Consider the following 57224-nt stretch of genomic DNA (forward strand, 5'->3'; position numbering starts at 1 on the left):
ACCCCCACGACGGGCAGGCCGGTGGTCTCGGGCAGGCCCAGGGCCAGGTTGGCGCACTGGATGGCCGCGCCGCCGGTGCCCTTGGTCAGGTTGTCCACCGCCGCCACCACCACCAGCCGCCCGGCGTCCGGGTCCACCGCCAGCTGCAGCGCCACGGTGTTCGCCCCCAGCACCTGCGCCGTGGTCGGCCACTGCCCCTCGGGCAGCAGGTGCACGAACGGCTCGTCGGCGTAGGCCTTCTCGTACGCCGCCCGCGCGGCCGCCTCGTCGACCCCGGCGGCCAGGGGCGCCGAGCAGGTGGCCAGGATGCCCCGGCTCATCGGCACCAGCGTCGGCGTGAAACTCACCGTGACGTCCCGCCCCGCCGCCTGGCTGAGGTTCTGCACCATCTCCGGGGTGTGCCGGTGCACCCCACCCACCCCGTAGGCGCTCACCGCGCCCATCACCTCGCTGCCCAGCAGGTGCGGCTTCGCGGACTTGCCCGCGCCACTGGTGCCGCTCGCCGCGACCACCACCACCTCCGGCTCGACCAGGCCCGCCGCCAGCGCCGGCGCCAGCGCCAGGGTGACCGACGTCGGATAGCAGCCGGGAACGGCGATGCGCTTGGCGCCGGCCAGCTTCCGGCGCTGGCCCGCCAGCTCGGGCAGCCCGTAGGGCCAGGTGCCGGCGTGCTCGCCGCCGTACCAGCGCGCCCAGGCCGCCGGGTCGCCCAGCCGGTGGTCGGCGCCGCAGTCGATCACCAGCGTGTCCTCGGGCAGCCGCGCGGCGACCGCCGCGGACTCCCCGTGCGGCAGCGCCAGCACCACCACGTCGTACCCGGCCAGGTCCTCCGCGCCGCTGGGCCGCACCTCCAGGTCGGCGAACGGCAGCAGGTGCGGCTGCAGCTCTCCCAGCCGCCGCCCGGCACTCGAGTTGGCGTGCACCCCGGCCAGCGCCAGGTTCGGGTGCCCGGCCAGCAGCCGGCACACCTCACCCCCGGCGTACCCGGTGGCGCCGGTGACCCCGACCGTCCACGTCCGCACTCCGCTCATGATGCATGACCATACACGGCTATGCATGACTGTTCACCGGGGTAGGGGCGATGACCTCCGGGAAGCTCTCCCCCTGCTCCCTGTGCGAAGCAGGGGCGGAGCGTGCGGGGACCACCGATCGGGCGGCGGGCCCGGGCCGACACCCCGGGCCGCCGGCCCCTGGCGCGGTGGGCACGCGTGCCGGGATCGGCTCCGGGGCATGTCCCCGTCCGGCCACGGGCGCCGCCCACCCGAGGAGTCCCGACGTGAGTCCGTTCGACCGGATCGTGATCATCTTCAACCCGAACAGCACCGGGGACGCGCCCCGGTCCGCGGAGGAGCTGCGGTCCGAGCTGGTGCGGAGGCTGCCGGCCGTGCCGGTGGAGCTCTGCCCCACCCAGCACGCCGGTCACGCCCGCGAACTGGCGAGGGAGGCGGCCGGCACCGGGCGCCCGCTGCTGGTCTCGGTGAGCGGGGACGGCGGGTACAACGAGGTGGTCGACGGCGTCATGCAGAGCGGCAACGACCAGGCCGTCTGCGCCGTGCGAGCCGCCGGCAACGCCAACGACCACCGCCGGGTGACGCGGGAACGACCGCTGGCCGATGCCATCGTGGCCGGGGACGTCCGCCGGATCGACCTGCTGCGGCTGACCGTCGGCAGCGGCGCCGCCGCGCAGGTCCGGTACGCGCACTCCTACATCGGCGTCGGCCTGACACCCGTCGTCGCCGTCGACCTGGAGGAGGGCGGGAAGGGGTCGTGGCGGGAGATCGTGACCGTGGTGCGGTCCTTCTCCCGCTTCCGGCCCTTCCCCATCAGGCTCGAGGACGGCCGACGGCGCAGGATCGACAGCCTGGTGTTCGCCAACATCCACCAGATGGCCAAGTACGCGACGCTCAGCGAGGACAGCCGGCCCGACGACGGTCGGTTCGAGGTCATCACGCAGCAGCGGACCGGCAAGCTGCGGGTGCTGGCGACCGCCCTCCGGGCGGCGACCCGCGGGCTCGGCCGGCAGCCGAGCGCCACCCACTACGCGTTCACGACGCTCGCGCCCATGCCGCTGCAGCTGGACGGCGAGCTGGTGGAGCTGGAGGCGGACACGCCGGTCGCCGTCGACATCGCACCAGGGGCGCTGGCCACCGTCGGCTGACCGGCGGCCGGGTCAGGCCAGCGGATCGCCGTCCCCGTAGGGGCGCAGCCGCAGCTGCCGGGCGGCGTCCTGCGGCGTGGTGGCGCGCAGGACGGCGAGGTCGTCGGCGCCGGCCCGCAGGAACCGGCCGGACCACTGGTCGAGCTCACCGGCGGCGATCGCGGCGACCAGCTCGACGACGCGCTCCGGCGGCGTCCAGTCGGTGAAGCCCGCCCACATCGGCATCGCACGGGTCATCGGGGTGTCGACGACGCCCGGCGCCACGTCGAAGACCCGCACGTCGAGGCCCTCGAGCGCGCCGGCCAGCGCCTCGGTCATCCGCATCAGCCCGGTCTTGGCCACCGAGTACGCCGAGTACTCCGGGCGGGCGCGCACGCCCATCCCGCTGGCGAGGTCGACGACGCGGCCGCGGTTGCGCAGCACCATCCAGGGGACGACGGCGCGGGCGAGCAGGAACGCCCCGCGGACGTGGCTCTCCACGACCGACCACCACTGGTCGGGGTCGGCCTCCCACAGCGGCTCCTCGGCCGCGTCGATCACCCCGGCGTTGTTGACCAGCAGGTCGACCGGGCCGAGCTCCTCGCGCACCCGCGCGACGGCCTCGTCGACCGCGGCCCGCTCGGTGACGTCGGCGGCGACGGCCAGGGTGCGGGCGCCGGTGGCGGCGGCGACCTCGTCCATCGCCGCCGCCAGCCGCTCGCCGTTGCGCGCCAGTCCGGCCACGGCCATGCCGCGGGCGGCCAGCCCCTGCACCAGGTGCCGGCCGATGCCGCTCGACGCGCCGGTGACCAGCGCGACGCCGGACGGGTCAGGCACGGAGCTCCGCGTGCAGCGCCTCCTCGACGGAGGCCACCACGCGCTGCCGGACCTCGGCGGCCTCCTCGCCGGACAGCGTCCGGTCCGGCGCCCGCAGGGTCAGGGACCAGGCCAGCGACCTGCGCCCCTCACCCACCTGCGGCCCGGTGTAGACGTCGAACAGCCGCACCGCCTCGAGCAGGTCGCCGGCGGCCTCGCGGATCGACTCCTCGACCGCCGCCGCGGGCACCGCCTCGTCCAGCACGAAGGCCAGGTCGACGAAGACCGGCGGGAAGCTCGACAGGTGCGGTCCCACCGGAACCGCCGCCGGGGGCAGCGCGTCGACGTCCAGCTCCATCACCGCGGTGCGGGCCGGGAGGTCGAGGGCCGCGCACACCCGCGGGTGCAGCTCGCCGGCGTGCCCGACCACGCGCCCGCCGACCAGCAGCTCCGCGCAGCGGCCCGGGTGCCACGGCGCCCGCTCCCCCGCGCGCACGGTCAGCCCGACGCCCGCGGCCTCGGCGACCCGGCAGGCGGCCTGGACGGCGTCGGCCCAGACGGCCGGCCGGCCCGGGCCCCACCAGCCGCGCGGCTCGCGGTCGCCGGCCAGCGCGACGGCGACGTGCCACGGCTGCTCCGGGACCGCGCCCAGCAGCGCGGCGAGCGTCTCGTCGTCCGGACGCCGGTCGACCCCGGGCAGCGGAGCCGCCGACCGCTCCCCGCCGGGGAAGACCGCGCCGTGCTCGAACAGCGCCACGTCCCGGATGCCGCGGGAGAGGTTGCGCGCCAGCGCGGCGAGCAGGCCCGGCAGCAGCGTCGTCCGCAGCGCCGGCTCCTCCTCCGACAGCGGGTTGCGCACCAGGACGACCTGACGGCGCGGGTCGTCCTCGGCCAGGCCCAGCGCGTCGAGGGCCGCCGTCCCGACGAAGGGGAAGGACGGCGCCTCGACGTAGCCGAACTCCGCCAGGGCGCGCCCGACGGCCCGTCGCCGGCGTTGCCGCTCGGTCAGCCCGCGCCCGGGCGGGGCCGTGGGCAGCACCGAGGGGACGTCGTCGTAGCCGGCCAGCCGCACGACCTCCTCGACCAGGTCGGCGGGGTCGGTGAGGTCGGGGCGCCAGGTCGGCGGGGTGACCGTGAGCGGGTCGTCCCCGTCGACCGCGCAGCCGACCGCGGTCAGCAGCTCGGTGACCTGCGCCGGCGGGTAGGGCACGCCGGCGACCCGGCCGGGCCGCGCGGGGTCCAGCGCGATCGTCGGGCGGGGACCGCGGGTGTCGACGTCCACCAGGGAGCCGACGACGCGCGCGCCGCCGTACTCGGCCAGCAGCGCGGCGGCGCGGGCCAGCGCGACCACGGTCATCTCCGGGTCGACGCCGCGCTCGAAGCGCTTGGCCGCCTCGCTGGGCAGCCGGTGCCGGCGGGCGGTGCGCGCCACCCCCGTCGGCTCCCAGTGCGCCGCCTCCAGCAGCACACTCGACGTCCCGTCGCCGATCTCGGTCGAGGCACCGCCCATGACCGCGGCCAGCCCGATCGGGCCGGAGTCGTCGGTGATGAGCAGGTCGTCGGAGGAGAGCGCGCGGTCGGCGCCGTCCAGCGTGGTCAGCCGCTCCCCCTCGCGCGCCCGGCGGACGACGATCGGCCCGCGCACCCGGTCGCGGTCGAAGGCGTGCATCGGCTGGCCGAGCTCGAGCATCACGTAGTTGGTGACGTCGACGGCCAGCGAGATGCTGCGGACGCCGGACTGCGCCAGCCGCCGGCGCATCCACCACGGGCTCGGCGCGGTCGGGTCCAGGCCCTCCAGCGCGATCATCGAGAAGCGGTCGCAGCGGTCGGCGTCCTCGACCGACACCTGCCACGCGGGCTCCCCCGACCAGGCCGGCGGGGTCAGCGCGCCGGGGTCCCGCCACCCGACGCCCAGGCCGGTGCCCATCTCGCGGGCGATGCCGCGCATGGACAGGCAGTAGCCGCGGTCGGGGGTGACGGCCAGCTCGATGACGACGTCGTCCAGGCCGACGAGCGGGCCGGCCGGCGTGCCCGGGGCCGGGGCGTCGTCCCCCAGCACGAGGATCCCGGCGTGGTCCTCCCCGACGCCGAGCTCGCGGACCGAGCAGATCATCCCGTCGGAGACGCGGTCGTAGGTCTTCCGCGCGGCGATCTCGAAGCCCCCGGGCAGCACGGCGCCGGGCAGCGCGACGACCACGGCGTCGCCGACGGCGAAGTTGCGGGCGCCGCAGACGATGCCCCGGGGCTCGGCCTCGCCGACGTCCACCTGGCAGTAGCGGATCGGCTTCTTGAAGCCGGTCAGCTCCTCGATCCCCAGCACCCGGCCGACGACCAGCGGCCCGGTGACCTCCGCGGGCCGGTGGACCTCCTCCACCTCCAGGCCCAGCCGCACGAATGCGGTGTCGAGGTCCTCGACGGTGGTGCCGGCGGGGACGTCGACGTGCTCGGCCAGCCAGCCGGTGGGGACCCTCACTGCTCGACTCCGAACGCAGAAGTGAAACGGACGTCGCCCTCGGCGAAGTGGCGCATGTCGCCGACGGCGGAGCGGAACTGCAGGGCCCGCTCGATGCCCATGCCGAACGCGAAGCCGGAGTACTCCTCCGGGTCGATGCCGCAGGCGACCAGCACCCGCGGGTTGACCATCCCGCAGCCGCCCCACTCGACCCAGCGGGGGCCGTCGCGGTGCTCGGGGAACCACACGTCGAACTCGGCCGACGGCTCGGTGAACGGGAAGTACGACGGCCGCCAGCGGGTGACCGCGTCGGCGCCGAAGAGCGAACGGGCGAGGTGGTCGAGCGTGCCGCGCAGGTGCGCCATGGTCAGCCCGCGGTCGACCGCCAGGCCCTCGACCTGGTGGAACACCGGCAGGTGGGTCGCGTCGAGCTCGTCGGTCCGGTACACCCGGCCGGGCGCGACGACGTAGATCGGCGGGGTGCGGGAGAGCATCGTGCGCGCCTGCACCGGGCTGGTGTGGGTCCGCAGCACCAGCCCGGAGTCCTCGGGGGCGACGAAGAAGGTGTCCATCATCGTGCGCGCCGGGTGGTCGCGGCCGATGTTGAGCGCGTCGAAGTTCAGCCACTCGGCCTCGAGCTCGGGGCCCTCGGCGACCTCGTACCCCATCCCGACGAAGATGTCGGCGATCCGGTCGGTCAGCGTGGTCAGCGGGTGCCGGGCGCCGCGGGGCAGCCGGTCCCACGGCAGCGTGACGTCGACCCGCTCCTCGGCCAGCACCCGCGCGTCGCGCTCGGCCTCCAGCGTGACCTTGCGGGACTCGTAGGCCTCGGTGACCGCGACCCGGGCGGCGTTGACCCGCTTGCCGGCATCGGCGCGGGCGGCCGGCGGCAGGGCGCCGAGCTCGCGGCGGGCCAGCAGCACCGGCGCGCGGTCCCCGAGGTGCGCCGGGCGGACGGCGGCCAGCTGCTCGAGGTCGCCGGCGCCGGCGAACGCCCGCTGGGCCTCGGCGACCGCGGCGTCGAGGGCCTCGGGTGAGAGGGCGGCGACCTGCTTGGGGTCGTAGGGGTCGTTGGCGCCAGACACGGGAGGCCATTCTGCCCGGGGCCGCGCGGGCGCTGCTGCCGGGCTCGCGCCGGAGCGGCGCAGCACGTGCGAGATCACGCGATCCCGCCGGAGGAAGGACAGACAACGCAACGGGAGCGCCAACCCGCCTCGGCCGCGGCAGCCGGCCCCGTGTTGGGTGTTGCACGAGCTGGTGGCGTGTACGAGCGGGCCGGGGAAGGAGGGCGCGGTGGCGGTGGTGCTCGCGCTGGCCAGCGCGGTGGTCTACGGCGCGGCCGACTTCTGCGGCGGCCTGGCCGCGCGGCGGGCCACCGCGTTCGCCGTCGTGGCCCTCGCCCAGCTCGCCGGGCTGCTCGCGGTGAGCGCCCTGCTGCCGTGGCTGGGCGGCGACCCCACCGGCGCCGACCTGGCCTGGGGCGCCGCGGCCGGGCTGGCGGGCGCCACCGGGCTGGTCCTGTTCTACCGGGCGCTGGCCGAGGGCGTCATGAGCGTCGTCGCTCCGGTGACCGCGGTGTCGGCGGCCGCGCTGCCGGTGCTCGGCGGCCTGCTGCTCGGCGAGCGGATCGGGCCGTGGGCGGTCGCGGGCATCGCGCTGGCGCTGGTCGCCGTCGTCCTCGTGGCCGCCGAGGACGGGCTGGGCTCCCTGCGCACCGCCCGGCCGGCCACCCTGCTGCCCGCGCTGGCCTCCGGCGTGGCCTTCGGCCTGTTCTTCGTGCTGCTCGACCGGACCCGGGAGGCGGCCGAGCTCAGCCCGTTGGTGGCCGCGCGCGTGGTCGCGCTGCTGGCCGTGGTCCTGGTCGCGCGGCTGGCCTCCCGGTCGCTGTCGGTCCCCCGCGGGGTGCTGCCCGTGGTGGTGCTGGGCGGGATCGGGGACATGACGGCCAACGCGCTGTTCCTGCTGGCCGCCCAGCAGGGCCAGCTGGCGATCACCGGCATCCTGGCCTCGCTCTACCCGGTGAGCACCGTCGTCCTGGCGCAGGTCGTGCTGCGCGAGCGGCTCGTCGCGACCCAGGCGGCCGGGCTGGCGGCGGCCGGCGCGGCCGTCGTCCTCATCGCGCTCCCGGCCTGAGGCTCCCCCGAAGGGGCGAGTCCACCGTCGTCCCCGCTCAACGCGGGGTCCCGACGTCCGATGGGAGGACGTGACCACCACCCCTGCCGCTCCCGCGACGACCATCGACGACGTCCTGCGGGACGGGACGGTGCGCAGCGTCTTCCAGCCCATCGTCGAGCTCGACACCGGCCGCGTGGTCGCCTACGAGGCCCTGGCCCGGGGGCCGCAGGGCCCGCTCGAGCGCCCCGACTCCCTCTTCGCGGCAGCCCGCGAGGCCGGCCGGCTCGCCGAGCTGGACGCCGCCTGCCGCACCGCGGCGCTCACCGGCGCGCTGGCCGCCGGCCTGCAGGCACCGCTGACGCTGTTCGTCAACGTCGAGCCGGAGGTGCTCGACCGGGCGCCGCTGGAGGACCTGCTGGCCATCGCGCAGTCCGCGCCGGGCGGGCTGCGGGTGGTCCTGGAGATCACCGAGCGGGCGCTGGCCACCCGCCCGGCCGAGCTGCTGCGCACGGTCGAGCGGGTCCGCTCGGTCGGCTGGGGCGTCGCGGTGGACGACGTCGGCGCCGAGGCGATGTCGCTGGCGTTCATGCCGCTGTTGCGTCCCGACGTGGTCAAGCTGGACCTGCGGCTGGTGCAGGAGCGCCCCGGCCCCGCGATCGCCGAGATCATGAACGCGGTCAACGCGCACGCCGAGCGCACCGGCTCGGTGGTGCTCGCCGAGGGCATCGAGGACGAGGCCCACCTGGCCATGGCCCGCGCGCTGGGCGCGACGCTCGGCCAGGGCTGGTTCTTCGGCCGCCCCGGCCCCGGCCCGGTCGAGGGTGCGGTCCACGGCTCGCTGGTGCTGCCCTCGCAGCTGCCCGACACCGTGAGCGAGGACGCCGACGTCTCGCCGTTCGCCTGCCTGCCGATCGACGTCCCGCTGCGCGAGGCGCCCAAGGCCCTCCTCATCGAGCTGTCCAAGCAGCTCGAGCGCGAGGCGCTGCGGCTGGGTGCCGCCTCGGTCGTGGCGGCCACCTTCCAGGAGGCCAGGCACTTCACGCCGGCGACGACGCTGCGCTACCGCGACTTGGTCGAGCGCACCGGCTTCGTCTGCGCCCTCGGCGAGGACCTGCCGGTCGAGCCGCTGCCCGGCCTGCGCGGCGCCGCGCTCGACCCGGCGGACCCGGTCCGCGGCGAGTGGGACGTCACCGTGCTCGGCCCGCACTTCGCCGCCGCGCTGCTCGCCCGCGACCTGGGGGACGACGGCCCCGACGCCCGGCGCCGGTTCGCCTACGCCCTCACCTACGACCGCGACACCGTCGTCCGGGCGACCGCCGCGCTGCTGGCGCGGGTCGCGCCGCGCCAGGACCCGCTGACCGCGGCCCGCGCGGTCGCCCTGCCCCCGCCGGCCGTCCCGGCCCTGGCCGCGGCCGACCGGTTCGACGCCGGGGTGCTGGCCAGCGCGACCGGCGACACCCTGGTGCACGGGGCGCTGGCGGCCACCCCGAGCGGTGTGTCGATCGTCGACGTGCGGCTGCCCGACCAGCCGCTGGTCTACGTCAACCCGGCCTTCGAGCGGCTCGCCGGGCTGCCGAGGAGCGAGCTGCTGGGCCGCAACTGCCGGTTCCTGCAGACCCCAGACACCGACCCCGCGGCCGTCGCCGCCGTCCGCCGCGCGGTCGACGCCGGCGAGGAGTGCCGGGTGACGGTGCTCAACCAGCGCGGCCCGCTGGGCACGACCTGGTGGAACGAGCTGCACCTGGCGCCGGTGTCCGGTCCCGACGGCGCGGTCACGCACTACATCGGCGTCCAGGTCGACGTCACCGCCCGCGTGGAGGCCGAGCGGGCGCTGGTGCAGGAGCGCGACCGGACCCGCAGCTACCTGGCCCGCATCGAGGAGCTGGCCTACACCGACCCGCTGACCGGCCTGCCCAACCGCCGACGGCTGGCCGAGCAGGTCGACACCGCGCTCTGGGACGCCCGGGCCCGGGACGAGGCGGTGGCGCTGCTGTTCGTCGACCTGGTGGGCTTCAAGGGCGTCAACGACCGGTGCGGCCACGCGGCCGGTGACGAGCTGCTGGTCGCGGTCGCCGACCGGCTGCGCGGCCGGCTGCGCCGCCACGACCTGCTGGCCCGGCTCGGCGGCGACGAGTTCCTCGTCGCGCTCACCGGCCTGCCCCAGCCCACGGCGGCGACCGAGGCGCGGCGCGTCGCCGACGAGCTCGCCGCGGGAGTGGCCCGCCCGGTGGCACTGGGCGAGCAGGAGGTCGTCGTCCGGGCGAGCGTGGGGGTCAGCGTCTGGCCCGAGGACGGCGCCGACTTCCCGGCGCTGCTGCACTCGGCCGACATGCGGATGTACGCCACCCGAGTTTGAGGCCGGAGCTCGTCCGCGTTCAGGCTTGGGCGAGCTGGGTGGTGTAGAGGCAGATCGCCGCGGCGGCGGCCAGGTTGAGGCTCTCGGCGCGCCCGCGCATCGGGATCCGCACCCGGGCGTCGGCCAGCGCGGCCAGGTCGGCGGGCACGCCGCGGGCCTCGTTGCCGAACAGCCACAGCACCGGGCCGGTCAGCTCGGGACCCAGCTCGTCGAGGGCGACCTCTCCCCCGCCGTCGGCGGCGAGCACGGTGGCACCGGCGGCCTGCAGCCGCGGCAGCAGGTCGGGCAGCGGTGCCCCGCGGACGACGTCGACGTGGAAGAGGCTGCCGGCGCTCGAGCGCACCGCCTTGCCGCCGTACGGGTCGGCCGAACCCGCGCCGAAGACCACGGCGCCGGCGCCGCACGCGTCCGCGGTGCGCAGCACGGTGCCGGCGTTGCCCGGGTCGGCCAGCTCGGCGAGCGCCACGGTGAGGGACGGCGGTGCGCCCACCAGGGCGTCGGTCGGCACGTCGCGCAGCGCGCAGACCGCGACCAGGCCCTGCGGGGTGACCGTCTCCGACAGCGCCGCGGCCGCCCTCCCGGTCACGAGCCGCACCGGCACCGGCGCGGCCGCGAGCAGGTCGCGGTGCGCCTCCATGGCGGCCTCGGTGGCGAACACCTCGCGGACCCCGGCCGGGTCGGCCAGCGCCTCCGCGACGGCCTGCCGGCCCTCGGCGAGGAACAGCCCCGCGGCGTCGCGGCCGGCCCGCCGGGTGAGCTTGCGCGCGGCCGCCACCCGCGCGGAGCGCTCGGTCAGCGGTTCGGTCACCGTTCGTCGTCCTCCTGCTCGGCGCGAGATCTGCACAGCGGTCGTCATCCGGCTCCCGATGGCCGCGAGTGTGCAGATCTCGCGGCCCGTACACGCGACGACGCCGCCGGCGCCGACCCGTGGTGGGCCGGACGCCGGCGGCGTCGTCGGGGTGGTGCTGACCCGGCTCAGGCGGCCTGACCGCCGGCCGGCGCGGCGGCGACGGCCGCGCGGGCGGTCTCCACCAGCGCGGCGAAGGCGGCCGGCTCGTTGACGGCCAGCTCGGCCAGCACGCGGCGGTCGAGCTCGATGCCGGCGAGCTTGAGGCCCTGCATGAACCGGTTGTAGGTCATGTCGTTCTGGCGGGCCGCGGCGTTGATGCGGGTGATCCACAGCTTGCGGAAGTCACCCTTGCGGACCTTGCGGTCGCGGTACTGGTAGGTGGCCGAGTGGAGGATCTGCTCCTTGGCCTTGCGATACAGCCGGGACCGCTGGCCGCGGTAGCCGCTGGCCGCCTCGAGGGTCGTCCGACGCTTCTTCTGGGCGTTGACCGCCCGCTTCACGCGTGCCACGGATGGGCTCCTTCTCGTCTAGGGGGCGCTCAGAGCCCGAGCAGCTTCTTGAGGCTCTTGGTGTCGGCCGGGGAGATGACCTGGTCCTGGTCGAGCCGGCGCTTGCGACGCGAGGACTTGTGCTCGAACTTGTGCTGGTTGTTGGCCTGCTCGCGCATGAGCTTCCCGCTGCCCGTCACGCGCACTCGCTTCGCGGTGCCCTTGTGCGTCTTCTGCTTCGGCATGTCCTCGGTCCTCGTTCGTGTGTGGCGGCGCCGCACGGCAGCACGGGGCTGCCGCACGGCACCGGCCGTCTGGTGGTGCGGTCCTGGCCCTCCTGCAGGCCCCCGCCGCGAGCTCGCGAGTGGCGGGGGCAGGAGGGTCCTTCGTCAGGCCTGCGGGCCCTGCCCCTCGGCGGCCCTGTCGGCCTTGGCCTGTCGGCGGGCGCCGTCGGTCGCGGCCTGGTTCCGGTGCGGTGCGATCACCATGACCATGTTGCGGCCGTCCTGCTTGGGGTTGGACTCCACGACGCCGAGCTCGGAGACGTCCTGGGCCAACCGCTGCAGCAGCCGGTAGCCCATCTCCGGCCGGGACTGCTCGCGGCCGCGGAACATCACGGTGATCTTGACCTTGTCGCCGCTCCGCAGGAAGCGCTCGACGTGGCCCTTCTTGGTCTCGTAGTCGTGCGGGTCGATCTTCAGGCGCAGCCGCATCTCCTTGATGACGGTGAGCGCCTGGTTCCGCCGGGCCTCGCGGGCCTTCTGGGCGGACTCGTACTTGAACTTCCCGTAGTCCATGAGCTTGGCGACCGGCGGCCGGGCCATGGGCGCGACCTCGACGAGGTCCAGCTCGGAGTCCTGGGCCAGGCGCAGCGCCTCGCCGATCGGCACGATGCCGACCTGCTCGCCCTCGGGACCGACCAGGCGGACCTCGGGGACGCGGATACGGTCGTTGATACGGGGCTCGGTGATGGCCTCTCCTCTGCTGCTGCATGGGGAGGGCTCGCTCGGTCACCGGACGCCGACAGGAGAGAGGCCCCACGAGCTGCTGCTCGTGGGGCCCACTCGCCGGGGTGCGCCGAGCCCGGGGGCTCGTGCACGCCGCGGGCCCGACCGTGGTCGGGCTCCGCGATCCGGGACCTGGACACCTCGACGGCGCCAGGTGGGAGCGGGCTCCTCTTGGTCGAGCGGCCCGGGGCGGGGCCGCTCAGTGGTTCGCGCGCCTCGTGTAGCGGGGAGGCACGCAGATAGTACAGCGCGGCGGGGGTCGGCGTCATTCCCGGTCGCGGCCCCTGGTGACGTCCTGGAACGGCCACCCGTCAGGGCCCCGCGCCGAGCGCGCGAGGCGTGGGGGGAGGGTGGCCCTCCTTCAGTCGTCGTAGAGCAGCGGCGGGGGCGGCGGCTGCTGCGCCCGGCTGGCCGCCAGCAGCGCCCGCAGCCCCTCGACGGCCTCGACGGCGCGGTCACCGTCGGCTCCCTGGACGGCCAGCACGGCGAACTCGTCGTCGTTGGTGAGCAGCAGCGTCGCCCAGCGGAACCGGCGGTCGAAGCGGATGGCGCGCACCGCCGTCCACGGCACGGTCCGCTCGCCGAACAGGTTGCGCACCCGGACGCCCCGCTCGTCGGCGTCCACCCGGGGGCGGCCCAGCGCCAGCAGGCCGGCGCCGAGCACCAGGCCCAGCCCGACGACGGCCACCTGGTCGGCCACGGTGAACCGCGCCACGCCGGTCGCGTTCTGCGGCAGCGTCACCCCCACGTAGGTGAGGACGGCGGCGACGACGACGGCGGCCGCGGCGCACAGCAGCCGCCACCGGCGGGGGACGGCGGAGACGGCAGGCGGGCCGGGGGTCGACACGGCCCCATGGTCCCAGGCCGGCGCGAGCGCGGAGACACCCGGCGGATCCGGACCGACCGGTCCGTGCACCCCGCAGGGCTACGCTGGCGCCGGCGTCGCCACCCGTCCAGATCCGGCGGAGCGTGCGGCCGACCACCGAGGGGTGCGTGTGCGCCACGACCAGGCGGGTCCCGACCTCCCCCTCGCCGACGAGCTGTCGGCGATCTCCGCCCGCGTGTCTGGACTGCTGCTGTCCGAGGAGACGGTGGCCACCGCGCTCGGCCTGGTGAGCTCGATGGCTCTCGACTCCGTCCCCGGGGCGGTGGGTGCGGGGGTCTCGATCCTCGACGAGCGCGGCCGCCGCAGCTCCGGGTCCACCGACGCCCGGGTCGAGCGCGCCGACGCCCTCCAGTACGAGCTCGACCAGGGGCCCTGCCTGGCGGCGGCCGCGAGCCGCCGACTGGTCCGCGTCGACGACCTGACGACCGACCGTCGCTGGCCCCGGTGGGCGGCGGCGGCGGCCCCGCTCGGGCTGCTGGCCGCGATGAGCGCGCCGCTGGTGGCCGGGGACACCGCACTGGGTGCGCTCAAGGTCTACGCGGCGCAGCCGGGGTCCTTCGACGCCCGCAGCGAACACCTGCTGACCTTGGCCGCGGCGCAGGCGGCGATCCTGGTGGCCAACGCCCAGACCCGCGAGCGCGCCCGCCGACACAGCGACGAGCTGCGGGCGGCAGTCCGGAGCCGGGACCTGGTGAGCACCGCCAAGGGTGTCGTCATGGCCCGGCACGGGGTCCCCGAGGACGTGGCCTTCACCATGCTGGTGTCCCGCTCCCACGAGGAGGGCGGGACGCTGGCCGACGTCGCCCGGGCGGTGGTCGAGTCCGCCGTCCGCCGACGCCGGTGAGCCTCCGCCCCGGGCCGCCCGGGCCCGAGGACTCCCTCGACGAGGAGCAGCGCCGTGCGCTGCGCTCGGCCCTCGAGGTCGCCGACCTGACCCTGGACGAGCTCTGGACGCGGTACTTCGCGCTGGGCGGCTCCTCGGACATCCTCGAGGTCGAGGGGCACGTGCAGGGGCTCATGTCGCTGCCACCCGCCGAGGTCAACGTGCTCGTGCACGCCCTCAACGAACGGCTCGACGAGCTGTTCACCCAGCACCGGGTGCCCTACCGCCCGCCGCTGCGCCGGGGCCGCCCCAGCGGGCCCTTCGCCGCGCTGCTGGAGCTGGTGGACGCCGCTCACGCCGCTCCCCCGGACCGGCTGCCCGAGCTGGTCGCGCAGGCCGGCACCGCCCTGGGCGTGGAGGCGACCGTCCACGTCGCCGACCACGAGCAGTGCCGGCTGTGGCCGCTCCTGCCGGCGGGTGCGGCGCTCCCCGGCTCGGTGCCCATCGACGGTTCCCTGCCCGGACGGGTCTTCCAGACGGTGCGGCCGCTGCCGTCCGACGCCGAGGGCCTGCACCGGTTGTGGCTGCCCCTCATGGACGGCCACGACCGGGTGGGCGTCCTCGAGGTGCGGGTCAGGACACCGGCCGAGCTCTACGACCCCGGGCTGCGGGAGGAGTGCCGGTGGCTGGCGGAGCTGGTCGGCGCCCTGGTCGCGTCGATGGGCCAGTACGGCGACGCGCTCCAGCGGCCACGTCTGACCCGGCCCCGCACGCCCTCGGCCGAGCTGCTGTGGCAGCTGCTCCCCCCGCTGACGGCCGGCAGCGGCCCCTTCATGCTGGCCGGGATCCTGGAACCGGCCTACGAGGCGGGCGGGGACGCCTTCGACTACTCGCTGTCGGAGACCACCGTCTCCCTGGCCGCGTTCGACGCGATGGGGCACGGCCTGCCCGCCGCCGTCCTCGCCGCTGCCGCCGTGTCGGCCTACCGCAGCGCCCGCCGCGACGGCCGGGGCGTCCACGACCAGGCGCGGGCGCTCGACGAGGTGGTGGCGGGCACCTTCCCGGGCAGCTCGTTCGTCACCGGGGTGCTCGCCGAGCTCGACGTCCCCAGCGGCCGGCTCCGCTACGTCAACGCCGGGCACCCCGCGCCGCACCTGCTGCGGGGAGGCAAGGTCGTGAGGTCGCTGGCCGGTGGACGGCGCGTGCCCTTCGGGCTGGGCACGGGCGTCCGCACCGTGGCCGAGGAGGCGCTGCAGCCCGGCGACTGGCTGGCGGTGCACACCGACGGCGTCACCGAGGCGCGGGACGCCACCGGCGCCTGGTTCGGCGAGGAGCGGCTCCTGGACCTGCTCACCCGCGAGGTCGCCGGCGGACAGTCACCGCCGGAGACGGCCCGGAGGCTGATGCACGCCGTCCTGACCCACCAGGAGGGGCTGCTGCAGGACGACGCCAGCGTGCTGCTCGCGCGGTGGGCGCCCGAGCCGCGGGGACCGTGAGGCGCCCGACCCCGCCTGGACACACCCCCGCAACGGGGACGACGCACCATGGTCGCGAGCGCCGTCGACGAGGGGGAACCGTGACCGATGTCCTGCCCGAGGCCCCGCCCGGGACCGAGGCGCCGCTGCCCCTGGCCGGGTACACCGTCGCGGTGACCGCGGCCCGGCGGCGCGAGGAGCTCGGTGCGCTGCTGGCCCGCCGCGGCGCGCGGGTCGTCCACGCGCCGGCGATCCGCATCGTGCCGCTGGCCGACGACGCCGAGCTGGTCGCCGCGACGCGGGAGGTGCTGGCGCAGCCGGTGGACCTGGTCGTGGCCACCACCGGCGTGGGCTTCCGCGGGTGGCTGGAGGCCGCGGACGCCTGGGACCTGCCGCTGGTCGAGCACCTGCGCGACGCCCGCGTGCTCGCCCGCGGCCCCAAGGCGCGCGGCGCCATCCGCGGCGGCGGGCTGGTCGACGCCTGGTCGCCGGCGTCGGAGTCGTCGGCCGAGGTGCTCGAGCACCTGCTGTCGGGTGCCGAGGGGGCGCTGCAGGGACGCCGCATCGCCGTCCAGCTGCACGGCGATCCCCTGCCGGAGTTCGTCTCGGGGCTGCGGGCGACCGGCGCCGAGGTGCTCACCGTGCCGGTCTACCGCTGGGTGCTGCCCGAGGACGTCGAGCCGGTGCGCCGGCTGGTCCGCTCCGTGGTGGCCGGCACGGTCGACGCGGTCACGTTCACCAGCGCCCCAGCGGCGGCGAGCCTGCTCACCGTCGCCGACGAGCTGGGCCTGCGGGCCGAGCTGGTCGCCGCGCTCGGCTCCGGCGTCCTCCCGGTGGCGGTGGGCCCGGTGACCGCCGGCCCGCTCGACGCCGCGGGCATCCCCTCGGTGCAGCCCGAGCGGGCCCGGCTCGGCGCCCTGGCCCGCGAGGTGGTGGCACGGCTGCCCGAGCGGGACCCGGTGCTGCGCGTGGGCGGGCGGGAGCTGCAGGTCCGCGGGCACGCCGCGCTGCTCGACGGGCGGGTGGTGGAGCTGGCGCCGGGCCCGATGGCGGTGCTGCGGGCGCTGGCCGCACGGCCGGGCGCCGTCGTCCCCAAGACCGACCTCGTCACCGGGCTGCCGGGCGGCGGGGACGCGCACGCCGTCGAGATGGCCGTCACCCGGCTGCGCGCGGCGCTCGGCCCCGGCGTGGTGGAGACCGTGGTGAAGCGGGGCTACCGGTTGGCCGTGTGATCCGTCGGCCTGCCGGCCGACACCGCGACCACGTGCCGTCCCGGCTGCCGTGGAGCCGGACCGCGGCTCTCCCTCGGGGGACCCTGCGGGCCCGCTCGGGGGCCCGCAGGGCTCCCGTCGTCCCTCACACCCCCGACGTGCGGGCCCCGGGCCGCAGGTACACCGCCCAGGTCACGGCCAGGCAGACCACGTAGAAGGCGATGAAGACCAGGTAGGCCGAGTCGCCCGTGCCGGTGGTCAGGAACGACTGCCGGAAGGCCAGGTTGACCAGCACGCCACCGAAGGCCCCGACCGCGCCGGCGATGCCGATGAGCGCGCCGGACATGCGCAGCGCGTGCCGGTCGGCGGCCGCCGAGTCCTCGCCGGCGGCCACCCGCTGCTGGGCCCGGGTGCGGAAGATCGCCGGGATCATCTTGTAGGTCGAGCCGTTGCCGATGCCGCTGAGCACGAACAGCGACACGAAGCCGACGACGAACAGCGCCAGCGACCCCACCTGGCTGGCGCTCCACACGATCGCGGCGCCGACCGCCATGGCCGCGAAGGTCCACGAGGTGATGCGCGCCCCGCCGAAGCGGTCGGCCAGCGAGCCGCCGAGCGGGCGGATCAGCGAGCCCAGCAGCGGGCCGAGCCAGGTCAGCGACGCCGCGGCGAGGGGCGTGGCGAAGTCGGAGGTGAACTGGTTCTGCAGCACCTGGCCGAAGGCGAACCCGAAGCCGATGAACGAGCCGAAGGTGCCGATGTACAGGAACGACATGATCCAGGCGTGCGGCTCGCGGGTGGCCTCGCGCATGGCCCGCGGCTGGTTGCGCGCGGTCGACAGGTTGTCCATGAGCAGCGCCGCGCCGACGGCGGCCACGACGATCAGCGGGATGTACAGGACCAGCACCAGCCGCGGGTGCTCCACACCCGCGGTGGCCAGCACGAGCAGGCCCACCAGCTGGACGACGGGGACGCCGAGGTTGCCGCCGCCGGCGTTGAGCCCCAGCGCCCAGCCCTTGAGCCGGTTCGGGTAGAAGGCGTTGATGTTGGCCATGGAACTGGCGAAGTTGCCGCCGCCGACGCCGGCCAGGCAGCTGACGACCAGCAGCGTCGTGTAGTCGACGCCGGGCTCCAGGACGACGGCCGTGGCGATCGCGGGCACGAGCAGCAGCGCGGCGCTGACGATCGTCCAGTTGCGCCCGCCGAACTTCGCGACGGCGAAGGTGTAGGGCAGCCGGACGAACGCGCCGAGCGCCGTCGGCAGCGTGGTGAGCAGGAACTTCCCGGCCGGGTCGATGCCGTACACGGCCTCGGGCAGGAAGAGCACGAGCACCGACCACAGGCTCCAGATCGAGAAGCCGACGTGCTCGGAGAAGACGGAGAAGAACAGGTTGCGGCGGGCGACCGGCTTGCCCGTGGACTCCCAGAAGGCGGGGTCCTCCGGGCGCCAGTCGTCGATCCAGCGACCGGGGCGCGTCGGGACGGCGACCGGCGCGGTGCGCAGTCGGGTGGTGGGGGTGGGGGCGGCCATGGGCCAGAACGGTGGCGGCCCGTCGTTCCCCCGCCGTTGCTGCCGGGCAGAACTCGTGTTCCGTTGTGCTCACCGGCGCTGACCCGCTGTGGTGAGGGCGTGGTCGACCGGCGTGCACACGGGCCCGGCCAGTGGGGAGGATCGGCGGCGTGACCGTGACCGAGGACCCTGCGGCTGCCGGCCGCGCCCTGATCGAGGACGGCGCGGCGGTCGCGGGCACCATGAGCCGGAACGCCGCCACCCTCGTCTACCCCGACCCGGCCGGCCGGGCTGCGGTGCGCCTCGAGGACCGGCTGGCCCGGTGCCTGCGGACGGCGGCCGACGAGGCGGCGGGGATCGCCGTCCCCCGGGAGCGGGCTCGCGCCGGCGCCGTCCTCGCCTTCGCCGTCGAGCACGCGGTGACCCTCGCCCACGGCGGGCGCCCGGTGCGCGGCGACGGCTTCTTCGCCCCGCGGTCCGGCGGGCGCTCGGCCGCCGACGCGGTCACCGAGGCCGTGGTGGCCGCCGCCCGCGGCTCGCACGACGAGCGGCGGGTGCGCCACCTGGGCTACCTGCTGGCCGAGGTGGCCTCCTCCCCCGACCTGGACGCCGCGCTGGTCGAGCGGGCGCTGAGGCTGGCCGCCGGGCTGACCTGGCGCCAGCTCGTGCTGCTGGCCGGCGTCGGCCGCCGCGACCGCGCGCCGCTGCCGATGACCCCGCTGGCCGACGACCCCCGGGGGTGGCCGGCGTGGGGCGCCCGCGAGGACGTCGCCGACCTGCAGCGCACCGGCCTGCTCGACCCGCCACCGGCCCAGCCCCGCCCCGGCGGCGCGGCACTCCCCCGGCTGCGCCCGGCCGACCTGCGGCTGACTCGCCGCGGCGTGCTGGTGCACCGGCTGCTGGCGCTGGGCTTCGTGCGGGACGACGACGTCGCCGCCGCGCTGGCCGAGCTCGCGCCGCCCGCCTGAGCCGGGTCAGTCCGGCAGCCGGGCGTAGGCGCGCACCGGGAAGGTGCCGAACCCGGCGAAGCGGGGCGGGGCCGCGGTGGACCGGGCGCCGGTGCCGGGCACCCGGCCCAGGCCCGTGAGGTGCTCGACGATCGGGATCCCGGCACGCAGCAACACGGTGTGCGCCGGCCGCTCCCCGCGCTCGGTGACCTCGTCGGTGTTCACCGCGTCGATCCCCACCAGCGCCGCACCCCGGTCGGGCAGCTCCCGCGCGGCGTCCCCGGCGAGGGAGGGTGCGTCCACGGCGTGGTCCGGCGTCCCGAAGGCGGCGTCCACACCGGTGTGCAGCAGCACCGCGCAGCCGGCGACGACCAGCCCGCCCAGGTCGTCCACGGTCACCGCCCGGCGGCCGGAGCCGGCCGTGCGCACGACGAGTGCCGGCAGGTCGGCCAGCGCCTCCAGCGGCAGCCCGGCGAGGTCGCCCCCGTCGGGGTACCGGTGGAACCGGCTGTCGAGGCAGGTGCCGGTGTTGCCGACCATGCGCACCGCGTGGATGACGAACTCGGTGCCCGGCGCGTGGACCTCCCGCGAGGCCTCGCGGGTCAGGTGCGGGGTCGCCTCCGGCCCGGGCAGGCCGGGACAGGTCACCATCCCGGCGGAGATCACGTGACACAGCTCCACGAACCCGGGCAAGCCGAGCACCATCCCGCACGAGGACCCGGGTGTGTGGGTCTGCGGCAGGCCCCGCGGCGTGCAGAGGTCAGGAGGCCGGCAGAGGAGGCACGGGTGGGCGACGGGGACCGGGGCTTCGCGGACTTCGTGTCCGCGGAGCAGGCCGCCCTGCTGCGCCTGGCCGTCCTGCTCGCCGGCGACCGCGGACACGCGGAGGACCTCGTGCAGACCGCCCTGCTCAAGACCTACCGGCACTGGGACCGGATCAGCCGGTCCGGCCCGCCCTCGGCCTACGTGCGCCGGGTGCTGGTCACCACGCACGCGAGCTGGCGGCGCCGGCTGTCCACGACCGAGCAGGTGGTGGAGTCGGTGCCCGACCGGCCGGCGGCACCCCAGCAGGACGGCGACGAGGAGCTGCGCGCCGCGCTGCGCGAGCTGCCGGTCCGGATGCGGACGGCGGTGGTGCTGCGCTACTTCGAGGACCTCTCCGAGCAGCAGACCGCCGACCTGATGGGGTGCTCGCCCAGCACGGTGAACACCCAGACCGCGCGTGGCCTGGCCCGGCTGCGCACCGCGCTGACCGCGCTCCAGCCGGCCGGTGGGGAGGAGCGGTGAGGGACGACGAGCTGCGGGCGCGCCTGACCGCCCTCGCCGAGGCCACCGCGCCGCCGCCGCGCGCCGACCTGGCCGCGGTGGTCGAGCACCGGGCCCGCCGCCGGTCGCAGCTGCGGCTGGGCGCGGTCGGCGCGGGAGTCGTGGCCGCGGTGGCGGTGGGCCAGGTGCTGGTGCCGGACGGGCCGTCGGCGGAGCCGGCGACCGCGGTGGCCGAGGCGCCGGACGTGCGGGAGCTGCCCGCCTCGGGCCACGGACCGACCCGCGGCTCGCTCGCCGACGACGCGGAGTTCGTCGAGGCGGTGCGGCAGCTGTCCTGGAGCGATCCGGGCACCCGCGCGGCCGCCCCTCCACCGGCGGGGTCGCGGGTGCTCTTCGCCGGCGACGCGGCCGGCGGGCGCTGGGCGCTGGTGTCCCGCCCGCTGACCGTGCCCCCGCCGCTGGTGGACGACGACGAGCTCGAGCGGCGGCTGGGCATGGGATCGGTCGCCCTCGCCTGGTTCGCCGGTCCCCCGGGCGCCGCGCCGGACCAGTTGCGGCTGTGGAGCGCGCCGGTCATCGCCGAGCCGGGGCTGCCCACCGCGCTGTGGGACCCCGCCACCGGGACGCTGGCCGTCGTCGCGCCGTCCCCGGCCGTCACCGCCCGGGTGGTCGACGAGAGGGGCACGCCGCGGGCCGAGCTGCCCCTCGACGACGGGCTCGCGGTGCAGGCCGTACCCGAGGGGACGGCGACGGTCCAGGTCCTGGCCGCGGACGGCACGGTGCTGGCCTCGGTCGAGCCGCTGCCCCGCCGCGGTGGGTGAGCCGGTGCGGACCCTCGTGGGGGCCGGCGCCGTCCTGACCCCGGACTCAGGCGCGACGGCGGGCCAGCAGCACGGTGTCGGCGACGGGCAGCTCGCGCCCGGCCGGGCCGGCCGCCGTCCGCGGGCGGTCCTCGCAGACCACGACGTCCCAGGCGGCCGGGTCGAGCGTCGCGGCGACCTGCTCGGCCGTGAAGAACATCTCCGGCGAGCCGGCGTGCAGCTCGCTGGGCCGGTGCCCGACGACGAGCAGGCTGCCGCCCGGCGCGACGGCGGCGGCCAGCCGGGCGAACGCCGCGTCGCGGTCCTGCGGCGGCAGGTGGAAGTACTGCGCCGAGACCAGGTCGAAGGCGCTCGTCCGCGGCGCCCAGCGGGTGAGGTCGGCGTGCACCCACTCGACCCGCTCGGCGGCCTCCGGGCCCAGCCGGTCGGCCTGCGCGGCGGCGCGGGCCAGCGCGACGGTGGAGAAGTCGACGGCGGTGACCCGCCAGCCGCGGCCGGCCAGCCACAGCGCGTCGCCGCCCTCGCCGCTGCCGGCGTCCAGCGCCCGTCCCGGCGTCAGCCCGGCGGCCTCGGCCACCAGCTGCGGATTGGCCCGGCCGCTCCACAGGGCGGGCGCGGTGCGGTACCGCTCCTCCCAGGAGGCCTCGTCGAACCGCATCTCGCCGTGGCCCTGGTGTGCTGAGTGCTCCATGCCCGGCAGCCTCCCCGGAGGGTGCCGACTTGACAACGGATGTTGCCGGAGCGGCAAATGGAGGGCATGGCGGACGACGAGGCGACCGACGCGGTGCTCACCGCCGTCGGCCCGCGGCTGCGCGCGCTGCGCCAGCGGCGCGGGCTCACCCTGACGCAGCTGTCGGAGGAGACCGGCACCTCGGTCAGCACGCTGTCCCGGCTGGAGTCCGGGCAGCGGCGGCCGACGCTGGAGCTGCTGCTGCCGCTGGCCCGCGCCCACCAGGTGCCGCTGGACGAGCTGGTCGGCGCGCCGGAGACCGGGGACCCGCGGGTGCACCTGCGTCCGCGCACCCCGGCGCACGGCCTGACCGTCGTCCCGCTGACCCGGCGTCCGGGCGGGATCCAGGCGTTCAAGATGGTCTACGCGCCGCGCACCCCGGCCGGTGAGCCGGAGCTGCAGACGCACGAGGGCTACGACTGGGTGTACGTGCTCTCCGGCCGGCTGCGGCTGCTGCTCGGGGAGCACGACGTCGTCCTCGGCCCCGGGGAGGTCGCCGAGTTCGACACCCGCACCCCGCACTGGATCGGCAACCCGGGCGACGAGCCCGCCGAGGTGCTGGGCCTGTTCGGCCCGCAGGGCGAGCGGATGCACGTGCGGGCCCGCCCCCGCCGCTGACCGCGTTGTCCGCCCGCTGAGGGCGGTGCCACGATGCCGTCGTGCCCGGCTCCGCAGTCGACCGGCTGGCCCGGCTGGCCGACGGTTACCTGGTCACCCAGCTGCTGCACGTCGCCGTCGAGCTGGGGGTCCCCGACGCGCTGGCCGCCGGTCCGCGCAGCGCCGCCGACCTCGCGCGGGAGCTCGGCGCCGTGCCCGGCGCCCTGCACCGGGTGCTGCGCGGGCTGGCCGCAGAGGAGGTCCTCGACGAGCTGCCCGACGGCCGCTTCGCGCTGAGCCCGGTCGGCGAGCTGCTGCGGCCCGGGGTACCGGGCTCGCTGCCCGGTGTGGTGGCCGCCCGCGGCGGGCTCTACTTCCGGTCGGCCGCCGGGCTGCTCACCGCCGTGCGGGACGGCGGGACGCCGTTCGAACTCGTCGAGGGACGGCCCTTCTTCGACGCGCTCGCGGCCGAACCCGCGCGGCTGAGGGCGTTCCGCGCGTCGATGGCCGACCGCTCGGGACGGGAGGCCGGTGCGGTGGTGGCCGTCTACGACGTCTCCGGCCTCGCCTCGGTGGTCGACGTGGGCGGCGGGTCCGGCGTCCTGCTCCGGGCGGTCCGGGAACGGGCGCCGTCTGCTGACGTGCTGCTGTTCGACCGGCCGGAGGTGGTGGCCGGCTCGGACCTGCCCGCCGTCGGTGGCGACTTCTTCGAGCAGGTGCCGGCCGGCTCCGACGCCTACCTGCTGTCGCGGGTCCTGCACGACTGGGACGACGACGCCGCCCGCCGGGTGCTCACCGTGTGCCGGACGGCGATGCGGCCGGACTCGGTGCTGCTGGTGGTGGAGGCGGTGCTGCCGGAACGCGCCGCCGAGGACCCGGCCGCGGTGCGGATGGACCTCACCATGCTGGTGCTGCTGCCCGGCCGCGAGCGGACCGCGGCGGAGTACGCCGCCCTGTGCGAGGCGGCCGGGCTGCGGCTCACCCGCGACGTCCCGACCGACGCCGGGGTGCACGTGCTCGAGGTGCGCCCGGCGCAGGCCCTCCCACCGGGTTGACCACGGGGTTGTCGCCGGCGACACGCGCCGACACGCCGATGCGACCGGCAACAAGCCCATGACCACGGCCGGAGAGGGGTCCCTCCTCACACCTCGACGACGATCTCGCCGCCGGACTCGTGCACCGGGTACACGCGGATGGGCGCGGCCCCGGACGTCGAGGCGCCGTCGGTCCACCGGTAGGCGTAGAGGTGCAGCGGGCAGACCAGCACGTCGACGTCGGTCTGCCCGTCGGCGAGCGGGCCCCCGGCGTGCGGGCAGGCGGCCTGGGTGGCGTGCAGCGAGCCGTCCCGCAGCCGGAAGACGGCGACCTGCACGCCCCCGGCCACGAACGCCCGCCCCTCCCCCGGCGGCACCTCCTCGACCCGCCCGACGGCGTACGTCGTACCGCGCGGCGGTGCCGCGGGGCCCGGGCCGCGCACGTCGGTCGCGGGGCTGCCGGGCTCGGTGCCCGGGGTGGTGGGCCGGGCGGCCTCGAGGTGCCTCACCCCTGTCGCAGCGCTCATCGGACCGGCACCGCCGGCAGCGCGACCAGCGGCAGCGAGGTGCGGAACTGGCCGGGTGTCGCCGGCTCCTTCCCGTCCTGCCCCCACGGGTCGGCGTAGGCGTCGACCGACTTCTGCATGTTCGCGTCCAGGTCGGCCACGATCCCCTCGCTGTCCTCGAGCAGCACCGACCGGATCCGCTCCAGGCCGATCCGCGGCACGAAGTCGTAGGTGCGCTCCAGCCAGTTGGCGTTCTCCCGGTAGTACTGCAGGAACCGGCCGGTGAGCCGGAGCACCTCCTGCGGCGAGTCGACGGTGGCCAGCAGGTCGCCCTTGCGGACGGTGGCCCCGGCGGCGCCGCCGACGTAGACCTCCCACCTCCCGTTGCCGACGGCCACGACGCCGACGTCCTTGACGTAGGCCTCGGCGCAGTTGCGGGGGCAGCCGACCACGGCGAGCTTCATCTTCGCCGGGCTCTCGATGCCCTGGAACCGGGTCTCCAGGTCGATGCCGAGCTGGGTGGAGTCGCCCAGGCCGAAGCGGCAGAAGTCGCTGCCCACGCAGGTCTTCACGGTGCGGAAGCTCTTGCCGTAGGCGTACCCCGAGGGCATGCCCAGGTCGTCCCACACCGCCGGCAGGTCCTCCTTGCGCACCCCCAGCAGGTCGATGCGCTGCCCGCCGGTCACCTTGACCATCGGGACCTCGTACTTCTCGGCCACCTCGGCGATCCGGCGCAGCTGGGCCGGCGTGGTCACCCCGCCCTTCATCTGCGGGACGACGGAGAAGGTGCCGTCGCGCTGGATGTTGGCGTGCACCCGGTCGTTGATGAACTCGCCGTCCTTCTCGGGGACGAAGTCCACGCCCCAGACCATCTTGAGCAGCGAGGTCAGACCCATCTTGGACCTCGCGTCCTCCTTGCCGCCGGGGGCGAGCGCGGCGAACACCGCCGACACGCTGCGCAGGTCCTGCTCGCGGATGGCGGCCACCAGCTCGGGCTTGGCCATCGGGATGCCCGGCACGTAGTACGAGGCAGCCGGGTCCTCGGCGAGGTCGCCGTCGGCGGCCCACTCGACGATCTGCTTGACGAGGGACCTGCACGAGCCGCAGCCCTTGCCGGCACGGGTGGCGTCCATGACCGCGCCGACGCTGCCGCAGCCGCCGGCGACGGCACCGCAGATGTCGCCCTTCGAGACCCCGTTGCAGTTGCACACCTGCGAGTCGGCCGGCATCTCGGCGACGCCGACCTCCGCGGCGCCGTCGGAGAGGTCGACCAGCAGCCGGATCCGCTCCTCCGGCAGCGGCACGCCGCGGTCGAAGGCCTGGGTCAGGTAGGCGACCTTGCGGGTGTCGCCGAGCAGCGTGGCGCCGATCAGCCGGTCGTCGCGGATCACCACCGACAGGTGCACCCCGCGCTTGGGCTCGGAGATGACGAGGAACTCGTCGTCCTCCCTCTCGGGGGTGTTGACCCCCATGGTGGCGACGTCGACGCCGGCCACCTTGAGCTTGGTCGCCGTCCGGCTGCCGTGGTACTCCGCCCCGGGATCGGTGCCCGTGAGGACGTCGGCCAGCACCCTGGCGTGCTCCCACGCCGGTTGCACCAGGCCGTACACCGAGCCGCGGTGCTGCGCGCACTCGCCGATGGCGTAGACGTCGGGGTCGTCGGTGCGCAGCTGGTCGTCGACCACGATGCCGCGCTCGACCTCCAACCCGGAGCGCAGCGCGACGTCGCTGTGCGGCCGGACGCCGGCGGCGACGACGAGCAGGTCGCAGTCCAGCCGCCGTCCGTCCTTGAGCACGACACCTTCGACGTGCTCGGCACCGAGCACCTCGGTGGCCAGGACGTCGAGGTGGACGTCGATCCCCAGCGACTCGACGCTCCTCCTGAGGATGGCACCGGCCTCGGCGTCGAGCTGGGCGTTCATCAGCCACGGCATGGCGTGCACCAGCTCGACCTGGAGGCCGTGGCCCTGCAGCGCGCGGGCGGCCTCGAGTCCGAGCAGCCCGCCGCCCATGACGACGGCCCTCCGGCAGCGGCCGGTGGCCTCCAGCAGGGCGCGGGTCTCGTCGATGGTGCGGAACCCGAAGACGCCGGGCAGCAGGCTGCCGTCCTCGCGGCGGACGCCGGTCATCGGCGGGATGAACGAGTAGCTGCCGGTGGCCAGCACCAGGTGGTCGTAGGGGGTGACCGAGCCGTCGGCGCCGAGGACGGTCTTGGCGGCGGTGTCGATGCGCTCGACCCGGATCCCGGCGCGCAGGTGCACGCCGTTGTCGGCGTACCAGTCGTGGCTGTTGAGGACGATGTCGTCCTCGTGCGACTCCCCGGCCAGCACCGGCGAGAGCATGATCCGGTTGTAGTTGCCGTGCGGCTCGTCGCCGAGGACGGTGATGCGGAACTGGTCGCCGCCGCCGCGCTCGAGCACCTCCTCGACCAGCCGGGCCCCGGCCATGCCGTTGCCCACCACGACCAGCCGGGCGCGGGGGTCGAGCTCGTCGTCGAGCGAGAGGGACGTCAGGCCGGTCGGCCGGCCACCCAGGACGGTCATCAGACCTCCACCAGCCCGAGGTCGACGACCAGCTCACCGGTGACGCCGATGGGCGCGGCCGCCTGCAGCTCGACGACCGTGCCACCGGGCAGGTCCTCGACGACCCGCAGCGGGACGTGCACGTCACCCTTGGCGCCGATCGGGAACCAGCGGACCGGCACCCCGTCGCGGACCAGCAGCACGTACACCAGGTGGTCGGTGGAGTTGCCGCCGCGGAAGTAGAGCGCCTGCGCGGTGGCGCCCGAGGGCACCGTGTAGCGCAGCGCCGGGTCGACGGGGCCGGGCTTGTCCAGGCCCTCGCCCGTGATCGGGTACACGCCTTGCAGGAACCGTGGGGTGCTCTTCACGCGGGGGGTCCTCCTCGGGACGGGGCGGGACGGCGGGAGCGGGGTGCGCGCCGCGGGCTGTTCGTGGGGACGGGGCTCGGGCTGGCCGGCGGCGTCGGGTGCGGGCAGCCGCTCGACCGGGCCGGCGACGCGGGTGACGGCGACCGCGCAGACCTTGAAGGCCGGCATCCCCGACGTGGGGTCCAGCGCCGGGTCGGTCAGCGCGTTGGCCGACGAGCCGCCGCCCCAGTGGAAGGGCGCGAAGACGACGTCGGGACGGACGTCGTCGGTTAGGTGCGCCGAGAAGCGGGCCCGGCCGCGACGGGTGGCCAGCTCGACGACGTCGTCCGGGCCGATGCCGAGACGCCGCGCGAGGTCGGGGTGCAGCTCGGCCCGCGGCAGCGGCGCGACCAGCTGCAGGCTCCTGGTCCGCCGGGTCTGGGTGCCCGACTGGTACTGCGCCAGCACCCGGCCGGTGGTGAGCACGTAGGGGTACTGCGCGTCGGGCCGCTCGTGCGCCTCGACGTGCTCGACGCGCAGGAAGCGGGCCCGCCCGTCCGGGGTGGCGAAGCGGTCGAGGAACAGCCGCGGGGTGCCGGGGTGCTCCGGCGCGGGGCAGGGCCAGAAGACCCCCTGCTCCTCGTCGATGCGCCGGTAGGTGATGCCGGAGTAGTCGGCCGCTCCCCCGGCGCTGGCCCGGCCGAGCTCGGCGAAGACCGTCTCGGCGTCCCCGCTGAACCCCGGCGCCCCCAGGCGCTCGGCCAGCTCGGCGAGCAGCTGCAGGTCGTCGCGGACGCCGTCGGGCGGGTCCAGCGCGCGCCGGCGGCGGAGGACCCGCCCCTCGACGTTGGTCATCGTGCCGTCCTCCTCGGCCCACATGGCGCTGGGCAGGACCACGTCGGCGAGCTCGGCGGTCTCGGAGAGGAAGAAGTCGCTGACCGCGAGGAAGTCCAGGTCGGCCAGGCGGCTGATCACCCGGCGGGCGTCCGGGGCGGAGACCGCGACGTTGGAGGCGAGCACCAGCAGGGTCCGCACGCCGCCGTCGGTGCCGAGGGCGTCGAGCAGCTCGAAGGCCGACGGCCCCGGCTGCGGCAGGTCGTCGGGGTCGACGCCCCAGACCGCGGCGACGTGCGCGCGGGCGGCCGGGTCGGCGAGCCGGCGGTAGCCGGGCAGCTGGTCGGCCTTCTGCCCGTGCTCGCGGCCGCCCTGCCCGTTGCCCTGGCCGGTGACCGTGGCCCAGCCGCTGCCCTCGCGGCCGGGCAGGCCGAGGGCCAGCGCCAGGTTGATCCAGGCCTGGGCGGTGTCGGTGCCGCTGCGGTGCTGCTCGGCGCCGCGGGCGGTGAGCACGATCGCCCGCTCGGCGCGGGCGAGGGCGAAGACGGTGCGGCGCTGGTCGGCGACGGGGACGCCGGTCAGCCGCTCCACCCGGTCCGGCCAGTAGGCCCCGACCCCCTCCCGGACCTGGTCGAAACCGGTGGTGCGCGCCGCGACGTACGCCTCGTCGACCAGGCCCTCGGCGATCGCGATGTGCAGCAGCCCGTTGGCCAGGGCCAGGTCGGTGCCCGGCAGCGGCTGCAGGTGCAGGGCGGCGTTGCGGGCGGTCGCCGTCCGGCGGGGGTCCACCACGACGTGCTGCGCGCCGCGGGCCCGGCCCTCGTCGAACCACTGCATCGCCGGGGGCATGGTGTCGGCCGGGTTGGACCCCACCAGGACGACGACGTCGGCCGCGGCGATGTCGGACAGCGGGAAGGGCATGCCGCGGTCGAGGCCGAAGGCGCGGTTGGCCGCGCCCGCGGCCGAGGACATGCAGAACCGGCCGTTGTAGTCGATGGCGCTCGTCCGCAGCGCGACCCGGGCGAACTTGCCGAACTGGTAGGCCTGCTCGTTGGTCAGCCCGCCGCCGCCGAAGCAGCCGACGGCGTCGCGGCCGTGCGCGTCCTGGGTCCGCTCGATCGCGGCGACGACCCGGTCCAGCGCCTCGTCCCACGTGCTCTCGACCAGCGGGCTGCCGCGGTCGCCCGGGACGGCGCGCACCAGCGGGCGGGTCAGCCGCTCGGGGTGGTCGAGCAGCTCCGGTGCCGACCAGCCCTTGGAGCACAGGCCGCCGCGGTTGGTCGGGAAGTCGGCCGGCTGCAGCGTCGCCGGGCGGTCGCCGGCGGTCATCGTGACCCCGCACTGCAGGGAGCAGTAGGGGCAGTGGGTCTGCGTCGTCCGGGTGCGCGGGCCGGCCCCGGCGAGCACTCCGGGCAGGGCGGTCGCGGTCACGTCGACGAGGTTCGCCGGTGCCGGTTTCCCGGCGACGGCATCGGCGTCAAGCCTGCGTTCCGTCGACCTCACGCCGTCCCGGCGGCGACTGTTAGGCCACCCCTACGCTGGCCGGGTGGCCGACCGCGTGATCACCGTGCACCTCGGCGCCCCGTCGGTCCGCCCCGCCGAGCAGCGCGACGTGCCCCGGATCGCCGCCACCCTCACCCTCGTGCAGGCCACGTCGCGCTGGACCCGCTGGGCGCTGCCGGAGGACGGCCGGGTGCAGCGGCTGACCCGGCTCGCCGAGCTCGACGCCGGGCACCGCGCGGTCTCCACCGGCACCGGCTGGGTCACCGAGGACGTCACCGCCGTCGCCGCGTGGCACGCCCCCGAGGGCGCGCCGGGCACCCGGCCGCTGCCCGACGACGTCCGTGCCGCGCTGGCCACCGAGCTGCCGCACGTGCACGGCTCCCGATGGGACGCCGTCCGCCGGACCCGCGAGCTGGTCGACGCCGCCCGCCCGGCCGGACCGCACTGGTGGCTGGCCCACCTGGGCACCCGGCCCAGCAGCCGACGGCACGGCTACGGGACGGCGCTGCTGCAGCCGGCGCTCGAGCGCTGCGACGAGGACGGCCTGCCCGCAGCCGCCGTAGTCTCGACCTGGGCCGCCGTCCGGTTCCTGCGGCGGCTCGGCTTCGACGTCGACCAGGCGATGGACAGCTCCGACGGCACGCTGCCGCTCTGGCTGCTGGTGCGCCCGCCGCGGGACTGACCGCTGCCCGGCGGGGAGGGTGAGGGGCCCTCCCCCACTGCCACCTGACACGGCCTGCCCGCGACGTCCCGGTCGGTGCCGCACGTCGACGGCCGTCCGCTGGGCTGTCGCGGACCCCGCATCGACGATGCGGTGGTCTTCGACGAGCTCGCCGAGACGCCGCCTGCGGCGCCGGCTACGAGCGGTTGCCGGACCTGGTGTCCCCGCTGACGTTCCCGGCCCCGTTCCCGGTGTCGTCCCGAGGCGACTGCTCGCGGACGTCCTTGAGCGCGTTGAGCGCAGAGACCATCGCTGCAGCCGCCATGGCGATGACGACCAGGAAAGCGCCGATGAGCACCCAGCGCTCCACGTCGAGCCGGAAGCCTGACGCCGACATGATGACGGCCGTGAGGACCAGGATGAGTGCCACGAGAGCACCGACGACCAGGGACCAGAGGATGGTCGATCTCATGATGTGCCCCTTCCGGAGGAATGCGGTCCCGCACGGTGGTCCAGGAGTCGGGCAGGCACGGTGACCGACTGTCCGGGCATCACCGTGTTCTCTGCCGGATCGACCCGCGGTCAGCTCTCGTTCAGCGCCTGGGCGAGCATCACGATGATGCCGCTGGGGCCGCGCACATAGGTGAGCTTGTAGGCGTCCCCGTAGGTCGCCACGCCGCGCAGTGGGTGGCAGCCGTGCCTCGCGGCGATCTCGAGCGCCTCGTCGATGTCGTCGACCGAGAAGGCGACGCGGTGCATGCCGATCTCGTTGGGCCGGGTGGGCTCCGTCTCGATCGCGTCGGGGTGGATGTACTCGAAGAGCTCGAGGCGACCGTTGCCGTCCGGCGTCTGGAGCATGGCGATGGTGGCATGGTTGCCGTCGAGGCCGACGGCGGTGTCGGCCCACTCTCCACTGACCGTGTCACGGCCGAGGACGGTCAGCCCGAGGTCGGTGAAGAAGGCGATCGTCGCTTCGAGGTCGCGGACGGCGATGCCGACGTTCTCGAGTCTGATGGGCACGCGCTGCACGTTACCGAGTCGCGGTGACCTGTTCAGGGCCGTGAACTGCCGGTTCCGGCTCAGTGGGGCGGCGGACCGTTCCGCAGGATCAGCGTCGCGCCAGTCGGACACCGGACGCCGCGGTGCACGGCCGTGCGACGCGGCTCGAGCGGATCCTCGAGCGACTCGTCGCGCACCCCCGGCGATGCCGTGAGACCTCCTCCGCCTCGCCTGACCACGGCAGCTGCGGCGGCTCCCGCACCCGTGACCGGGTCGCCTCAGGATCCGCGGAGGAATTCCTCCCGGGGTCGTCGATCTGACGCGGGGTCGTTCGTACAGGGGGTGAGCGGCCGGTACCGTGCCGGCCGCCGGACCCGAGGAGATCCCCGTGCCGCAGTACCTGCTCAGCCTGATCCAGCCCGACGGCCCGATGCCCGCGCCGGAGGTCCTCGACCCGATCATGCGCGACGTCGCCGCGGTGACCGAGCGGATGCGTGCCGCCGGCGCCTGGGTCTTCTCCGCCGGCCTGCACCCCGCGGAGACCGCCACCGTGGTGCGGCCCGCGGGCGAGGACGTCCTGGTCACCGACGGCCCCTACGTGGAGGCCAAGGAGCACGTCGGTGGCTTCACCATCGTGGAGGCCGAGGACCTCGACGCCGCGCTGGCCTGGGGCCGCGAGGTCGCCCGGGCGACGACCCTGCCGGTGGAGGTCCGCCCGATCGCCAACGGGGGCGTCTGACCCGGTGCCCGACGTCCGCACGCCTGACGTGGAGGCGGTCTTCCGCGAGTCCTACGGGCGCGCGGTCGCCGTCCTCACCCGCCTCCTCGGCGACATCGACGCCGCCGAGGAGGCGGTGCAGGACGCCTTCCTGACCGCCCTGCAGCGCTGGCCGGTGGACGGCGTGCCGCCCAGCCCCGCCGGGTGGATCGTCACCACCGCCCGCAACCGGGCCATCGACCGGCTGCGTCGCGAGTCCACCCGCACCGACCGGTACCGGGCCGCCGCGCTGCTCGCCGACCCCGGCCCCCCGCCCGAGGAGGGCGCCGTGCGCGACGACCGGCTGCGCATGCTGTTCACCTGCTGCCACCCCGCCCTGGCCCCCGCTGCCCGCGTCGCGCTGACGCTGCGGCTGGTGGGCGGGCTGTCGACCGCGGAGATCGCGCACGCCTTCCTCGTCCCCGAGGCGACGATGGCCCAGCGGCTGGTGCGGGCCAAGAACAAGATCCGCGATGCCCGCATCCCCTACCGGGTGCCGGCCGAGGCCGACCTGCCCGACCGGCTGTCCGGCGTCCTGGCGGTCGTCTACCTCGTGTACTCGGAGGGGCACACGGCGTCGGCGGGCGAGGGACTGGTGCGCACCGACCTGTGCGCGGAGGCGGTCCGGTTGGCCCGGCAGCTGGCCGAGCTCATGCCCGACGAGCCCGAGGTGCTCGGCCTGCTGGCGCTGGTCCTGCTGAGCGAGTCGCGCCGGGCGGCCCGGGTGGCGCCCGACGGGTCGCTGGTGCCGCTGCCGGAGCAGGACCGCTCCCGGTGGGACGCCGCGCTCATCGCGGAGGGGCAGGAGCTGGTGCGCCGCTGCCTGCGCCGCGGCGCTCCCGGGCCCTACCAGGTGCAGGCGGCGATCCAGGCGGTGCACAGCGACGCCGCGTCCGCGGAGGAGACCGACTGGGCGCAGGTGCTCGCGCTCTACGACCACCTGATGGCCCTGGCGCCGAGCCCGGTGGTGGCGCTCAACCGCGCGGTCGCGGTGGCCGAGGTGCACGGTCCGGCGATGGCGCTGGCGCTGCTCGACGGCCTCGACCTGCCGCGCTCGCACCTGCTGCCCGCCGTCCGGGCCGACCTGCTGCGCCGGCTGGGCCGCACCGCCGAGGCCGCCACGGCCTACGACACAGCCCTCGGGCTGGCCGGCAACGCGACCGAGCGCGCCTTCCTGGAGCGGCGGCGGGCCGAGGTCGCGGACGCCGGCTGAGCCACGGCCGCCGGCTGCCTCCCCGGACCTCCACCCCTGCTTGCAGGAGGACGCAGGGGTGGACGTCCGGAGGAGTACTGCGCCCCGGCCACGGCCACCGGTTGAGGCTGTGCCCCCGGTCAGTCCCAGCGACGACGGGAGCGCTTGAGCTCGCCGCGCTGCTTCTTGGCCTGGATGCGGCGCTCCTGCGACCCGCGCGTGGGCTTCGTGCGCCGGCGCGCGGGGGGCGGCGGGGCCAGCGCCGCACGCAGGACGGCGGCCAGCCGCTCCCGGGCGGCCTGCCGGTTGCGCAGCTGCTGACGGTGCTCGCTGGCGGCCACGGTCAGGACGCCGTCCACCAGCCGGCCGGCCAGGCGTGCGGCCAGCCGCTCCCGCTGGACGCCGGTCAGCCCGGGCAGCTCCAGCGGCGCGACCGACAGCTCCACCCGCGAGTCGGCGGTGTTCACGCCCTGCCCGCCCGGGCCCGACGAGCGGGAGAACCGCCAGTGCTGCGCGGCCGCGGGCACGACGAGGGAGCCGGTGACCGGGAGGTCCCCGGAGGCGTCGTCGGGAGCGGGCACGTCCCCCAGTGTGGCGGCGCGGCCGGGACGAGGGTGACCCGGCTCAGGCGGCGGCGGGCACCGGGTCGGGGCCGCCCGCCGCGCCGGGGCGGCAGCGCACCAGCCGGCGCAGCATCAGCCAGCTGCCCCGCGCGGCGCCGTGCTGCTCCAGCGCCCCGACGGCGTAGGCCGAGCAGGTCGGCTCGAAGTGGCAGCACGGCGGACGCCGGGGGCTGACCTCGCGCTGGTAGACCCGGACGGCGGCCACCAGCCGGTCCCGCACCCGGGTCCCGCGTCGCCCGGTGCCGGCGGCGTGCACGTGCCGCACCGTCGTCGGCACGAGGAACAGGCCGTCGATGCCGCAGCCGATCGCGTTGGCCAGGCAGCAGCCGGTGTTGAGGAACAGCAGGTCGCGCAGGCACGAGCCGTCCCGGTCGTGGCCGCGGCGCGGCCCGTAGCCGTACGCGCGGCCGTACCCGTACGGCGTGCCGTGGCGGTACCCCGGTCCGCGCCGCCGCCGGCGCGGGTCCCACCCGCTGCTCCAGATGAAGACCATGGGCCGATCCTGGGGGTGCCCGACCGCCCGCGCCCGGCGAGCCGGGAGGACCATCGGCCGCATGCCCGACTTCCCCCTCGCCACCGCGCTGGCCGCCGGCCCGGTCGTCCTCGACGGCGGCCTGGCCACGGAGCTGGAGACGCAGGGGCACGACCTCTCCTCGGCGCTGTGGTCGGCGCGGCTGCTGCACGACGACCCGGAGGCGGTCGTCGCCGCGCACGCCGCCTTCGCCGCCGCCGGCGCCCAGGTGGCGACGACGGCCAGCTACCAGGTGTCGGTGGAGGGGCTGGCCGCTGTCGGGCTGGACGCGGCGGAGGCCCGGCGGCTCGTCGTCCGCTCGGTCCACCTCGCCGAGCGGGGGACCCCGGGGGCGTGGATCGCCGGGTCGGTCGGGCCCTACGGCGCGGCCCTCGCGGACGGGTCGGAGTACACGGGGGACTACGCCGACGAGGTCGGCGTCGACCGGCTCCGGCAGTGGCACCGGCCGCGCATGCAGTGGCTGGCCGAGGCCGGGGCCGACGTGCTGGCCTGCGAGACGGTGCCCGCTGCTGCTGAGGCCGAGGCGCTGCTGGAGGAGGCCGACATGCTGGGGATGCCGGTCTGGCTGTCGCTCACCACGGTGCTGGACGGCGACGGCGTCGTCCGCACCCGTCGCGGCGAGCCGGCCGAGGAGGTGTACGCGATGGCACGCGAGCTCGACGCGGTGGTGGCGGTCGGCGTCAACTGCACCGACCCGGACGGCGTCCTGCCGGCGGTGACCGCTGCTCGGGCCGCGGGCAAGCCCGTCGTCGTCTACCCGAACAGCGGGGAGCGGTGGGACGCCGCCGCCCGCCGCTGGACCGGGACCGCCGGCCTCTCCCCCGCCGACGCGCTCGCCTGGGTCGACGCCGGCGCCCGGCTCGTCGGCGGGTGCTGCCGCGTGGGGCCCGACGCCGTCGCCGCGCTCACCCGTGCCCTCCGCGGCGCCCGGTCCGACGAGGAGGTCGCCTCCGACGACGGCCGTTGACCTCCGAGGCACCACCCCCACCCGGCCGGGTGGGCGTCTCCCCGATGAACGGATCCCCATGCGACGAGCACTGCTCACCGGCTCCGCGGCCACCGCCGTGGTGGTCGGGACCCTCACCCCCGCACTGGCCCAGACCGACGAGCGACGGTGCTCCCCGACCCGCGAGAACGTGCCGGTGTGCTCGACGGACGGCTCCGTCGCGACCGCCACCTTCCTCGACCCGACCGTCACGGTCACCGGGGCGCGGCACGTCGGGCTCGGGCAACGGGGCTACGTCGGCCCCTTCGCCGAGCTGCACGCCACCCGGCACGCGCCGATCAGCGTCGGCGCGTCGTCCAACGTCCAGGACAACGTCCTGCTCGACGCCCGCGGCGGCAGCGGCATCCGGGTCGGCGACCGCGTCATCCTGGCCCACGGGTCCTCGGTGCGCGGCTCGGCGAGCGTCGGCATCGAGTCCAGCCCGCTGCCCCCGCAGGTCGCGGGCACGGTGGACACCCTCGAGGGCTCGGTGTTCCTGAGCTTCGGCAGCGAGGTCGACGGCGCCACCGTCGAGATCGACTCCGGCGTCTCGGCGCTGGCCCGGGTCGCTCCCGGCGTCACGCTGCCCAGCGGCTTCCTCGTGCTGCCCGGCAAGAACGTGACCACCGACGCCGAGGCCAGCGACCCGGCCCTGGGCAAGGTCCGATACCTCACCCAGGCCGACGTCGCCTTCAACGAGGCCGTCATCCACGTCAACGAGTCGCTGGCCCGCGCGTACACCGAGCTGTACCGCGAGGACCCCGGCGCCGTGCACGGGGTCAACCTCGACCCGGGCCACACCGAGTTCAACCCCGACGCCGACCTGCCGAGCTTCGCCGGCGACGAGCAGGCGCGGCCGGACTCCCGCAACCGGGTCATCGGCGACGTCGACCTGGCGGACACCTACGACCGGTTCACGCAGCGCACCGGCGAGCGGATCGCCATCCGCGCCGACGAGGGCGAGCCCTTCGTCGTCGGCCACGTCGACGAGATGGACGACGACGTGGTCTTCCACGCCCTCGAGCACACCGACGTCCACGTCGGGGACGACGTCCGCTACGGCGAGGGCGCGATCGTGCACGGCGGCGGCCGCGTCGTCGTCGAGGGCCAGCCCGAGGAGCAGACCGTGGTCGGCGACCGTGTCCGCCTCGGCGACGGGTCCGTCGTCTTCCGCAGCACCATCGGCGACGGCGCCCGGATCGGCGACCGCAGCGGCGTCGTCGGCACCGACCTGCCCGCCGGCACCGTCGTCCCGCCGGACACCATCGTCCTCAACGGGGAGGTGTTCGGCGCGGTCGAGTGGTGACCGCGCTCCTGCGCTCCCGCGGCCCGGCGGCCGCCCTGCTCACCCTCGCCGCCGGGCTCACCGGCTGCTCGCCGGCGAGCGAGGGGGAGATGCGGGGGACCCTCGCGGGGCCGGCCCCGGTCCTGGCGTCGGCGACCCTCACCGACGACGTCGACCCGGCCGCCGGCAGCTGGTCGACCACCTGGGAGGCGTGCTTCGACCCGTCGCCCGGTGAGGAGCACCTCGAGCGCTGGGAGGTCCGGGCGGTGACCGCCGAGGGCGTGTCCCCGCGCGTCGAGGAGCTCCCGGGCAGGTGCGTCGAGCTGCAGCTGGCCCAGGGCCCGGGGACGGCGCCGGCGGACGACCCCGGCCGGACCGCCGCGCTGGCCGACGCCGCGTCGCTGGGCTACCAGGCCCGCGGGGTGCGCTCCGACGGCTCGGTGACGCCGTGGAGCGAACCCGTCGTCGCCGGCAGCGTCGGCTGAGCCGGCCCCGGGCGCGCCGCGCGCCCGGGGCCCTCGGTCAGAGGATCGGCTTGCCGCCGGTGACCGCGACCCGCGCGCCCGAGACGTAGGACGCCTCGTCGCTGGCCAGCATCACGTAGACCGGCGCGAGCTCGGCCGGCTGCCCGGCCCGGCCCAGCGGCACCTGCTGGCCGAAGCTCTCCACCTTCTCCTCGGGCATGGTCGCCGGGATCAGCGGCGTCCAGATCGGGCCCGGGGCCACGCTGTTGGCCCGGATGCCCTTCTCGGCCAGCATCTGCGCGAGGCTGGCGGTGAAGTTGGCGATCCCGGCCTTGGTCATCGCGTAGGCGATGAGGTTCGGGCTCGGGTTGTCGGAGTTCACCGACGACGAGTTGATGATCGACGCCCCCGGCTGCATGTGCGGGACCGCGTCCTTGGTCAGCGTGAACATCGCCGTCAGGTTCAGCGCCACCGTGTGGTCCCACTCCTCGTCCGAGATCTCCTCGAGCGAGTCGTGGCTCATCTGGAAGGCCGCGTTGTTGACCAGGATGTCGACCTTGCCGAACTCCTCGACCGCCTTCGGGATGATCGTCTTCTGGTGGGCGCGGTCGGCGAGGTCACCGGGGACGAGCACGCACTTCCGGCCGGCCTCCTCGACGTACTTGGCGGTGTCCTGGGCGTCCTCGTGCTCGTTCAGGTACGAGATCAGGACGTCGGCGCCCTCGCGGGCGAAGGCGATCGCCACGGCCCGGCCGATGCCGCTGTCGCCGCCGGTGATCACCGCCGCCTTGCCGGTCAGCCGGCCCGAGCCGCGGTAGCTCTCCTCGCCGTGGTCGGGCTTGGGGTCCATCTGCCCGAGCGTGCCGGGGACCTGCTGCTGCTGCGCGGGCTGGGACTCGGGGCGGGGTTCGGACATGGCACTACCTCCGTGGACGTGCTCCGTGGACGTGCGGGACGGCGGTGCGCCGGCGCTCTTCTCACGCCGCCCGGGAGCCGGGTCACCGCCGCGTCCTCCGCCCGCTACCCCCGCACGCAGTCCTCCGAACCGGCCCGGTCACGAACCGGTGGACCCCGCGACCGCCCGCCGGGCCCTGCGCGGGAAGTTCCGCCGCGTCCGGCACGCTGTCCCCCACGATGACCGCCACCGCCCCTCCCCTCCTCGACGACCCGTCCGACCTCTCGGCCCTCCGGGCGCGCGGCGCCGACCCCGACGAGCTGTTCACCTCGTTCGCCGCCTGGGCCCAGGCGCAGGGCACCGTGCTGTACCCGCACCAGGAGGAGGCGCTGATCGAGCTGGTCAGCGGCGCCAACGTCGTCCTCGCGACGCCGACCGGGTCGGGCAAGTCGCTGGTGGCCACCGGCGCGCAGTACGCCGCGCTCGCCGGGGGACGGCGCAGCTGGTACACCGCGCCGATCAAGGCGCTGGTCAGCGAGAAGTTCTTCGCGCTGTGCGGCGTCTTCGGCGCCGAGAACGTCGGCATGCTCACCGGCGACGCCGCGGTCAACCGGGACGCCCCGATCATCGCCTGCACCGCCGAGGTCCTGGCCAACGTCGCCCTGCGCGAGGGCGCGGAGGCCGACGTCGGCCTGGTCGTGTTGGACGAGTTCCACTTCTACGGCGACCCCGACCGCGGCTGGGCCTGGCAGGTGCCGCTGCTCGAGCTGCCGAGGGCGCAGTTCCTGCTGATGAGCGCCACCCTGGGCGACACCGGCTGGCTGCGCGAGGACCTCACCCGCCGCACCGGCCGGCCCACCGCGCTGGTCGCCGGCGCCGAGCGCCCCGTGCCGCTGCACCACTACTACGCGACGACGCCGATGCACGAGACGATCCAGGAGCTGCTCGACACCCGGCAGGCGCCGGTCTACGTCGTCCACTTCACCCAGGCCTCGGCGCTGGAGCGGGCGCAGGCACTGATGAGCGTCAACGTCTGCACCAAGGAGGAGAAGGCCGCGATCGCCGAGATGATCGGCGGCTTCCGGTTCACCACCTCCTTCGGGACGACGCTGTCGCGGCTGGTGCGCCACGGCATCGGCGTCCACCACGCCGGGATGCTGCCCAAGTACCGGCGGCTGGTGGAGCAGCTGGCCCAGGCCGGCCTGCTCAAGGTCATCTGCGGCACCGACACCCTCGGCGTCGGCATCAACGTGCCGATCCGCACCGTGGTCTTCTCCGCGCTGTCGAAGTACGACGGCACGCGGACCCGGCTGCTCAACGCCCGCGAGTTCCACCAGATCGCCGGGCGGGCCGGACGCGCCGGCTACGACACCGCCGGCACCGTCGTCGTCCAGGCCCCCGAGCACGAGGTGGAGAACCTCAAACAGTTCGCCAAGGTCGCCGACGACCCCAAGAAGCGCCGCAAGCTGGTGCGCAAGAAGGCGCCCGAGGGCATGGTGCCGTGGTCGGAGGGCACCATGCGCCGGCTGGTCGAGGCCGAGCCCGAGCCGCTGACCAGCAACATGCGGGTGTCGACGGCGATGGTGCTCGACGTCGTCGACCGCCCCGGCGACCCGGTCGCCGCGATGCGCCGGCTGCTCACGGAGAACCACGAGTCGCGCAAGCGCCAGCTGCGGCACATCCGGGAGGCCATCGGCATCGCCCGCTCGCTGCTGCAGGCCGGGGTGCTGGTGCGGCTCGACGAGCCGGAGCCGGACGGACGCCGCCACCGGCTGACCGTCGACCTGCCGCCGGACTTCGCGCTCAACCAGCCGCTGTCGACCTTCGCCCTGGCCGCGATCGAGCTGCTCGACCCGGCCAGCGACACCTACGCCCTCGACGTGGTCAGCGTCATCGAGGCCACCCTCGACGACCCGCGGCAGATCCTGGCTGCGCAGCTGAACAAGGCCAAGGGCGAGGCGGTGGCCCAGATGAAGGCCGAGGGGATCGAGTACGAGGAGCGCATGGAGCTGCTCGAGGAGATCACCCACCCGCAGCCGCTGGCCGAGCTGCTCGAGCACGCGCTGGAGGTCTACACCCGGTCGAACCCGTGGGCGGCCGATGCGCACCTGTCGCCGAAGTCCGTCGTCCGCGACGTGTGGGAGAACGCCTACACCTTCCGCGAGCTGGTCAACACCTACGGGCTGACCCGCGCGGAGGGCGCGGTGCTGCGCTACCTCTCCGACGCCTACAAGGCGCTGCGCTCCGGCGTCCCCGCGGCCGCCCGCACCGACGAGGTGACCGACCTGGTCGAGTGGCTCGGCGAGCTGGTCCGTCAGGTGGACTCCTCGCTGCTCGACGAGTGGGAGCAGCTGACGAGCCCGGACCAGCCGCTGGACGCACCGGTCGCCGTCCCGGTCCGCCCGCGGCCGCTGACCGGCAACGAGCGGGCCTTCACGGCGATGGTGCGCAACCAGCTGTTCCGGCGGGTGGAGCTGTTCGCCCGCCGCCGCTGGTACGACCTGGGCGAGCTCGACCGCGACTCCGGGTGGGACGCCGAGCGGTGGGGCGAGGTGGTCCAGGCCTACTTCGCCGAGCACGCCGAGCTGGGCACCGGCGCCGACGCCCGCGGCCCGGCGCTGCTCATCTGGGACAGGGGCGAGCCCGGGGTCTGGCGGGTGCGGCAGATCCTGGACGACCCGGCCGGCGACCACGACTGGGGCTTCGACGTCGAGGTCGACCTCGAGGCCTCCGACGAGGAGGGCGCCGTGGTGCTGCGCCTGGTCGACGCCGGCCGCAGGGACTGAACGGGTCGGCTCTCGCCGCAGGTTTAACCGGACTCTTGCCTTTCCCGGCGCTGCTGCTCGTCAGCGTCGCCCTACCGTGAGGAGGCAGACGACGGGTCGCCGTGGACACGGCGGGCACCGAGGGGGCTCCGTGGACCTTCGCTTCGTGGCTTTCAACCTCATCGCCCGGGACGCCACGCTGTTGACGCTGCTGGCCAACGACGCCCGGCGCCAGGAAGCGGACGGCGCGGCGGAGGACCGGACGGCGTCCTGCTTCGTCTCCCTGCGGTGGACGGTCGACGAGCACAGCTCGGCCCCGGCCGGGTCCGAACTCCTGACCCTCCAGGTCCACGCCGCGGGGGACGACTCCTGTTCCCTCGCACAGCTCGACCAGGTCCTGCAGCGGCTGCGCGCGGCCCTGACGACCGTCGGGCCGAACCCGTGCATCACCGCCCGGTGCCTGACGACGTCGGGCCCGGTCCCGGACAGCCGCTCCGGCACGGTCGTCCGGACCAGCACGTGGCGGATCGCGCCCGTGTCCACCGAGCCGAGGGCCGCGGCCGCCACCCGGCTCGCGCCGTGGTGCGTGTGGAGCGAGCCGGACGGGTCCGGCCTCCGGGTGCCCGGTCTCGGCGTCCTCAGCCTGAACTGACCGGGCCGACAGCGGCGACCTCGCGCGCGTCCCGGTTCTCGACCGGGACCGCGGGCAGCAGGAGGGTGAACACGGGTGGCGCCGCACGGGTGAGCTGCAGCCGGCCCTGCCCGGCCTCGGCGAGTCTGCGGGCCAGCGCGAGTCCGATCCCGTGCCCCTCGCGCCGGTCGGTCCGCGGCCCGAACACGGCCCTCCCGTCGTCCGGGACGCCCGGGCCCTCGTCCGAGACGTCGACCGCCACGGCGCCCGTGGCCTCCCGGACGGTGACGGTCACGGCGCCTCGACCGTGGGTGCACGCGTTGTCGAGGAGCACGCCGAGCACCTGGCGGACCGCCGCGGTCGACGCCCGGGCCTCCGGCGCGCCGGGATCGATCCGGACCTCGAGGTCCCGGCCGTGCAGTGCCAGCCGGGCGTCCCACTCCGGCGACAGCTCGCCGACCAGCGTGCCGAGGTCGACCGGACCGGTGCGGGCGCCCTGGTCGGCGCGGGCCAGCGTCAGGACCTCGTCGATGATCGCCTCCAGGCGGTCGGCGTCGACCAGGCTCGCGGCGATGGCCGGCCTGGGGTCGACGTCCGTCCGTTCCAGTGCCGCCTCCAGGCGCAGCCGCATCCCGGCCAGCGGCGTCCGGAGCTGGTGCGAGGCGTCGGTCGAGAAGGCTCGCTCCCGGGCGAGCAGGTCGTCCAGGCGGGCCGCGGTCGCCTCGAGCGCGGCGCCGACCGCGTCCGTCTCCTCGATCCCTCCCCGACGGGTCCGGATGCTGAAGTCGCCCTCCCCCAGCCGGCGTGCGCTCTCCTCCAGTTCCTCCAGGGGCTGCGCCAGCCGGCGGGCCTGCCGGCGCCCGACCAGCCAGGCGACCGCCACCGCGACGGTGGCCAGTCCCGCCATCCCCGCCCACATGAGACCGACCGCACCGAGCACGTCCGCACGGGACTGGGTCACCACCACCGCGCCGATCACCTCGTCGGAGTGGGTGACGGGGACGGCGACCACCCAGAGGTCCCCGTCGGTCGCGGTGGAGACCTCGCCGTCGAAGGCCCCGGCCAGGACGCCCGCGTCGCTGTCCGGGACCGCCCCGGCCAGCCGCTGACCGTCCCGGTCGAACACGGCTGCGGCGACGGCCTCGCCGTCGTCCCCGATGTCGTCGAGGACCTCCGGGTCGATCCGGTCGTCGTGGTACACGTCGCCGGCCACGGTGATCGCCAGGTCGCTGGCGTCCCGCACCAGGTGCCCCCACTGGTGCTGCAGCGCGTACTGGAGCAACGCCACGCCCAGCGGCACCGCGAACAGGACCGTGGCGACGACGGAGGTCAGCACGGCCAGGCTGATGATCCGGGTGCGCACGGACGTCGCCTCCGATCGGCCGGGGTCGAGGCTCGGCGGTGGGCACGCGGGCACCCGGCGGGGCGTGCCTGCGGTCGTGTGCCTCTCGGAGCGCCGGAGGTGCCCGCCTGATACCGGCGCGGGGAGGGACGTTCCGCGGACCGGTCGTCCCGCCCGCCCCGTGGGTCCGGTTCCCTGCGGGCGTGGCACGCTTCCGGGCGATGACCCGATGACCCTGCTGGAGATGCTGGCGGTCGCCGCGGCAGGGCTGGCCGCGGGTGCCATCAACGCCGTCGTCGGCTCGGGCACGCTGGTGACCTTCCCGGTGCTGCTGGCCGTCGGCCTGCCGCCGGTGACCGCGACGATCAGCAACTCCCTCGGCCTGGTGCCGGGCAACCTCGCCGGCTCGCTCGGTTACCGGCGCGAGCTGGCCGGTCAGCGCTGGCTGCTGCTGCGGCTGCTGCCCGCCTCGGTGCTCGGCGCGCTGACCGGCGCGTTCCTGCTGCTGCACCTCCCGGCGAGCAGCTTCGAGGCGATCGTGCCGGTGCTCGTCGGGCTGGCCGTCGTCCTCGTCGCCGCCCAGCCGCTGGTGTCGCGGGCCCTGGCGCGCCGGCGGGCCGTGGACGAGCCGCCGTCGGGGATCGGCCCCGGCCGGCTGGTCGCGCTGTTCGCCGGCGCCTACGCGACCGGCAGCTACGGCGGCTACTTCGCGGCCAGCCAGGGCGTGCTGCAGATCGGCGTCTTCGGGCTGCTGCTGCGCGAGTCCCTGCAGCGGCTCAACGCGATCAAGAACGTGCTCACCCTCGCGGTCAACGGGGTGGCCGCCGGGGCCTACGTCGTCGTGGCGACCGACCGCGTCGACTGGCGCGCGGCCGGGCTGGTCGCGGCCGGCTCGCTGCTGGGCGGGTACGTCGGCGCCCGGTTCGGTCGCCGGCTGCCCTCGGCCGTGCTGCGCGGCGCGATCGTCGCGCTCGGGTGCGTCGCGATCGCCGTCCTGGTCACCGGGTGACCCTCCGGGACCGGCCGGTGTCGGAGCCTGCAGGTCCACGCGGCAAGCTGGACCCATGACCGGGAGTGCAGCCGAACGCTTCGACCAGGCCCTGGCCACCACACCGGCCGCCCTCGACGGACCCGAACTGCTGCCCTGCCGGCTGGCGCGCGCCTCCGCCGCCGCGCTCGGTGTCGACGGCGCCGGGCTGAGCCTGCACGTGGGCGTGCTCCGGACGCCGATCGGCGCCAGCGACCCGCAGACCGCGCACGCCGAACGCCTGCAGTTCACCGTCGGTGACGGCCCCTGCCTGCGCGCGCAGGACAACGGCACGGTGATCGCCTTCTCCCTCGAGGACATCGCGCGCAACTGGCCGGAGCTGTGGGCCTCGCTGCTCAACGAGACGACCTACCGCGGCGTGCTCTCGGTGCCGCTCCCCCCACCGATGGGGCCGCTGGTGGTCCTGGACCTGTACGTGCACGACCCCGCGCGGCTGACCTGCCTCGATCGCGACGAGCTGCAGGCGGTCGCCCGGGTGACCACGCAGGAGCTGGCGGTCACGGTGTCCGGGCCGGAGTTCCCCGACGACGGCAGCAACTGGCTGGAGGGGCCGGACGCGCAGCGGCGCGCCCTCGTCTGGCAGGCCATGGGGCTGGTCGGCATCGCCTTCGGGCTCGACGCCACCGACGCCATCGCCACGATGCGCGCCTCGGCGATCGCCGCGGGCCGGGTGGTCGACGACGTCGCCGGGGACATCGTCGCCGGCCGCCTGGTGCCGGCGGACCTGCGGGCGGCCCCGGACCGCGACGGCCACGGCGGGTGAGCCCTGCGGAGTTCGCCCTGCTCGTGCTGGCCGGCGTCGGCGGGGGGCTGACCGGCAGCATCGCGGGCCTGGCCTCGCTGGTGAGCTACCCCGCGCTGCTCGCGGCCGGTCTGCCGCCGGTGGCGGCGAACGTCACCAACACCGTCGCCCTGGTGCTCAACGGCGTGGGCGCGGTGAGTGCCTCCGGGCCGGAGCTGCGCGGGCAGGGACGGCGGCTTCTGCGGCTCGCGAGCGGTGCGGTGCTCGGCGGCGCGGCCGGTGCGGCCCTGCTCCTGCTCACGCCGTCGGACGCCTTCGAGCGCATCGTGCCGTGGCTGATCGGCGGGGCCGCGGTGGCGCTGCTGGTGCAGCGGCCGCCGCGGGAGCTGGCCGCCCGAGGGGCCGCCACGCACCCGACGCACCGCGACCCGTGGTGGCTGCCGCTGGCCGTCGCCGCGATCGCCGTCTACGGCGGCTACTTCGGAGCGGCGGCCGGCGTGATGCTGCTCGCGCTGTTCCTGCTGTCGACCGGTGAGGGCCTGGCGGTCGGCAACGCGATGCGCAACGTGGTGCTCGGCCTGGCCAACCTGACGGCCGCGGTCGGCTTCGCCGTGTTCGCCCCCGTCGCGTGGTCGGCGGCGGTACCGCTGGCGATCGGCCTGTTCGTCGGCGGGCGCCTCGGCCCGCGGGTGGTGCGCCGCGCGCCGCAGCTGCTGCTGCGCCGGCTCATCGCCCTCGCCGGGCTCGGCCTGGCGGTGCACCTCGCCGTCCAGGCCTACGGGTGAAGGACCACCCCCCCACGCCTCGCAGGCTCCTGCGGAGGGCCCCTGGAGGGTGGCCGTTCCATCACCTCACCGGGGCGGCTCAGTTGCTGACGTAGGCGGCCAGGAAGAGGACGAACGCGCTGGCCAGCAGCAGCAGCCGGGCCGGGGTGAGGCCGTTGATGAGGTTGGCCGTCGCCTCCACCCAGGCCGGCCGGATGCCCGCCTCCCGGGCACCGCGGCGCACCAGCCGGACCTCGTCGGCCAGCAGAGCCCCGGCTGCGCCGAGCATGCCGAGCCCGACGGTGAGGAAGACCAGCGCCAGGCGCTCCCGGAAGGCCTCGGCGACCCCGGCGAGCAGCAGCACGACGACCAGTCCGGCGAGCAGGCCGACCACCGCGCCGGCGACGGGGGCCCACGGGCCCATCCGGGTCAGCGGGAACGGGACCCGGGCGCCGATGCGGGGACGGCGGGCGACCGGACCGGTCGGCTGGGCGCCCTCCGCCGTCGCCGGGCCGGGACCAGCGGCCGGCTGCGGCGGCGCGGGCGGCGTCCCGACCGGGATCGGGCCGGTCGCCGTCGGGCCGGACGGGACCGGGCCGGACGGGACCGGGCCCGAGGGCACGGGCCCGGACGGCGCGGCGCCGGCACCGGACGGCGTGGCGCCGGCACCGGACGGCGCGGCGCCGGACGGGGTCGCGCCGGCGGGCTCGGCCGCGGGCAGCTCGGTGGTCACGGGGGGCGACGGGGTGCGGGGTGCCTCGGACATCGCCGTCCACGCTAGCGGCGGAGCTGACGGGGGCAGGGAGGCCGGTGCGGGTGTCGACACGTCGACGCCCGCGACACGCGTGCTGAGCAGGGTCCCTGGTCCCGGGCCGTCCGGACTACACCGGATGGCCGATGGAGACGAAACCTCCGCGTAACACAGACTTCCTGCACCACACCGGCTCGACGTCGCCCGGCAGTGCCGTCGGTCCTGCCGGTCCGTCAAGCGCGCAGGGGAGCCCATGGTGCCGACCCAGCCCGAGCGGATGCCCCTCGGACGTCGCTGTCCCGCCTGCCGCGCCGGTCCCGCTCGTCTCCTCCTCCCCTGACCGCACGGTCCGCCCCCCGCTGTATCACCCGCCGCGCGCCGCCCTCTGTGTCAGTGCGAGCGCCACCCCAGACCCTGTTCCCCCGGTTCCCACGAGCAGCCGCGTGCGCTGCCACCCCTGAGGAGACCGTTGTGACCGTCATCTCCGTCCCGCAGGCCTTCAACGAAGACGACCTGTACGTGGACCTGCGGTCGATCGTCGACGCCCCGCTGTACCTCAAGTGCGAGGGCTTCAACTTCGCCGGCTCGATCAAGCTCAAGGCCGCCACCGAGATGGTCGAGGCCGCGGAGCGGGACGGCGTCCTGAAGCCGGACTCCGTGCTGATCGAGTCCTCGTCGGGCAACCTCGGCGTGGCGCTGGCCATGATCGCGGCCAGCCGCGGCTACCGGTTCCTGTGCGTGACCGACCCGCGCTGCAACCTGTCGACCCGGCGGCTGATGGAGGCCCTGGGCACCCAGGTGCACACCGTCACCGAGGAGGACCCGGGGGGCGGCGGCCTGCTGGCGGCGCGGAAGAACTACGTGCGTGCGATGTGCGCGTCCGACAGCCGCTACGTGTGGCTCAACCAGTACCGCAACCCGAACAACTGGGGAGCGCACTACCGCCGGACGGCGCCGGCCATCGCCCGGTCCTTCCCCGAGCTGGACGTGTTGTTCCTGGGTGCGGGCACCACCGGCACCCTGATGGGCTGCGCGCGCTGGTTCAAGGCGTGGCACCGGCCGGTGCGGATCGTCGCCGTCGACAGCGTCGGTTCCGTCTCGTTCGGCGGACCGCCCAGCCGGCGGGTTATTCCCGGCCTGGGCAGCGGTGAGCGGCCGGAGATGCTCGACGAGTCCTACGTGGACGAGGTGGTCATGGTCGAGGAGGCGGACACGATCCGCGCCTGTCACCAGCTGGCCCGCCGCGGGTTCCTGTTCGGCGGCTCCACGGGCACGGTGGTCAGCGGGGCGGCGAGCTGGCTGGCCCGAAACGGGAGCGCCGACGTCACCGCCGTCGCCATCGCGCCCGACCTGGGCGAGCGCTACCTCGACACCGTCTACCAGACCAACTGGCTCGAGGACCTCTTCGGCAAGGACGTGCTGGACCCGGTCCAGGACGCCCGCCCGTTCCCGGAGGGCCTGTCGCGGCCGGCCGAGACGGGCGCCGAGCCGGGTGGCGCCCTGGTCACCTCCCGGCCGGACGCCGACGTCGTCCAGCTGCCCCTGCCGCGGGCGGGGAGCTGACGTGCTGGGACACCCCGTGGACATCGTCTCCGCCGGCGCGGGCGCCCCCGCGCCGGCGGCCGACCCCGTGGTCACCGGCTACACCGCGGTGCTGGCCGAGGTGCTCGCCGTCGACACCGTCGACCCGGACGCGCACGTCTTCGACGACCTGGGCGCCGACTCCATGGTCATGGCCCGCTTCTGCGCCCGGGTGCGCAAGCGGACCGACCTGCCGGCGGTCTCCATCAAGGACGTCTACGCGCACCCGACGCTGCGCGCCCTGGCCGGCGCGCTCGCCCCCGCACCGGCACCCGCGCCGGCCGACCCGGTCGCCTCGGGCCTGGCGGAGGTGCTCGCCGAGGTGCTGCAGGTGGACTCGGTCGACCCGGACGCGCACGTCTTCGACGACCTGGGCGCCGACTCCATGGTCATGGCCCGCTTCTGCGCCCGAGTGCGCAAGCGGACCGACCTGCCGGCGGTCTCCATCAAGGACGTCTACGCGCACCCGACGCTGCGCGCCCTGGCCGGCGCGCTCGCCCCCGCACCGGCACCCGCGCCGGCCGCGAACCCCGTCCAGGGCGAACTGGCCGCCGTCCTGGCCGACGTGCTCCAGGTGGAGTCCGTCGACCCGGACGCGCACGTCTTCGACGACCTGGGCGCCGACTCCATGGTCATGGCCCGCTTCTGCGCCCGGGTGCGCAAGCGGACCGACCTGCCGGCGGTCTCCATCAAGGACGTCTACGCGCACCCGACGCTGCGCGGCCTGGCGGCGGCCGTCGCCGAGCCGGTCCCGGCGGTCGCCGAGCCGGTCCCGGCGGTCGCCGAGCCGGCCGGGGCCGCTCCGGCCCCGGCGTCGGAGGCACCGGCCCGCACCGTCCGGCGGGCCACCGGCGTCGAGTACGTGCTGTGCGGGGTGATGCAGGCGCTGGTCTTCCTCGCCTACTCGTGCGTCAGCACGCTGGTCGCCATCCGGGGGTTCGTGTGGGTCTCCGAGGGGGGCAGCCTGCTGCAGGACTACCTGCGGGCGGTCGTCTTCGGCAGCGCGACCACGGTCGCTCTCTGCGTCTTCCCGATCGTGGCCAAGTGGGTGCTGATCGGCCGGTGGGAGCCCCAGCAGATCCCCGTCTGGAGCCTGGCCTACGTCCGCTTCTGGGTGGTCAAGACGCTGATCCGGTCGAACCCCCTGGTGCTGCTGACCGGCGGGCGGTCGCACACCAGTTCCAGCTCACCGCTGCACGTGCTCTACCTGCGGGCCCTGGGCGCGAAGATCGGGCGAGGCGTCGCGATCTACTCCCGCAACGTCCCCGTCTGCACCGACCTGCTGACCGTCGGCGACGGCACGGTGATCCGCAAGGAGTCGTTCTTCAACTGCTACCGAGCCCACGACGGCGTCATCCAGACCGGCCCGGTCACCCTCGGGGCGCACGTCTTCGTCGGTGAGGCGACCGTGCTCGACATCGGCACCGCCATGGGCGACGGGGCGCAGCTGGGTCACTCCTCGGCCCTGCACCCCGGCCAGTCCGTGCCGGCCGGTGAGCACTGGCACGGTTCCCCGGCGCAGCCCACCACGGCCGACTACCGGGGGGTCGAGGAGGTTGACCTCGGCACCACCAGGAGGTTCGTCTACGGCCTCACCCAGGTGGTGACCACTCTGCTGGTCACCGTGCCGCTGGGGGTCGGTGCCTTCGCGTTCCTGTCGATCGTGTTCCCGTGGCTCGCCGACCTCCTCGACCCGGGAGAGGCGGCCTACGGGCAGTGGAGCTTCTACGAGAACGCCCTGGTCACCTCGGCCACCGTCTTCTTCGGCTTCTTCCTCGTCGGACTGCTCGTCCAGGTCACCGTTCCCCGCGTGCTCAACCTGTTCCTCGAGCCCGACCGGGTCTACCCCCTGTACGGCTTCCACTACTCGGTCCACCGGGGGATCGCCCGCCTGACCAACAGCCGGTTCTTCGCGTTCTTCTTCGGGGACTGCTCCTACATCGTCCACTACCTGCGCGCCCTCGGGTACGACCTGTCCCAGGTCCAGCAGACGGGGTCGAACTTCGGCTCGTTGATCACGCACGAGACGCCGTTCATGGCGAAGGTCGGACGCGGCACGATGATCGCCTGCGGTCTGTCGTTGGTGAACGCGGAGTTCTCCAGCTCCTCCTTCCGGCTCGCCCGGACGGAGATCGGGGCCCACAACTTCCTGGGCAACAACGTCGTCGTCCCCTCGCAGGGCAGGACCGGGGAGAACTGCCTCCTCGCCACCAAGGTCCAGGTGCCGGTCGACGGCGAGGTCCGGCACGACGTCGGGCTGCTGGGCTCGCCCAGCTTCGAGATCCCGCGCACGGTCGCGCGTGACGCGCGGCTCGGCGAGGTCACCCCCGAGGAGGTGCAGCGCCTGCTGCCCGTGAAGAACAGGCACAACCTCGTCTCGATGGCGCTGTACCTGCTGGTGCGGTGGTTCTACGTGTTCCTGTTCACCGTGCTGACGGCCGCGACCCTGGAGCTGTACAGCACCTACGGCGGCTCGGTGGTCGCGCTCTTCAACGCCGTCCTGCTCGTGGTGGGCATCTCGTACTGGGTCCTGGTCGAGCGGTCCGTCGCCTGGATGAAGGCCCTGCGGCCGGACGGCATCTCGATCTACGACCGGGCGTTCTGGCGGCACGAGCGGTTCTGGAAGGTCCCGGCCGTGAGGTACGTGCACGTCCTCAACGGCACACCGTTCAAGAACCTCCTCTGGCGCGGGCTGGGTGTCCGGATCGGCAAGCGGGTCTTCGACGACGGCGCCGCGGTCATCGAGAAGTCCTTCGTCACGATCGGGGACGAGTGCACGCTCAACGCCCGCACCATGCTGCAGTCCCACTCCCAGGAGGACGGCGGCTTCAAGTCCGACCGGATCACGGTCGGAGCGCGCTGCACCCTGGGCGTCGGCGCCTACGTCCACTACGGCACGACGATCGGCGACGGCGCGGTCCTCGCCACCGACACCTTCCTCATGAAGGGCGAGCAGCTGCCGCCGGGTGAGCACTGGGCCGGTAACCCCGCCGTCGAGCAGCCCCCGTTCGCCGCCCTCCTCCCCACTCCCACCCCCGCCCCCGTCCCGCGTCCCCGCGACGCCGCCCCCACCGAACCACCCAGCCTGTCCGTGGAGGAGCTCATGGCCCTGTTCCAGGAGGACGGCGCGCCCGGCCCGTCCTCGCCCACCGTCCCGCTGCCGCGCAGGAGCGGCCGGCACCGCGCCACCCAGCGTCACCTGGCGGGGTCCCGGTGACCGCCCTCGGCACGCGCCCGACCACGGACGTCCACCGGGCGTTCTGGCGGGAGCTGCTGCTCGCCGGCGGGTCGACGGCCCTCCCCCGCTGGGCCCCCGCCCCGGTGCCGGGCACCGCGGAGGTCGAGGTGCCGCTCTCCGACGCCACCCTCGTCGCGCTGCGCCGGCTGGCCGACCGGCTCGCCGTCCCGCTGGGGTCGGTGCTGCTGGCCGGACACGGCCGGGTGCTGGCCGCGCTGACCGGCGAGCCCGACGTCGTCACCGGCTACGTCGCCGGGGACGGCGGGGCGCCGCTGCCCTGCCGGCTGCGGGTGGACGTCGGCTCGTGGCGGGAGCTGGTCCGGGCGGCCGCGAGCACCGAGGCCGGACTGCTGGCGCACCGGCACGCGGACCTCTCCGCCCTCCGGCGCGAGCTCGGCACCTCCGGGCCGTCGTCCGAGGCGCTGTTCGACCCCACCGGCGTCGGCGGCGAGCTGCCCGGCGGCGCGGTGCTGGCGGTCGTGCCGGTGCACCGCGGCGAGCGGTTGGCCCTGCGGCTGTCGTACCGCACCGACGTGCTCGACGCGGAGGCGGCCGCGCGGATCGGCGGCTACCACCGGGCCGCGCTGGACGAGCTGGCCACCGACCCCGACGCCGGCCCGATGGCGGCCGTGCTGCTCTCGACCGAGGAGCTGGTGTCCCAGCTCGACGGGCTGGCCGGGCCGCACCGCGAGCTGCCCGACCGCCGGGTGCACGAGCTCATCGAGGAGCAGGCCCGCCGGCACCCGGACGACGTCGCCGCCGTCCACGGCGCGGAGCGGATCACCTACCGCGAGCTCGACGGCCGCGCCAACCAGGTCGCCCGCGCCCTGCTCGCCCGGGGCCTGCAGCCCGAGGACGTCGTCGCGGTGGTCACCGAGCGCGACCTGGACTGGCTGACCGCCGTGCTGGCCGTGTTCAAGGCCGGCGGCGCGTACCTGCCGGTCGAGCCGCACTTCCCGGCCGACCGGATCGCCCGGACCCTCTCCCGCGCGGAGTGCCGGCTGGTGCTCACCGAGCCGGGCAGCACCGCCTCCCTCGACGCCGCGCTGACCGGGCTGGCCGGGGTGCAGGCGCTGACCGTCGGCGGCGCCGCGGCCGAGGGGCACCCCGCCACCAGCTCCGGCGTGCAGGTGGGCCCCGACCAGCTGGCCTACCTCTACTTCACCTCCGGCTCGACCGGCGAGCCCAAGGGCGCGATGTGCGAGCACGCCGGGATGCTCAACCACCTCCTGGCCAAGATCGACGACCTCGGCGTCGTCGAGGGCGGGGTGGTCGCGCAGGTCGCGCCGCAGTGCTTCGACATCTCGCTGTGGCAGCTGGTGTCGGCGCTCGTCGTCGGCGGGCGGACGGTCATCGTGCCGCAGGAGGTGGTCCTCGATGCCGAGCGCTTCGTCGACCGGCTGGTCGACGAGCACGTCACGGTGGTGCAGGTGGTGCCGTCCTACCTCGAGGTCGTGCTGACCTACCTGGAGGCGCACCCCCGTGCGCTGCCGGACCTGCGCTGCGTGTCGGTCACCGGGGAGGCGCTGAAGAAGGAGCTCGTGCAGCGCTGGTTCGCCGCGCAGCCGGACATCGCGCTGGTCAACGCCTACGGGCTGACCGAGACCTCCGACGACACCAACCACGAGGTCATGCACGAGGTGCCGCACGGGGACCGGGTGCCGCTGGGCCGGCCGATCGCCAACGTCGAGGTGCGGGTGGTCGACGAGCACCTGGTGCCGGTGCCCCTGGGCGCGCCCGGGGAGATCGTCTTCTCCGGCGTCTGCGTCGGCCGCGGCTACGTCAACGACCCCGAGCGGACCGCGGCCGCCTTCGTGCCCGACCCGTACCGCCCAGGCCGGCGGCTCTACCGCAGCGGCGACTCCGGGCGCTGGCTGCCCGACGGCGAGCTGGAGTTCCTCGGCCGGCGGGACAGCCAGGTGAAGATCTCCGGCTTCCGGATCGAGATCGGCGAGATCGAGAACACCCTGCTGCGCGTGCCCGGCGTGCGCGACGGCGCGGTCGTCGTCGCCGAGGGCCCCGACCGCAGCCGGCACCTGGTCGCGTTCTGGACCGGCCCCGACCCCATCCCGGACGACGTCCTGCGGGACTCCCTCGCCGGCGCCCTGCCGGTGTACATGGTGCCGCGGGCCTTCCACCGCCGGGAGTCCCTGCCGCTGACGCCCAACGGCAAGATCGACACCAAGGCGCTCACCGCGCTGGCCGGGGAGCTGCTCACCGGCAGTCAGGAGCACGACGCGCCGACCACGCCGACCGAGCGGCGGCTGGCGGGGATCTGGTCGACGGTGCTCGGCGTCCCGGCCGACCAGATCGGCCGGCGGGACTCCTTCGCCGCCCTCGGCGGGACCTCCCTGTCGGCGGTGAAGCTCCTGGTCGCCCTGGGCCGCGCGGTGTCGCTGAAGGAGCTCCAGGCCGCACCCGACCTCGCCGCCCTCGCCGCGCTGCTCGACGGGCGCGCCGGCTCCTCCCCCGTCCCCACCCCCCGAACTCCGGAAGGCAGTGCCCGATGACGTCCTCGTCCCTGCTCGACGTGGAGCTGCGCCCCGGCAGCCCCCCGGTGCTGCGGGTCGGCTCCCCCGGGGACCCCGCGGCCTGGGCCGCCGAGCACCGCGGCGCGCTGCGCGCCGCCGTCCTCGAGCACGGGTCGCTGCTGGTGCGCGGCCTGGGCCTCGCCGACGCGGACACGGCCGCCGCCGTCGCCGGCCGGCTGACCGACCGGCTGGTCGGCGAGCGGGAGGCCTTCGCGCCCCGGGAGCCCCGACCCGGCGGGCTGTTCTCGAGCACGCCGTGGCAGGCCAACCAGCCGATGTGCATGCACCACGAGCTCAGCTACGCGCTCGAGGTGCCCGGCCTGCTGCTCTTCGCCTGCCTCACCGCGCCCACCTCGGGTGGGGCGACCGCGGTGGCCGACGCACCGACCGTCCTCGCCGCGCTGCCGGCGGACCTGGTGGCCCGCTTCGAGCGGGAGGGCTGGATGCTCACCCGCAGCTACAACGACGAGATCGGGGCCTCGGTCGAGGAGGCCTTCGGCACCGACGACCGGGGCGCCGTCGAGGACTACTGCCGGGCCAACGGGATCGAGTTCGAGTGGCAGCCCGACGGTGGCCTGCGCACCCGGCAGCGGCGCAGCGCCGTCGTCCGCCACCCCGTGACCGGCCAGCGGTGCTGGTTCAACCAGGTCGCCTTCCTCAACCAGTGGACGCTGGCCGAGGAGGTGCGCGAGTACCTGGTGGACGTGTACGGCGAGGACGGGTTGCCGTTCAACACGCGGTTCGGCAACGGCGACCCGATCGGCGAGGACGTCGTGCAGGTCGTCAACGAGGTCTACGAGGCCAACACCGCCCGGAACCCCTGGCAGGACGGCGACCTGCTGCTGGTCGACAACATCCGCACCGCGCACAGCCGGGAGGCCTACGAGGGCCCCCGCGAGGTGCTCGTCGGGCTCGCCGACCCGACCCGCCTGGCCGAGCACGCGCCGACCGCCTGACGCCCGCCCGCCCCCCTCCCCAGGAGTCCCATGTCCCAGCAGCTGACCGTGCCGCCGTTCGCGGTGGTCCCCGGTGCGCAGGTCCAGTCCGCCCTGCACGGGCGCGAGAAGCAGATCGTCGAGCTCGTCGAGGCCACCTACCTGCTGCACGCGGAGGGGGACACGGTCAACCCGCCGTCCTACTTCCTGCGCTTCCCCGACCGGCCCTCGGCGCGGATCATCGCGCTGCCGGCCTCCGTCGGCGGCGACGTCCGCGTCGACGGGATGAAGTGGATCTCCAGCTTCCCGGACAACGTGGCCGCCGGCATCCCCCGGGCCTCGGCCGTGCTCATCCTCAACGACCACGACACCGGCTACCCGTTCGCCTGCATGGAGGCGTCGGTCATCAGCGCCACCCGGACCGCGGCCTCGGCCGCCGCGGCCGCCGACTGGCTGAGCCGGAGCCGCAGCGGGGGCCGCCCGACCCGGGTGGGCTTCGTCGGGACCGGGCTCATCGCCCGGTACGTGCACACCTACCTCGCCGCGACCGGCTGGTCGTTCGACGAGATCGGCGTGCACGACCTCTCCGCCGACAGCGCGGCCGGCTTCCGCGGCTACCTGGAGCACTCGGGGACCTCGGCCCGGCTCACCCTGCACGACACGGCCGAGGAGCTGGTCCGCAGCAGCGACCTGGTCGTGTTCGCCACGGTCTCCGCGGAGCCGTACGTCAGCGACGTGTCGTCCTTCGACCACGCCCCGCTGGTGCTGCACGTGTCGCTGCGCGACCTCGCGCCGGAGGTGCTGCTGGCCTCGACCAACCTCGTGGACGACGTCGAGCACTGCCTCAAGGCGAACACCTCCCCGCACCTGGTCGAGCAGATGACCGGCAGCCGCGACTTCCTGCTCGGCACGCTCGCCGACGTCATGACCGGCCGGGTGACGGTGCCCGAGGGCCGGCCGGTCGTCTTCTCGCCGTTCGGCCTCGGCGTCCTCGACCTCGCGGTCGGCAAGGCGGTCTACGACGAGATCGCCGCGACCGGGCAGCTGCACGTCGTCGAGGACTTCTTCAGCGAACTGCGGCGCCACGGGTGAACGCCTGCAGCGGACCGGTGACCTCCTGCACGTACCCGTCGGCGCCCGTGACGGCGGAGGCGCCACCGGCCGGGCGCCGGGTGACCGGCGTTGACCTCGCCCGGGGGCTGGCGCTGTTCGGCATGTTCGCCGTGCACCTCTTCGACCCGTACACCGACAGGGGCGGCACGCTGACCGGCGAGGTCGCCGCGGGCCGGTCGGCGGCGACCTTCGCCCTGGTGGCCGGGGTCACCGTGGCGTTCCTGACCGGCGGACGGCGGATCCTGCACGGTCGCTCGCGCCGGGCGGCCGCCGCGGGCCTCGCCGTACGAGCCGCCGGGATCGGCACCATCGGACTCCTGCTGGGGTACGCCGGTTCCGACCTCGACCTGATCCTGGCCTACTACGCCGTGTTCTTCCTGTGCGCGATCCCGCTCATCGGACTGCCGCCGAAGGCCCTGGCCGCGCTGTCCGCTGCGCTGGTCCTGGTCGGCCCCCTGGTGCTCGTGGAGGCGGCGCGGCTGGGCCTGCCCGACAGCGGCACCGGTGAGCCGACGTTCGGCACCCTGGTCACCGACCCGGTCGGGCTGCTCTCCCAGATCTTCTTCACGGGCGTGTACCCGGTGGTGGCCTACATGGCGTACCTGTGCGCCGGGCTCGCCATCGGGCGGCTCGACCTGACGTCCCGGCGGCTGGCGATCCGGCTGCTGGGTGGCGGCGTCGCCCTGGTGGTCGCCGCGCAGGCGGTCTCGCACGTCCTGCTGTACCAGCTGGGCGACCTGGACCGGCTGATGACCGCGACCGGCGAGGACGCCATGACCCTGCTGTGGGACGCCGACCAGGGGACGACGTGGGACTACCTGGCGCTGGCCGCGCCGCACACCAACACGCAACTGGACCTGGCGAACACCCTCGGGTCGGCGATGGCCGTGCTGGGGCTCTCGCTGCTGCTCAGCCGGCTCCCGGCCGTCGAGCGGCTGCTCCGGCCCGTCCGCGCGGCGGGGGCCATGACGCTGACGCTGTACTCCGCACAGGCCCTCGTCATCGCCACCGGCGTCTTCGAGGACCAGCCGCTGACGCTGTACGCCTTCCTCGTGGCCGGTGCCCTCGTGGGGGCCACCCTCTGGCGCCGCTGGCGGTCGCAGGGGCCGCTGGAGGAGCTGGTGGGCCGGGCGGCGGGACGTGCGCGGCGAGCGGTGCTCGGCAGCCCGGCGACCCGCGTGGGCGCCGTGGACCGGGAGTGACCCCCGTGCCGCTCGCGTACGGCCGGCCGCCCTGGCCGCGGTCCGGACCCGACCTCGCCCCGCTGCCCGGGGTGTGCCAGGTGTGGTGGGCCCGGCCGGGCGACGTCCGCCCGGAGCACGACGCGCTGCTCGGGGAGGCCGACCTGGCCCGGCGGGAGCGGCTGGCCCGCCCGGCCGACCGGCAGCGGATGACGGCGGGCGCGGCGGTCGCCCGGCTGGTGCTCGGGACCGCGCTCGGGACACCGCCGGCCGACCTGCGGATCGACCGGACGTGCACCACCTGCGGCTCGCCGCACGGCCGGCCCCGGCTGGCCGACGCCGACGGCCCGGACTTCTCGGTCTCCCACTCCGGCCACTGCGTCGTCGTCGCCGTCCTGCCGGGTGGCCGGGTGGGCGTGGACGTCGAGCAGGTCGGCCGGTTCGCGCCCGGTGAGCTCGAGGAGCTCGCCTCGTGCGCCCTGGCCGACCCGGAGTGGGAGCAGGTGGCCCGCCTGCCGGTCGCCGCGCGGCCGCGGGCCTTCACCGTGTGCTGGGTGCGCCGGGAGGCGGTGCTCAAGGCCACCGGTCAGCGGCTCGACGTCCCGCCGGACGGGCTGGCCCTCACCCCGCCGCGGGTGCTGTCCCGGGACGGGCGGGAGCCGGTGTGGCTGCGCGACGTGTCCGCCCCGCCGGGCTTCGTCGCCGCGCTGGCGGGGCTGGGCACCCCCCCGGACGACGTCGTGCACCGCGACGCCGGGCCGCTGCTGCGTCAGACGAGCCGGCGGTCGTCCGGCCCCACCACGCGCAGCCACCGGTGGCCGTAGCCGTCGAGGGCCAGCTCGACTCCCCCGTCCCCGTCGACCGGCTGCTCGCCGTCGGACAGCAGGTCGACCAGCCGGTGCCCGGCATCGCAGCCCTCGAGGGTGAGCGGGACGGTGCGCGGCTCGGCGCCGAGGTTGTGGACGGCGACCAGCGC

At 75.5% G+C, this 57224-nt stretch carries 52 protein-coding genes (1 of these 52 running past the window's edge); 29 read left to right on the plus strand and 23 right to left on the minus strand.

Annotated features, from left to right (window positions below; translation table 11 throughout):
• Nucleotides 1-1031: N-acetyl-gamma-glutamyl-phosphate reductase (gene argC, locus BLS21_RS10730; RefSeq protein ID WP_091218401.1), on the minus strand; the 1031-nt coding region annotated here is incomplete at its 3' end.
• 245 nt (nt 1032-1276) lie between these two features.
• Between argC and BLS21_RS10735 the strand changes: the two genes are divergently transcribed.
• A complete protein-coding gene (locus tag BLS21_RS10735; protein ID WP_091217686.1) occupies nt 1277-2158 on the plus strand; it encodes a diacylglycerol/lipid kinase family protein in 882 nt (293 codons plus the stop codon).
• A 12-nt stretch (nt 2159-2170) separates the two neighbouring features.
• Here BLS21_RS10735 and BLS21_RS10740 read toward each other — a convergent pair whose 3' ends face one another.
• Genes BLS21_RS10740 through pheS form a run of 3 tightly spaced genes read right to left on the minus strand, consistent with a single transcriptional unit; the run spans nt 2171 to nt 6490 of the window.
• Nucleotides 2171-2974, minus strand: coding sequence for an SDR family NAD(P)-dependent oxidoreductase (locus BLS21_RS10740; protein WP_091217688.1), 804 nt, complete (start codon nt 2972-2974; stop codon nt 2171-2173).
• Nucleotides 2967-5426, minus strand: a complete 2460-nt coding sequence (pheT, locus tag BLS21_RS10745; protein ID WP_091217691.1) for a phenylalanine--tRNA ligase subunit beta — start codon at nt 5424-5426, stop codon at nt 2967-2969. Before pheT ends, BLS21_RS10740 begins: the two co-directional genes overlap by 8 nt.
• A complete protein-coding gene (pheS, locus tag BLS21_RS10750; protein WP_091217694.1) occupies nt 5423-6490 on the minus strand; it encodes a phenylalanine--tRNA ligase subunit alpha in 1068 nt (355 codons plus the stop codon). Before pheS ends, pheT begins: the two co-directional genes overlap by 4 nt.
• 208 nt (nt 6491-6698) lie before the next feature.
• Here pheS and BLS21_RS10755 point away from each other — a divergent pair, with 208 nt between their 5' ends.
• The gene (locus tag BLS21_RS10755; protein WP_091217696.1) at nt 6699-7538 is read left to right on the plus strand and encodes an EamA family transporter; all 840 of its coding nucleotides are present in this window, start codon (nt 6699-6701) and stop codon (nt 7536-7538) included.
• A gap of 70 nt (nt 7539-7608) precedes the next feature.
• Nucleotides 7609-9876 (plus strand): EAL domain-containing protein, encoded by a 2268-nt coding sequence (locus BLS21_RS10760; RefSeq protein WP_091217699.1) that lies wholly within the window; start codon nt 7609-7611, stop codon nt 9874-9876.
• A gap of 19 nt (nt 9877-9895) precedes the next feature.
• Here the strand turns inward: BLS21_RS10760 and BLS21_RS10765 are convergent, their stop codons facing one another.
• The 5 genes from BLS21_RS10765 to BLS21_RS10785 all read right to left on the minus strand — a co-directional run bounded on the left by BLS21_RS10765 (nt 9896) and on the right by BLS21_RS10785 (nt 13068).
• Nucleotides 9896-10684, minus strand: coding sequence for a TrmH family RNA methyltransferase (locus BLS21_RS10765; RefSeq protein ID WP_245700290.1), 789 nt, complete (start codon nt 10682-10684; stop codon nt 9896-9898).
• 167 nt (nt 10685-10851) lie between these two features.
• On the minus strand, nt 10852-11235 hold the full coding sequence (gene rplT / locus BLS21_RS10770) for a 50S ribosomal protein L20 (RefSeq protein ID WP_091156068.1): 384 nt from the start codon (nt 11233-11235) through the stop codon (nt 10852-10854).
• A gap of 29 nt (nt 11236-11264) precedes the next feature.
• Complete coding sequence (gene rpmI / locus BLS21_RS10775; RefSeq protein ID WP_012949078.1) at nt 11265-11459, minus strand: 50S ribosomal protein L35; 195 nt, start codon at nt 11457-11459, stop codon at nt 11265-11267.
• Nucleotides 11460-11603: 144 nt separating this feature from the next.
• Entirely contained in the window at nt 11604-12185 is a 582-nt protein-coding gene (gene infC, locus BLS21_RS10780) for a translation initiation factor IF-3 (RefSeq protein ID WP_091217704.1), read from the minus strand.
• Nucleotides 12186-12582: 397 nt separating this feature from the next.
• On the minus strand, nt 12583-13068 hold the full coding sequence (locus tag BLS21_RS10785; RefSeq protein ID WP_091217707.1) for a PH domain-containing protein: 486 nt from the start codon (nt 13066-13068) through the stop codon (nt 12583-12585).
• 148 nt (nt 13069-13216) lie between these two features.
• Here BLS21_RS10785 and BLS21_RS10790 point away from each other — a divergent pair, with 148 nt between their 5' ends.
• The 3 genes from BLS21_RS10790 to BLS21_RS10800 all read left to right on the plus strand — a co-directional run bounded on the left by BLS21_RS10790 (nt 13217) and on the right by BLS21_RS10800 (nt 16637).
• Nucleotides 13217-13951 (plus strand): GAF and ANTAR domain-containing protein, encoded by a 735-nt coding sequence (locus tag BLS21_RS10790; protein WP_217636087.1) that lies wholly within the window; start codon nt 13217-13219, stop codon nt 13949-13951.
• Entirely contained in the window at nt 13948-15426 is a 1479-nt protein-coding gene (locus BLS21_RS10795; RefSeq protein WP_091217710.1) for a PP2C family protein-serine/threonine phosphatase, read from the plus strand. Before BLS21_RS10790 ends, BLS21_RS10795 begins: the two co-directional genes overlap by 4 nt.
• A gap of 80 nt (nt 15427-15506) precedes the next feature.
• Nucleotides 15507-16637, plus strand: a complete 1131-nt coding sequence (locus BLS21_RS10800; RefSeq protein WP_091217712.1) for a uroporphyrinogen-III synthase — start codon at nt 15507-15509, stop codon at nt 16635-16637.
• 124 nt (nt 16638-16761) lie between these two features.
• Here BLS21_RS10800 and BLS21_RS10805 read toward each other — a convergent pair whose 3' ends face one another.
• Nucleotides 16762-18147 carry a nitrate/nitrite transporter gene (locus tag BLS21_RS10805; RefSeq protein WP_091217715.1) on the minus strand — a complete coding sequence of 462 codons (1386 nt, stop codon included), beginning with the start codon at nt 18145-18147 and terminating at the stop codon, nt 16762-16764.
• A 149-nt stretch (nt 18148-18296) separates the two neighbouring features.
• On the opposite strand from BLS21_RS10805, the gene BLS21_RS10810 reads away from it, so the two are divergent.
• Nucleotides 18297-19094, plus strand: a complete 798-nt coding sequence (locus BLS21_RS10810) for a hypothetical protein (protein WP_091217718.1) — start codon at nt 18297-18299, stop codon at nt 19092-19094.
• Between the two features lie 6 nt (nt 19095-19100).
• Here the strand turns inward: BLS21_RS10810 and BLS21_RS10815 are convergent, their stop codons facing one another.
• Entirely contained in the window at nt 19101-19778 is a 678-nt protein-coding gene (locus BLS21_RS10815; protein WP_091217721.1) for a cyclase family protein, read from the minus strand.
• 81 nt (nt 19779-19859) lie between these two features.
• Here BLS21_RS10815 and BLS21_RS10820 point away from each other — a divergent pair, with 81 nt between their 5' ends.
• Both BLS21_RS10820 and BLS21_RS10825 read left to right on the plus strand, forming a co-directional pair.
• Complete coding sequence (locus BLS21_RS10820) at nt 19860-20360, plus strand: SigE family RNA polymerase sigma factor (protein ID WP_091217724.1); 501 nt, start codon at nt 19860-19862, stop codon at nt 20358-20360.
• Nucleotides 20357-21160 (plus strand): hypothetical protein, encoded by an 804-nt coding sequence (locus BLS21_RS10825; RefSeq protein ID WP_091217727.1) that lies wholly within the window; start codon nt 20357-20359, stop codon nt 21158-21160. The genes BLS21_RS10820 and BLS21_RS10825 overlap by 4 nt, the downstream gene beginning before the upstream one ends.
• 46 nt (nt 21161-21206) lie before the next feature.
• Here BLS21_RS10825 and BLS21_RS10830 read toward each other — a convergent pair whose 3' ends face one another.
• Complete coding sequence (locus BLS21_RS10830) at nt 21207-21851, minus strand: class I SAM-dependent methyltransferase (RefSeq protein ID WP_091217729.1); 645 nt, start codon at nt 21849-21851, stop codon at nt 21207-21209.
• A 57-nt stretch (nt 21852-21908) separates the two neighbouring features.
• On the opposite strand from BLS21_RS10830, the gene BLS21_RS10835 reads away from it, so the two are divergent.
• Together BLS21_RS10835 and BLS21_RS10840 are read left to right on the plus strand one after the other, a co-directional pair.
• Complete coding sequence (locus BLS21_RS10835; protein WP_091217732.1) at nt 21909-22508, plus strand: helix-turn-helix domain-containing protein; 600 nt, start codon at nt 21909-21911, stop codon at nt 22506-22508.
• A gap of 41 nt (nt 22509-22549) precedes the next feature.
• A complete protein-coding gene (locus BLS21_RS10840; protein ID WP_091217735.1) occupies nt 22550-23542 on the plus strand; it encodes a methyltransferase in 993 nt (330 codons plus the stop codon).
• A gap of 86 nt (nt 23543-23628) precedes the next feature.
• Here BLS21_RS10840 and BLS21_RS10845 read toward each other — a convergent pair whose 3' ends face one another.
• Genes BLS21_RS10845 through BLS21_RS10855 form a run of 3 tightly spaced genes read right to left on the minus strand, consistent with a single transcriptional unit; the run spans nt 23629 to nt 29161 of the window.
• Nucleotides 23629-24048, minus strand: a complete 420-nt coding sequence (locus BLS21_RS10845; protein ID WP_091217738.1) for a Rieske (2Fe-2S) protein — start codon at nt 24046-24048, stop codon at nt 23629-23631.
• Entirely contained in the window at nt 24045-26570 is a 2526-nt protein-coding gene (nirB, locus tag BLS21_RS10850; RefSeq protein WP_091217741.1) for a nitrite reductase large subunit NirB, read from the minus strand. The genes BLS21_RS10845 and nirB overlap by 4 nt, the downstream gene beginning before the upstream one ends.
• Complete coding sequence (locus BLS21_RS10855) at nt 26570-29161, minus strand: molybdopterin oxidoreductase family protein (RefSeq protein ID WP_091217744.1); 2592 nt, start codon at nt 29159-29161, stop codon at nt 26570-26572. The genes nirB and BLS21_RS10855 overlap by 1 nt, the downstream gene beginning before the upstream one ends.
• Before the next feature lie 115 nt (nt 29162-29276).
• Here BLS21_RS10855 and BLS21_RS10860 point away from each other — a divergent pair, with 115 nt between their 5' ends.
• Nucleotides 29277-29915, plus strand: a complete 639-nt coding sequence (locus BLS21_RS10860; protein ID WP_245700292.1) for a GNAT family N-acetyltransferase — start codon at nt 29277-29279, stop codon at nt 29913-29915.
• Nucleotides 29916-30090: 175 nt separating this feature from the next.
• Here the strand turns inward: BLS21_RS10860 and BLS21_RS10865 are convergent, their stop codons facing one another.
• Both BLS21_RS10865 and BLS21_RS10870 read right to left on the minus strand, forming a co-directional pair.
• Nucleotides 30091-30366: a hypothetical protein gene (locus tag BLS21_RS10865; RefSeq protein WP_091217749.1), complete on the minus strand. Its 276-nt coding sequence runs from the start codon at nt 30364-30366 to the stop codon at nt 30091-30093.
• Nucleotides 30367-30476: 110 nt separating this feature from the next.
• The gene (locus BLS21_RS10870; RefSeq protein WP_091218407.1) at nt 30477-30914 is read right to left on the minus strand and encodes a VOC family protein; all 438 of its coding nucleotides are present in this window, start codon (nt 30912-30914) and stop codon (nt 30477-30479) included.
• A 367-nt stretch (nt 30915-31281) separates the two neighbouring features.
• Here BLS21_RS10870 and BLS21_RS10875 point away from each other — a divergent pair, with 367 nt between their 5' ends.
• Both BLS21_RS10875 and BLS21_RS10880 read left to right on the plus strand, forming a co-directional pair.
• Entirely contained in the window at nt 31282-31632 is a 351-nt protein-coding gene (locus BLS21_RS10875) for a YciI family protein (RefSeq protein ID WP_091217751.1), read from the plus strand.
• 4 nt (nt 31633-31636) lie between these two features.
• A complete protein-coding gene (locus BLS21_RS10880; RefSeq protein WP_091217753.1) occupies nt 31637-32863 on the plus strand; it encodes an RNA polymerase sigma factor in 1227 nt (408 codons plus the stop codon).
• Between the two features lie 119 nt (nt 32864-32982).
• Here BLS21_RS10880 and arfB read toward each other — a convergent pair whose 3' ends face one another.
• Both arfB and yidD read right to left on the minus strand, forming a co-directional pair.
• A complete protein-coding gene (gene arfB, locus BLS21_RS10885) occupies nt 32983-33423 on the minus strand; it encodes an alternative ribosome rescue aminoacyl-tRNA hydrolase ArfB (RefSeq protein WP_091217756.1) in 441 nt (146 codons plus the stop codon).
• 43 nt (nt 33424-33466) lie between these two features.
• Complete coding sequence (gene yidD, locus BLS21_RS25865; protein ID WP_245700293.1) at nt 33467-33958, minus strand: membrane protein insertion efficiency factor YidD; 492 nt, start codon at nt 33956-33958, stop codon at nt 33467-33469.
• Between the two features lie 61 nt (nt 33959-34019).
• On the opposite strand from yidD, the gene mmuM reads away from it, so the two are divergent.
• The 3 genes from mmuM to BLS21_RS10905 are packed head-to-tail and all read left to right on the plus strand — an operon-like array spanning nt 34020 to nt 36752.
• Nucleotides 34020-34964, plus strand: coding sequence for a homocysteine S-methyltransferase (mmuM, locus tag BLS21_RS10895; protein WP_091217758.1), 945 nt, complete (start codon nt 34020-34022; stop codon nt 34962-34964).
• 58 nt (nt 34965-35022) lie between these two features.
• Nucleotides 35023-36288 (plus strand): LbetaH domain-containing protein, encoded by a 1266-nt coding sequence (locus tag BLS21_RS10900; protein WP_091217761.1) that lies wholly within the window; start codon nt 35023-35025, stop codon nt 36286-36288.
• Entirely contained in the window at nt 36285-36752 is a 468-nt protein-coding gene (locus tag BLS21_RS10905) for a hypothetical protein (protein ID WP_139177080.1), read from the plus strand. The genes BLS21_RS10900 and BLS21_RS10905 overlap by 4 nt, the downstream gene beginning before the upstream one ends.
• Before the next feature lie 37 nt (nt 36753-36789).
• On the opposite strand, the gene BLS21_RS10910 is transcribed toward BLS21_RS10905, so the two are convergent.
• A complete protein-coding gene (locus BLS21_RS10910) occupies nt 36790-37647 on the minus strand; it encodes a glucose 1-dehydrogenase (RefSeq protein ID WP_091217766.1) in 858 nt (285 codons plus the stop codon).
• A 218-nt stretch (nt 37648-37865) separates the two neighbouring features.
• Here BLS21_RS10910 and BLS21_RS10915 point away from each other — a divergent pair, with 218 nt between their 5' ends.
• Both BLS21_RS10915 and BLS21_RS10920 read left to right on the plus strand, forming a co-directional pair.
• Nucleotides 37866-40412 carry a DEAD/DEAH box helicase gene (locus BLS21_RS10915; RefSeq protein ID WP_091217768.1) on the plus strand — a complete coding sequence of 849 codons (2547 nt, stop codon included), beginning with the start codon at nt 37866-37868 and terminating at the stop codon, nt 40410-40412.
• Nucleotides 40413-40557: 145 nt separating this feature from the next.
• Nucleotides 40558-41043: a hypothetical protein gene (locus tag BLS21_RS10920; protein ID WP_217636089.1), complete on the plus strand. Its 486-nt coding sequence runs from the start codon at nt 40558-40560 to the stop codon at nt 41041-41043.
• Here BLS21_RS10920 and BLS21_RS10925 read toward each other — a convergent pair.
• Nucleotides 41030-42385, minus strand: a complete 1356-nt coding sequence (locus tag BLS21_RS10925; protein WP_091217772.1) for a sensor histidine kinase — start codon at nt 42383-42385, stop codon at nt 41030-41032. The genes BLS21_RS10920 and BLS21_RS10925 overlap by 14 nt on opposite strands.
• Nucleotides 42386-42593: 208 nt before the next feature.
• On the opposite strand from BLS21_RS10925, the gene BLS21_RS10930 reads away from it, so the two are divergent.
• From BLS21_RS10930 to BLS21_RS10940, 3 genes are read left to right on the plus strand one after another with little or no spacing between them, the layout of a single operon-like run.
• Nucleotides 42594-43373 carry a sulfite exporter TauE/SafE family protein gene (locus tag BLS21_RS10930; protein WP_091217775.1) on the plus strand — a complete coding sequence of 260 codons (780 nt, stop codon included), beginning with the start codon at nt 42594-42596 and terminating at the stop codon, nt 43371-43373.
• A gap of 55 nt (nt 43374-43428) precedes the next feature.
• Nucleotides 43429-44175: a hypothetical protein gene (locus tag BLS21_RS10935; protein WP_091217777.1), complete on the plus strand. Its 747-nt coding sequence runs from the start codon at nt 43429-43431 to the stop codon at nt 44173-44175.
• Nucleotides 44172-44939 carry a sulfite exporter TauE/SafE family protein gene (locus BLS21_RS10940; protein ID WP_091217779.1) on the plus strand — a complete coding sequence of 256 codons (768 nt, stop codon included), beginning with the start codon at nt 44172-44174 and terminating at the stop codon, nt 44937-44939. The genes BLS21_RS10935 and BLS21_RS10940 overlap by 4 nt, the downstream gene beginning before the upstream one ends.
• A gap of 79 nt (nt 44940-45018) precedes the next feature.
• Here the strand turns inward: BLS21_RS10940 and BLS21_RS10945 are convergent, their stop codons facing one another.
• Entirely contained in the window at nt 45019-45684 is a 666-nt protein-coding gene (locus tag BLS21_RS10945; protein ID WP_245700295.1) for a hypothetical protein, read from the minus strand.
• A 456-nt stretch (nt 45685-46140) separates the two neighbouring features.
• Between BLS21_RS10945 and sbnA the strand changes: the two genes are divergently transcribed.
• The 7 genes from sbnA to BLS21_RS10980 all read left to right on the plus strand — a co-directional run bounded on the left by sbnA (nt 46141) and on the right by BLS21_RS10980 (nt 57072).
• A complete protein-coding gene (gene sbnA / locus BLS21_RS10950; RefSeq protein WP_091217781.1) occupies nt 46141-47232 on the plus strand; it encodes a 2,3-diaminopropionate biosynthesis protein SbnA in 1092 nt (363 codons plus the stop codon).
• A gap of 1 nt (nt 47233) precedes the next feature.
• Nucleotides 47234-50467 carry a Pls/PosA family non-ribosomal peptide synthetase gene (locus BLS21_RS10955; protein WP_245700297.1) on the plus strand — a complete coding sequence of 1078 codons (3234 nt, stop codon included), beginning with the start codon at nt 47234-47236 and terminating at the stop codon, nt 50465-50467.
• A complete protein-coding gene (locus BLS21_RS10960; RefSeq protein WP_091217784.1) occupies nt 50464-52998 on the plus strand; it encodes a non-ribosomal peptide synthetase in 2535 nt (844 codons plus the stop codon). Before BLS21_RS10955 ends, BLS21_RS10960 begins: the two co-directional genes overlap by 4 nt.
• Nucleotides 52995-53975, plus strand: coding sequence for a TauD/TfdA family dioxygenase (locus BLS21_RS10965; RefSeq protein ID WP_091217787.1), 981 nt, complete (start codon nt 52995-52997; stop codon nt 53973-53975). The genes BLS21_RS10960 and BLS21_RS10965 overlap by 4 nt, the downstream gene beginning before the upstream one ends.
• Nucleotides 53976-54005: 30 nt before the next feature.
• Complete coding sequence (gene sbnB, locus BLS21_RS10970) at nt 54006-55046, plus strand: 2,3-diaminopropionate biosynthesis protein SbnB (protein ID WP_091217789.1); 1041 nt, start codon at nt 54006-54008, stop codon at nt 55044-55046.
• 80 nt (nt 55047-55126) lie between these two features.
• Nucleotides 55127-56269, plus strand: a complete 1143-nt coding sequence (locus BLS21_RS10975; protein WP_217636090.1) for a heparan-alpha-glucosaminide N-acetyltransferase domain-containing protein — start codon at nt 55127-55129, stop codon at nt 56267-56269.
• Nucleotides 56270-56274: 5 nt separating this feature from the next.
• Nucleotides 56275-57072, plus strand: a complete 798-nt coding sequence (locus tag BLS21_RS10980) for a 4'-phosphopantetheinyl transferase family protein (RefSeq protein WP_175479537.1) — start codon at nt 56275-56277, stop codon at nt 57070-57072.
• Here BLS21_RS10980 and BLS21_RS10985 read toward each other — a convergent pair.
• Nucleotides 57018-57224 carry the 3' portion of an alpha-amylase family protein gene (locus tag BLS21_RS10985; protein ID WP_091217797.1) on the minus strand. Its footprint extends 1464 nt past the window's final position, so only the last 207 of its 1671 coding nucleotides appear in the window; its start codon lies off the right edge, out of view; it ends in the stop codon at nt 57018-57020. The two genes, BLS21_RS10980 and BLS21_RS10985, sit on opposite strands and share 55 nt — an antisense overlap.

The organism is Geodermatophilus siccatus (assembly GCF_900103785.1).
GTDB classification, from domain to species: domain Bacteria; phylum Actinomycetota; class Actinomycetes; order Mycobacteriales; family Geodermatophilaceae; genus Geodermatophilus; species Geodermatophilus siccatus.

Coding starts and splice junctions, on each gene's coding strand:
- nirB (WP_091217741.1), bottom strand. CDS start 26,570: ATGACCGTCCTGGGTGGCCGGCCGACCGGCCTGACGTCCCTCTCGCTC.
- BLS21_RS10845 (WP_091217738.1), bottom strand. CDS start 24,048: ATGAGCGCTGCGACAGGGGTGAGGCACCTCGAGGCCGCCCGGCCCACC.
- BLS21_RS10965 (WP_091217787.1), top strand. CDS start 52,995: ATGACGTCCTCGTCCCTGCTCGACGTGGAGCTGCGCCCCGGCAGCCCC.
- mmuM (WP_091217758.1), top strand. CDS start 34,020: ATGCCCGACTTCCCCCTCGCCACCGCGCTGGCCGCCGGCCCGGTCGTC.
- rpmI (WP_012949078.1), bottom strand. CDS start 11,459: ATGCCGAAGCAGAAGACGCACAAGGGCACCGCGAAGCGAGTGCGCGTG.
- BLS21_RS10945 (WP_245700295.1), bottom strand. CDS start 45,684: ATGTCCGAGGCACCCCGCACCCCGTCGCCCCCCGTGACCACCGAGCTG.
- BLS21_RS10835 (WP_091217732.1), top strand. CDS start 21,909: ATGGAGGGCATGGCGGACGACGAGGCGACCGACGCGGTGCTCACCGCC.
- BLS21_RS10830 (WP_091217729.1), bottom strand. CDS start 21,851: ATGGAGCACTCAGCACACCAGGGCCACGGCGAGATGCGGTTCGACGAG.
- BLS21_RS10910 (WP_091217766.1), bottom strand. CDS start 37,647: ATGTCCGAACCCCGCCCCGAGTCCCAGCCCGCGCAGCAGCAGCAGGTC.
- BLS21_RS10865 (WP_091217749.1), bottom strand. CDS start 30,366: ATGAGATCGACCATCCTCTGGTCCCTGGTCGTCGGTGCTCTCGTGGCA.
- BLS21_RS10805 (WP_091217715.1), bottom strand. CDS start 18,147: ATGGCCGCCCCCACCCCCACCACCCGACTGCGCACCGCGCCGGTCGCC.
- BLS21_RS10815 (WP_091217721.1), bottom strand. CDS start 19,778: ATGGTGCTCGGCTTGCCCGGGTTCGTGGAGCTGTGTCACGTGATCTCC.
- BLS21_RS10915 (WP_091217768.1), top strand. CDS start 37,866: ATGACCGCCACCGCCCCTCCCCTCCTCGACGACCCGTCCGACCTCTCG.
- BLS21_RS10935 (WP_091217777.1), top strand. CDS start 43,429: ATGACCGGGAGTGCAGCCGAACGCTTCGACCAGGCCCTGGCCACCACA.
- BLS21_RS10900 (WP_091217761.1), top strand. CDS start 35,023: ATGCGACGAGCACTGCTCACCGGCTCCGCGGCCACCGCCGTGGTGGTC.
- BLS21_RS10930 (WP_091217775.1), top strand. CDS start 42,594: ATGACCCTGCTGGAGATGCTGGCGGTCGCCGCGGCAGGGCTGGCCGCG.
- yidD (WP_245700293.1), bottom strand. CDS start 33,958: ATGGTCTTCATCTGGAGCAGCGGGTGGGACCCGCGCCGGCGGCGGCGC.
- sbnB (WP_091217789.1), top strand. CDS start 54,006: ATGTCCCAGCAGCTGACCGTGCCGCCGTTCGCGGTGGTCCCCGGTGCG.